General features: G+C 49.2%; 49 protein-coding genes. 18 read left to right on the forward strand and 31 right to left on the reverse strand.

Translation table 11 applies throughout. The features are described 5' to 3' along the window. Positions 1-72: 72 nt before the first annotated feature. From L3N51_RS09595 to L3N51_RS09645, 11 genes are all read right to left on the reverse strand, one after another. Positions 73-393: a hypothetical protein gene (locus L3N51_RS09595; protein WP_238026936.1), complete on the reverse strand. Its 321-nt coding sequence runs from the start codon at positions 391-393 to the stop codon at positions 73-75. Positions 394-590: 197 nt separating this feature from the next. Beyond that, positions 591-1,196 (reverse strand): MBL fold metallo-hydrolase, encoded by a 606-nt coding sequence (locus L3N51_RS09600; RefSeq protein WP_238026937.1) that lies wholly within the window; start codon positions 1,194-1,196, stop codon positions 591-593. 16 nt (positions 1,197-1,212) lie between these two features. After that, a complete protein-coding gene (locus L3N51_RS09605) occupies positions 1,213-1,575 on the reverse strand; it encodes a DsrE family protein (protein ID WP_238026938.1) in 363 nt (120 codons plus the stop codon). Beyond that, positions 1,572-1,871 carry a hypothetical protein gene (locus tag L3N51_RS09610; protein ID WP_238026939.1) on the reverse strand — a complete coding sequence of 100 codons (300 nt, stop codon included), beginning with the start codon at positions 1,869-1,871 and terminating at the stop codon, positions 1,572-1,574. The genes L3N51_RS09605 and L3N51_RS09610 overlap by 4 nt, the downstream gene beginning before the upstream one ends. An 8-nt stretch (positions 1,872-1,879) precedes the next feature. Next, positions 1,880-3,112, reverse strand: coding sequence for a YeeE/YedE family protein (locus L3N51_RS09615; RefSeq protein WP_238026981.1), 1,233 nt, complete (start codon positions 3,110-3,112; stop codon positions 1,880-1,882). Positions 3,113-3,129: 17 nt separating this feature from the next. Further along, the gene (locus L3N51_RS09620) at positions 3,130-3,384 is read right to left on the reverse strand and encodes a sulfurtransferase TusA family protein (RefSeq protein ID WP_238026940.1); all 255 of its coding nucleotides are present in this window, start codon (positions 3,382-3,384) and stop codon (positions 3,130-3,132) included. A 79-nt stretch (positions 3,385-3,463) separates the two neighbouring features. Then, complete coding sequence (locus tag L3N51_RS09625; RefSeq protein ID WP_238026941.1) at positions 3,464-4,003, reverse strand: TQO small subunit DoxD; 540 nt, start codon at positions 4,001-4,003, stop codon at positions 3,464-3,466. Continuing rightward, the gene (locus L3N51_RS09630) at positions 3,984-4,901 is read right to left on the reverse strand and encodes a hypothetical protein (RefSeq protein WP_238026942.1); all 918 of its coding nucleotides are present in this window, start codon (positions 4,899-4,901) and stop codon (positions 3,984-3,986) included. Before L3N51_RS09630 ends, L3N51_RS09625 begins: the two co-directional genes overlap by 20 nt. Before the next feature lie 9 nt (positions 4,902-4,910). Beyond that, positions 4,911-6,128, reverse strand: coding sequence for a YncE family protein (locus L3N51_RS09635; RefSeq protein ID WP_238026943.1), 1,218 nt, complete (start codon positions 6,126-6,128; stop codon positions 4,911-4,913). 82 nt (positions 6,129-6,210) lie between these two features. Then, complete coding sequence (locus tag L3N51_RS09640) at positions 6,211-6,540, reverse strand: DsrE-related protein (RefSeq protein ID WP_238026944.1); 330 nt, start codon at positions 6,538-6,540, stop codon at positions 6,211-6,213. After that, the gene (locus L3N51_RS09645) at positions 6,515-6,883 is read right to left on the reverse strand and encodes a hypothetical protein (RefSeq protein WP_238026945.1); all 369 of its coding nucleotides are present in this window, start codon (positions 6,881-6,883) and stop codon (positions 6,515-6,517) included. The genes L3N51_RS09640 and L3N51_RS09645 overlap by 26 nt, the downstream gene beginning before the upstream one ends. A gap of 288 nt (positions 6,884-7,171) precedes the next feature. Between L3N51_RS09645 and L3N51_RS09650 the strand changes: the two genes are divergently transcribed. Next, a complete protein-coding gene (locus L3N51_RS09650; RefSeq protein ID WP_238026946.1) occupies positions 7,172-8,149 on the forward strand; it encodes a sulfurtransferase TusA family protein in 978 nt (325 codons plus the stop codon). Here L3N51_RS09650 and L3N51_RS09655 read toward each other — a convergent pair. Beyond that, complete coding sequence (locus L3N51_RS09655) at positions 8,141-8,659, reverse strand: hypothetical protein (RefSeq protein ID WP_238026947.1); 519 nt, start codon at positions 8,657-8,659, stop codon at positions 8,141-8,143. The genes L3N51_RS09650 and L3N51_RS09655 overlap by 9 nt on opposite strands. Positions 8,660-9,060: 401 nt before the next feature. On the opposite strand from L3N51_RS09655, the gene L3N51_RS09660 reads away from it, so the two are divergent. Further along, a complete protein-coding gene (locus tag L3N51_RS09660; protein ID WP_238026948.1) occupies positions 9,061-9,876 on the forward strand; it encodes an HpcH/HpaI aldolase/citrate lyase family protein in 816 nt (271 codons plus the stop codon). Between the two features lie 104 nt (positions 9,877-9,980). Here the strand turns inward: L3N51_RS09660 and L3N51_RS09665 are convergent, their stop codons facing one another. Together L3N51_RS09665 and L3N51_RS09670 are read right to left on the reverse strand one after the other, a co-directional pair. Next, the gene (locus L3N51_RS09665) at positions 9,981-10,718 is read right to left on the reverse strand and encodes an MBL fold metallo-hydrolase (RefSeq protein ID WP_238026949.1); all 738 of its coding nucleotides are present in this window, start codon (positions 10,716-10,718) and stop codon (positions 9,981-9,983) included. A 33-nt stretch (positions 10,719-10,751) separates the two neighbouring features. Next, positions 10,752-11,432, reverse strand: a complete 681-nt coding sequence (locus L3N51_RS09670; protein ID WP_238026950.1) for a TrmB family transcriptional regulator — start codon at positions 11,430-11,432, stop codon at positions 10,752-10,754. Positions 11,433-11,473: 41 nt separating this feature from the next. Here L3N51_RS09670 and L3N51_RS09675 point away from each other — a divergent pair, with 41 nt between their 5' ends. Next, a complete protein-coding gene (locus L3N51_RS09675; RefSeq protein ID WP_255776269.1) occupies positions 11,474-12,577 on the forward strand; it encodes an MFS transporter in 1,104 nt (367 codons plus the stop codon). A 262-nt stretch (positions 12,578-12,839) separates the two neighbouring features. Here L3N51_RS09675 and L3N51_RS09680 read toward each other — a convergent pair whose 3' ends face one another. From L3N51_RS09680 to L3N51_RS09700, 5 genes are all read right to left on the reverse strand, one after another. After that, complete coding sequence (locus L3N51_RS09680; RefSeq protein ID WP_238026952.1) at positions 12,840-13,475, reverse strand: hypothetical protein; 636 nt, start codon at positions 13,473-13,475, stop codon at positions 12,840-12,842. A gap of 281 nt (positions 13,476-13,756) precedes the next feature. After that, entirely contained in the window at positions 13,757-14,389 is a 633-nt protein-coding gene (locus L3N51_RS09685; RefSeq protein ID WP_238026953.1) for a hypothetical protein, read from the reverse strand. A gap of 127 nt (positions 14,390-14,516) precedes the next feature. After that, a complete protein-coding gene (locus L3N51_RS09690; RefSeq protein ID WP_238026954.1) occupies positions 14,517-15,524 on the reverse strand; it encodes an aminobenzoate oxygenase in 1,008 nt (335 codons plus the stop codon). Between the two features lie 101 nt (positions 15,525-15,625). Next, positions 15,626-16,381 (reverse strand): enoyl-CoA hydratase/isomerase family protein, encoded by a 756-nt coding sequence (locus L3N51_RS09695; RefSeq protein WP_238026955.1) that lies wholly within the window; start codon positions 16,379-16,381, stop codon positions 15,626-15,628. Between the two features lies 1 nt (position 16,382). Continuing rightward, positions 16,383-17,135 (reverse strand): enoyl-CoA hydratase-related protein, encoded by a 753-nt coding sequence (locus L3N51_RS09700; RefSeq protein ID WP_238026956.1) that lies wholly within the window; start codon positions 17,133-17,135, stop codon positions 16,383-16,385. Positions 17,136-17,390: 255 nt separating this feature from the next. Here L3N51_RS09700 and L3N51_RS09705 point away from each other — a divergent pair, with 255 nt between their 5' ends. The 4 genes from L3N51_RS09705 to L3N51_RS12690 are packed head-to-tail and all read left to right on the forward strand — an operon-like array spanning position 17,391 to position 21,225. Further along, positions 17,391-18,554, forward strand: a complete 1,164-nt coding sequence (locus L3N51_RS09705) for a thiolase domain-containing protein (RefSeq protein ID WP_238026957.1) — start codon at positions 17,391-17,393, stop codon at positions 18,552-18,554. A 4-nt stretch (positions 18,555-18,558) separates the two neighbouring features. Then, on the forward strand, positions 18,559-18,948 hold the full coding sequence (locus L3N51_RS09710; protein ID WP_238026958.1) for a Zn-ribbon domain-containing OB-fold protein: 390 nt from the start codon (positions 18,559-18,561) through the stop codon (positions 18,946-18,948). Then, complete coding sequence (locus tag L3N51_RS09715; protein ID WP_238026982.1) at positions 18,941-20,224, forward strand: phenylacetate--CoA ligase family protein; 1,284 nt, start codon at positions 18,941-18,943, stop codon at positions 20,222-20,224. The genes L3N51_RS09710 and L3N51_RS09715 overlap by 8 nt, the downstream gene beginning before the upstream one ends. Further along, positions 20,221-21,225, forward strand: a complete 1,005-nt coding sequence (locus L3N51_RS12690; RefSeq protein WP_238026959.1) for a 3-hydroxyacyl-CoA dehydrogenase — start codon at positions 20,221-20,223, stop codon at positions 21,223-21,225. The genes L3N51_RS09715 and L3N51_RS12690 overlap by 4 nt, the downstream gene beginning before the upstream one ends. A 235-nt stretch (positions 21,226-21,460) precedes the next feature. On the opposite strand, the gene L3N51_RS09725 is transcribed toward L3N51_RS12690, so the two are convergent. Further along, complete coding sequence (locus L3N51_RS09725; protein WP_238026960.1) at positions 21,461-21,898, reverse strand: hypothetical protein; 438 nt, start codon at positions 21,896-21,898, stop codon at positions 21,461-21,463. A gap of 248 nt (positions 21,899-22,146) precedes the next feature. Here L3N51_RS09725 and L3N51_RS09730 point away from each other — a divergent pair, with 248 nt between their 5' ends. Both L3N51_RS09730 and L3N51_RS09735 read left to right on the forward strand, forming a co-directional pair. Beyond that, positions 22,147-22,299 carry a hypothetical protein gene (locus L3N51_RS09730; protein WP_238026961.1) on the forward strand — a complete coding sequence of 51 codons (153 nt, stop codon included), beginning with the start codon at positions 22,147-22,149 and terminating at the stop codon, positions 22,297-22,299. Positions 22,300-22,759: 460 nt separating this feature from the next. After that, positions 22,760-23,182 (forward strand): hypothetical protein, encoded by a 423-nt coding sequence (locus tag L3N51_RS09735; protein WP_238026962.1) that lies wholly within the window; start codon positions 22,760-22,762, stop codon positions 23,180-23,182. A 552-nt stretch (positions 23,183-23,734) separates the two neighbouring features. Here L3N51_RS09735 and L3N51_RS09740 read toward each other — a convergent pair. Further along, entirely contained in the window at positions 23,735-24,298 is a 564-nt protein-coding gene (locus L3N51_RS09740; RefSeq protein ID WP_238026963.1) for a carbonic anhydrase, read from the reverse strand. A 194-nt stretch (positions 24,299-24,492) separates the two neighbouring features. On the opposite strand from L3N51_RS09740, the gene L3N51_RS09745 reads away from it, so the two are divergent. From L3N51_RS09745 to L3N51_RS09775, 7 genes are all read left to right on the forward strand, one after another. After that, positions 24,493-26,082, forward strand: coding sequence for an APC family permease (locus tag L3N51_RS09745; RefSeq protein ID WP_238026964.1), 1,590 nt, complete (start codon positions 24,493-24,495; stop codon positions 26,080-26,082). Further along, positions 26,079-26,402, forward strand: a complete 324-nt coding sequence (locus L3N51_RS09750; RefSeq protein ID WP_320056945.1) for a Rieske (2Fe-2S) protein — start codon at positions 26,079-26,081, stop codon at positions 26,400-26,402. Before L3N51_RS09745 ends, L3N51_RS09750 begins: the two co-directional genes overlap by 4 nt. A 1-nt stretch (position 26,403) precedes the next feature. Beyond that, on the forward strand, positions 26,404-27,198 hold the full coding sequence (locus tag L3N51_RS09755) for a CAP domain-containing protein (RefSeq protein ID WP_238026966.1): 795 nt from the start codon (positions 26,404-26,406) through the stop codon (positions 27,196-27,198). A gap of 63 nt (positions 27,199-27,261) precedes the next feature. After that, positions 27,262-28,902, forward strand: coding sequence for an acyl--CoA ligase family protein (locus L3N51_RS09760; protein ID WP_238026967.1), 1,641 nt, complete (start codon positions 27,262-27,264; stop codon positions 28,900-28,902). Between the two features lie 162 nt (positions 28,903-29,064). Next, complete coding sequence (locus L3N51_RS09765) at positions 29,065-30,816, forward strand: S9 family peptidase (RefSeq protein ID WP_238026968.1); 1,752 nt, start codon at positions 29,065-29,067, stop codon at positions 30,814-30,816. Positions 30,817-31,296: 480 nt separating this feature from the next. After that, complete coding sequence (locus L3N51_RS09770; RefSeq protein WP_238026969.1) at positions 31,297-32,487, forward strand: thiolase domain-containing protein; 1,191 nt, start codon at positions 31,297-31,299, stop codon at positions 32,485-32,487. Beyond that, complete coding sequence (locus L3N51_RS09775; RefSeq protein ID WP_238026970.1) at positions 32,484-33,017, forward strand: Zn-ribbon domain-containing OB-fold protein; 534 nt, start codon at positions 32,484-32,486, stop codon at positions 33,015-33,017. The genes L3N51_RS09770 and L3N51_RS09775 overlap by 4 nt, the downstream gene beginning before the upstream one ends. Positions 33,018-33,200: 183 nt before the next feature. Here L3N51_RS09775 and L3N51_RS09780 read toward each other — a convergent pair whose 3' ends face one another. From L3N51_RS09780 to L3N51_RS09790, 3 genes are read right to left on the reverse strand one after another with little or no spacing between them, the layout of a single operon-like run. Then, positions 33,201-34,151 carry a zinc-binding dehydrogenase gene (locus L3N51_RS09780; protein ID WP_238026971.1) on the reverse strand — a complete coding sequence of 317 codons (951 nt, stop codon included), beginning with the start codon at positions 34,149-34,151 and terminating at the stop codon, positions 33,201-33,203. Beyond that, entirely contained in the window at positions 34,151-36,106 is a 1,956-nt protein-coding gene (locus L3N51_RS09785; RefSeq protein WP_255776271.1) for a 3-hydroxyacyl-CoA dehydrogenase/enoyl-CoA hydratase family protein, read from the reverse strand. The genes L3N51_RS09780 and L3N51_RS09785 overlap by 1 nt, the downstream gene beginning before the upstream one ends. Positions 36,107-36,116: 10 nt before the next feature. Further along, positions 36,117-37,325, reverse strand: a complete 1,209-nt coding sequence (locus L3N51_RS09790; RefSeq protein WP_238026972.1) for an acyl-CoA dehydrogenase family protein — start codon at positions 37,323-37,325, stop codon at positions 36,117-36,119. Positions 37,326-37,487: 162 nt separating this feature from the next. On the opposite strand from L3N51_RS09790, the gene L3N51_RS09795 reads away from it, so the two are divergent. Continuing rightward, entirely contained in the window at positions 37,488-39,095 is a 1,608-nt protein-coding gene (locus L3N51_RS09795) for a long-chain-fatty-acid--CoA ligase (RefSeq protein WP_255776272.1), read from the forward strand. Here the strand turns inward: L3N51_RS09795 and L3N51_RS09800 are convergent. Further along, on the reverse strand, positions 39,081-40,301 hold the full coding sequence (locus L3N51_RS09800) for a TldD/PmbA family protein (RefSeq protein ID WP_238026973.1): 1,221 nt from the start codon (positions 40,299-40,301) through the stop codon (positions 39,081-39,083). The genes L3N51_RS09795 and L3N51_RS09800 overlap by 15 nt on opposite strands. After that, positions 40,302-41,681 carry a TldD/PmbA family protein gene (locus L3N51_RS09805; RefSeq protein WP_238026974.1) on the reverse strand — a complete coding sequence of 460 codons (1,380 nt, stop codon included), beginning with the start codon at positions 41,679-41,681 and terminating at the stop codon, positions 40,302-40,304. 282 nt (positions 41,682-41,963) lie between these two features. Between L3N51_RS09805 and L3N51_RS09810 the strand changes: the two genes are divergently transcribed. Continuing rightward, a complete protein-coding gene (locus tag L3N51_RS09810; RefSeq protein ID WP_238026975.1) occupies positions 41,964-42,698 on the forward strand; it encodes a P-loop NTPase in 735 nt (244 codons plus the stop codon). Position 42,699: 1 nt separating this feature from the next. On the opposite strand, the gene L3N51_RS09815 is transcribed toward L3N51_RS09810, so the two are convergent. The 5 genes from L3N51_RS09815 to L3N51_RS09835 all read right to left on the reverse strand — a co-directional run bounded on the left by L3N51_RS09815 (position 42,700) and on the right by L3N51_RS09835 (position 49,092). Further along, complete coding sequence (locus L3N51_RS09815; protein WP_238026976.1) at positions 42,700-43,134, reverse strand: alanyl-tRNA editing protein; 435 nt, start codon at positions 43,132-43,134, stop codon at positions 42,700-42,702. A 1-nt stretch (position 43,135) separates the two neighbouring features. Beyond that, the gene (locus L3N51_RS09820; RefSeq protein WP_238026977.1) at positions 43,136-44,830 is read right to left on the reverse strand and encodes an acyl--CoA ligase; all 1,695 of its coding nucleotides are present in this window, start codon (positions 44,828-44,830) and stop codon (positions 43,136-43,138) included. Between the two features lie 32 nt (positions 44,831-44,862). Continuing rightward, on the reverse strand, positions 44,863-46,434 hold the full coding sequence (locus L3N51_RS09825) for a PQQ-binding-like beta-propeller repeat protein (RefSeq protein ID WP_238026978.1): 1,572 nt from the start codon (positions 46,432-46,434) through the stop codon (positions 44,863-44,865). 92 nt (positions 46,435-46,526) lie between these two features. Next, a complete protein-coding gene (locus L3N51_RS09830) occupies positions 46,527-47,810 on the reverse strand; it encodes an MFS transporter (RefSeq protein ID WP_238026979.1) in 1,284 nt (427 codons plus the stop codon). Positions 47,811-47,856: 46 nt separating this feature from the next. Further along, positions 47,857-49,092: an APC family permease gene (locus L3N51_RS09835; RefSeq protein WP_238026980.1), complete on the reverse strand. Its 1,236-nt coding sequence runs from the start codon at positions 49,090-49,092 to the stop codon at positions 47,857-47,859. Positions 49,093-49,464 lie beyond the last annotated feature (372 nt).

Raw genomic sequence — 49,464 nt, forward strand, 5'->3', positions numbered from 1 at the left:
TGCTTAAAACCCTTTACCTTGAGGTGGGTGATACCAAGAAACTGTTCAGCCTGAGGTAAGTTCCGAAAAGTGCTACACATGCTCCATTGAAATCTTCAGATCTAGCTTGCGAAGCAGTGCCAGGTAACATCCCTCACTCAGTACCTCGATTCCTGCTATCACGTTGAGAGCCGATAGTCTGGTAAGATACTCCTTGATCCTATCCCTTAACTCAAGAACCCTCTCGCATCCAACCCTCCTTGCTATGTAAAGTAGAGTAATGCCTGAATCCATTATATCGACGTAACTATTGTCCATGAACCTGATCCTCACTCCCCTCTCTATATTCTCAAAACCTCTTGTGGGCATTCCATGTTCCACAAGCAGTCTGCTCAGCAGTTCGGCCTTGTCCATTGTGAAAATTGTATTGTTATTCATTTATAATCATTCCTATAGTGAGTCTTGATAATAGTCGTTGACTGTCTATTACCATACTACCTATGAAGTGGTTCCATACATTTTTCGTTGCCAACGCAGATTTACACTTACCGGACCATGATACTGGTTCTTAGACCACGGAGATAAGGTGAGTTACTTGGCGTTCATGTAAGCTACCAATCATCTGGGCCAAGCACTCCGTTCAGGAAGGGATTAGAAACTATCTCATCCCTCAACGTGGATTTCTCTCCATGTCCCGGAAATATATCCGTGACCTTCATGGTTTTAATCTTTTCCAGAGTGGCCCTAAGGGAGTCCCTGTCACCTCCTAGATCATATCTCCCTACGGTTCCCTTGAAGAGGGTGTCTCCAGTGAACAGAGATTGCTCCACAAGGATGGAAGTGCTTCCCATGGTGTGACCTGGAGTTGAGATAGCCATTGCCGTAAGGCTACCTATCCTTAGTTCGGCACCGTCGCTCAATTCATCGTCAGGTTCTGGGGGAAGTTCCTTCCAGTCGTAATAAAGTGGCATTAGATCAACGTCCTTTAGGTTCATGAGGAACCTTCCCCCAACTCTCTTCAGGGATTTCACTCCCAACACATGATCGAAGTGGCCGTGAGTGGCAATAATGTACTTGAGGCTGAGATTATTGCGCTTCAAGAACTCTATCACCTGTGAAGGATCACCTCCAGGATCAATGACCAGTGCCTCTCCACCATCCCATAAAACGTAGCAATTGGTATTGAGAGGGCCCAACACAAATGTTTTAAGATTCATAAGTTAAGTTGGAATTCTAAAAAATAAGTGTGGCTTTAGACTGTGAGCTCTTCAGTGCGAACTCAGAGACTCCCCCAACCTTCACCTTATACACGAAATCCTCCTCATGTACTCCCTTGACCCTCATTCCGAACTCGCAGGCCGTTATCTCCAGATCCTCTCCGGCCAGTTCCACGAGGTTATCAAGATAGTACTTTAATGTTTTAGTCCCATTGAGCATAATTTTTTCTGATTCTGCTGTGAGTGCCCTTAACGCATCCATGGTGAAGAACATGTATATCCTGTTCCCGCTTGAGGCGTAACCTATTGCGGTGATTACTCCCATCATCATCTTCTCCTGATCGCCTGAGATCATCATGAATGAGTACATTTCGGTCATGATCCAGCCTCCTTAGACTGAACATACTTTACGAGGGAGACCCAGAACATCATCAGACCAACGTAAACCACAACGTAACAGATCCATGTAGTAGCCTCAAGATATCCCTGCAACTGGTCTGGGGGAACATAAACTAGGAAATTTGCCTTGCTGAGTGCAATGTTATCTGCTCCTGTTAGGTAAATCTTGCTGAACTGATACCAGGCAATGGCGAACAGTGAAAGCACTAAGGGTCCTATAACCCTTCTCACGGGGTAGGGTTTTGCCTTGGACTTGGATTTCTCCATTTCCTCCATGCTCTCACCTACAGCTTTTCCTGTACCTTCACGGCTAGGTAAACTCCTGCCAGCATTCCTCCCAGGAAGATGTAGCCGTCATAACCCAGTTGTCCAAAGTTGGTCCACATTAAACCAACGTTGCAACCCAGGGCCATCCTCACACCTATTCCAACAAGCATGCCTCCCACGAATCCTATGGCTAATCTCTTCCTGTCCTTGGGTATCCTGATCTTGAAGTCACCGCTCAGGAAGGAAGCAGAGAAGGCGCCTACGCACAGCATCACCACCATAAGGGTGCTGGGGTCAACTATGGGAAGAGAACTGTTGAACCAGGGAGTGTTGGTGAACAGGTTAATTCCAAGGGGCATGAGAATGTACTCGAAGAACCTCCCTCCATCCGAGGAGGTTATCACCAGGTAGTTAAAGGTATATCCTGCCCCCACTATGAACACGAAGATCATGTCCAGGGCCAAGATAACTGTGGAGAGATTTGTGCCATAGGGTTTTTTGAGAAGCAACATATCCTTAGCTTCTTGCTTCAGTCTCAACCCAGAGGGAATTGAGGGCGCGGATGGACCCGGCAATCCCGGTAATGCCTTCATCCCAACAGCGCTCAGTCCAGGTCCCTTCATGCTCACTGACCTGCCCCACTTGCTTCTCGTCCTCATTTGAAGATAAATTCCCAGAAAGAGAAGAGGAAGGGCAACTATCATCGTGGTAATGTAGACTGACATGTTGGAAACGGAGTGGAAGAGAACGTAGGGCAGGTACTCCACATAGCCCCCTGCACTGGTGGAGAGGATCCCGTTCTCCATGGTGTAGGACTGGAAGGGCCAAATGGCCACCGCAAAAATGTAGGTTCCAATCATCATTCCAAACAGCTCAATCCAGTTCTGTACGTAACCGCTACTGGCCCTATAGAGCATTGAAAGGTTGCATCCACCCGCCAATGCAGCTCCAAAACCGAAGATGAATGAACCCACGAGTATGTACCATCCTGCAAAGTAATTATTGAAGTATTGATCCACAGGGGGAATGAGACCAAAGGCCACAAGTAGCCCGGTTCCCAGGGCTGTTAGTCCAAACAGGATGAGAAGTGCCCCAAATCTCTCAAAGCTCTTTGTGGTGAAGATCGAGGTCATGGCATTCACAAAGCAGTAATTTCCCCTCTGGGCTACCCAGCCCAGGATGAAACCGCTCAATCCAAACAGCCCAAATATGAGGGCCCAGGACTCCGAAAAAACGGGTTGAAGTATCATTGATGGAGTTGCCAACCCTATCCCACCTTTAGAATTCTGAACCTGTAAACGTCACCATCCTTCAGTACCACATAGGGATAGCCCATGTTCTTGCAAAGGGACGGTAACGTTACATCCACAGCGGGCTGGTGGTCCGTTATTACCTCCAGGACCTGACCAGCCTTCATCTTCTTCAATTTTTTGCTGGCCATCATCTCAGGTACGGGGCAGGACTCTCCAATCACGTCAAGTTGATCGTCCGGTTCCTTTATCTTTAGGGGCTCGGATGACATCATATCACCAAGATCATTTACGTCAGGATTCTTTTAAGTTATGCTCTTTTTTAAACGGTTTTTTAAATAGAGTAAAAATTTAGTAAATTAGAAGATAAAGTATCACGATCGCGTATATGAGCGTGCCAGCTATGGCCCAGGGTATGGGATTCTGGAGGAGCTTGAGTCGTGATGAGATAACACCGTCCAGCGAGAACTGACCTGGTCCCTTCCACACAAGGTAGAGGTTAAGGAGCATGAGGAGGAGGTTGATCCCGTACTCCTCAGCCCCGGTCCAGTAGGCGGACAGGAAATAGATCAGGTTCGTGTAGAGGGCAACAGTGCTCGCCAGTCTAGACATGAATCCCAGGAGGGTGAGAATCCCAAAGCTTATCTCACCTATCATAACCAAGACACCTACGGTGTAGACGTGCGGGAAGACCACCGTGTAGAGAAAGCCCCTGATGGGGGAACCCTCGGCTAGGTATTGAACTGTGAAACCTATGTATGACGTGGAACCTGGATTAAGGAAACCTGGATTGAGGAGTTTATTGAGCACGCCGGCATCCAGCCAGATTGAGGCGACAGCTATCCTCAGGATCAGTCTTTCTAGGCTGGATTCATCTCTCAGGGACTTCAAGGCTCATCGACCTCTTAACCAGTTGAGAGGATATAACCATTATCTGCCAGATTCCCACACCTAAGAGTACCATCCCGGTTATTGTGGGAGAGAGCAGAAGGATTGCCTGAAGGATTCCTCCTGTCCATGCCCCTGCTATGAAGGTTCCGTACTTCCATGTAATTCCCTTGGTCAGGGCAGGATATGAGCCCGAAAGGAGATACAGTAACGAGTTCATAGCCGTAGGCGATAGACAGCATATTCCAGCAACGGTTCCGATGGACGGTATCGAGGCTGTCAGGAAACCAGCAGTAGTGTTAAGGGTTCCCATACGAAGTGACTTGGGAACTGCCCATTTCATGGTTGAACTGGAGACGTAGAGAAGAGACATAACGTAATATGAGAAAATGAGTGACAATGTCAGGACCAGATCATTAAGCGCCCCCAAGAGCAAGAGGGGAACGTTAAGTACCAAGTTCCCAATCATGGGGATACCTTCTCCCTGATACGTTATCGCCGTGAGTCCGGTGAAGTAGGAGCTCACGTTGAGATTGGGAATCAGGAGCAACCCAGACACTATCAGAAAACTGATGTAGTAAGCAGGCACAAACACCACCACCATGCCTCTCCCAACCCCGTCCCTAAGCGTGGCCCTGAGAACGGCTCTCAATCTCATGGGCCCATGGACCAGAATAAATCTGCCCTTTCTGGCTCTATATAGGAAAATTCCCGCTAGGATGGAGCCCACTAGATACGCGATCACGAACAGAAGAAAAGGTTTGATAAAGGTAATCTGGCCCGTATCTGCAAGTGGAGAGTACCATACATCAGCAACGCGGATACCGTTAATAACCACGGGTAAAAATACTGTGGCATTAAAAAATAGAAATACGTAGAAAAAAGGATTAACTGGTCTCATACGGACACCTTAGCAGTGGAGTCCAGTTACGGGAGGTAACATGACCTGATCCACGAGGTAGGTTCCCATACTTTGAGTTATGGGTATCACAATGGCAGGTGCGGTAGTCAGGGGTAGGGTGTAGGACACTGAGAGCGTCGACAGGGAAATCAGAACTATCATGCCTCCAGCGCTTACGCTTCCATGAATGACTACGTATGCATAACTTCCACCTGGAGTGATTTCTATGTCCGCCAGACCGGGAGGCGAAATTTGTGGCAGAGCTATCTCCTTCACTATCTGGAAGTTGGATGTAGAGATCACCACCACAGTGTCATTATTGCTGGGCGCCTCAAGGTAGTATTGACCGTTGGGGGTAAAAACGCCTCTTTGAGCTGTTAATCCCTTGGGCATTTGTACCATTCCCATCAGCTGAAGGTTAGGTAAGGAGTAGAACCCTACCGAGTCATTGCCCGCAAACTCAACCGCAACCATCGTGCCCTGCTCATTGGGGCTTAACATGTAGGGCTGGGAGCCTAGGCTAGTGGGTTTCACAAGTATTACTGAGCCATTGGTTGCACTTACTATATCAATACTGTTATTGAACCTCATGGGTATCAGAAGTTCCGTGCCATCTGGAGTCCATCTTACGTCACATGGATAATATGTCTTGCCTGTGGGTGAAACAAAGGTTTCTTTCCATACAGTCTGTAGGGTCTGCATGTTAATCACGAGAACTTCACCTGACGGACCATCCGCTATGGCCGCGTACTCGCCGTTTGGAGAAATTGCCACTCCAATGAAACCCGTAGAAGATCCCACCTGTAGGGTTTTGACTACCTTGAAGTTGGTCGTGTTTATTACGAAAACGGTTCCGTTATTCAAGGGCATGAACATGTACTTCAACGAAGCTCCAACCGGTACTTCCTCCCAGTAATACACCTGTGTGGGAACACTAGTGGAAATGTTCTCCACCCTCTGGAAACCTAGGAAACTCTGACTGCTACTGAAGGGGTTGAGTACCTGGGCTATCCCCTTCTGAGTCAGGGCGAGGAAATAGAAGTTATTGTTCGGAGTTGAGGTAGAGGTGGTACTGGTGCTCGAGGTAGAGGTAGTCGTGGTACTGGTGGTGGTACTGGTGCTCGAGGTAGAGGGGCTTGTGCTACTTCTCATCATTATGTAAGCTGCCCCAATTCCCACAAGAAGGATCACGACTATTCCAACTATTAACAACATCTTATAGTTCATACTCTCTCATTCATAAGGAATCCTAGCATCTTTTAAAAATAGCGTATTTATAACTAGTTTCTATCTTTTGCTTTATTTTTTATTAAATAGTAATAACCAGGTCAACTTCGTCTATGACCGCTTTGTAAAAGTCCGGGAAACATCCGATTTTACAAGAGGAAATGAGCCTATCTGCAAGGTTTCTCATGTAAACGCATTGGTCGCAAGCCTGAAGGTATATTCCCCTCATGGCTAGAGCCTCTAACCTCTGTCCCAACGGATTATCCCTCATGGGAATGTAGACGTTATCGTGGATGAAGAACATTCCCTTCACATCCACCCCGTGTCTTCCCTCCTCAAGCTGCGGTACAATCATCTGGCCCAGGATATAGGATCCCAGGTTGGACTCAACTATGTATGCTACCCTCTTCAATCCCTGACACCTTGGCTAGTTCCTTACCCAATCTCTCCAGAAGTGGGTTGATCTGTAGTCCCTTCACTTTCCCAAGGACATCCCTCCACTTCTCGGGGGGAACTCCCTCCTCTCTAGCCTCTAGGAGTGCCTCTAACCCTATGACCACGAGCGGGCACTCAGATGACCTGTACCTTATCTCATTCCCCCTCTCGTATACCTCAAACCATCTCTGATCGTCAAGACTGACCCTCTTCACCAGTCTGAATCCCTTCTCGCCTTTGAGGGCATAGAACCTTCGCATGAGGAAGTCAGATGCGTACTTCCTCTCCACAACGCAACCACAGGAATCTTTCTTGACCATACTTTTTAAGATTATTTGCTTATTTATAAATGTTTTGAATATCAATGATTTAAATGATAAATCATTCATATGTTCATGTGGGGGTTAGCCACAGTCTTGTCGACGGGATAATTTCAGGCTAGGCTAAGATTGGCGCACTGCATGAGCACGGGGGATTACACCCGATTGGCGACGCCGATGGTCACGCTGAGCTATTTCTTCTTTCACTGATCAAAATCTTATATCCCTTGATCTAACCTTACATTGATAATAAAAAATACTTATATATCTGAAAAACTAATTAATAATGTGGAAACTTCGGTTGTATTAAGGGTCAGGGAATTTCAGCAACTCCTGGATGTGGAGAGATACCACAGGCTTTACATGCTATCTGACGTCAGGAGGCTGAGTTGGGGCTACTCTGCCAAGTTAAAGCTGGGCAAGATATCCTTTCCAGTTCTCGTGAAGGTGGGAAAGAATACCTTGGATCTATACGAGGAACAGGGTAAGTTCATGGTCCATATGGAGTTCATGGAGGGGGATAACATAAAGGTGAGGATAAAGGTCGAGGCGTCAAACGAGATGGTGAAGTCCTCCCTGGAGGAGGGAATTTCTAGGAACTTAAATGAGTACGCGGAGTCCATATGCAAAATGGGAAAGGGGAGAACTCAGGAACCCATAGCGCTAATCTCCATGATGAAGCCCTTCGTCAGGAGACATCTGGACGTCAGGGGCGAGCAGTGTCCCATTCCTGAGATTGCAGCCAAGAAGGAGCTCACCAGGATGAGACCTGGGGAAGAATTGGAGATCCTGGTAGATCATCCTGCCGCCGTAGATGTGACGCTTCCCGAGGTTGCGAAGCTAATGAATTGCAAGTATGAGATCTACAACATGGGTGATTACGTTTCCTTTGTGATGCTAAAACTGGGCGATCCCATAATGAACAAGAATTATCTTCAGGGGTTAATCCATCGTGAAAAAATACCAGAGATGATGAGGGACATGGGGTTTGTGGCCTTCCTCTACTCCGTGTTTGATAGGGTCGTTAAACAGGTCTCCACGGATGGTCTTTCCCCAGAGATCTTCAGGTATGAAGGCCTCACCTTGATCACATCGGCGTCCATAGGACGTGGCTGGTTAGCGGTGGCACTGGTGGAGGACCAGAGGGTTCTGGGCATGATGCTGGACATCAAGGGAGAAAGGTACTGGAATGAGGAGGCCTTAAACATCATGAACAAGGTGAAGGGAATAGGGAACGCCTTCTATCTGAAGCCCGGTTCAGCCTAGGGCCTGCTGTTGCAGACTGGCAACCTCCAAGGACTCGTTAGGCCTCACTGTTCCGTTGAGGACAACTAGGATGATGTAGTTCTTGTAGTAGGCGTAGAGGTACTGGTAGTGGGTGGAACCCACGCATATGCCGTTAAACTGGCCCGTGACGTTCCTCACTGACCAGTTCAGATCCCTATAGATACTCCCTATCAAGCTCACAACCTTTGGAAGGTTAGATGTTGACGCGTACTGGAATACTAGGATTGTCAGGTTGACCTCCGGGGAATAATAGGAGGCGTAGAGCGTCCTCATTGAGCTATTGGATAACATCTCTATGATGGGGGATACTCCCGTGGGGTCACTTATGTAACCTTCATTGACCAATGTCCACCTACCGCCCAGTTTGCTGTCCAGGGCCGAGGTGGAAATGAATTTCCCGCTGGAGGTGTGGAGGACCATAACAAGTGATATGACGGAAACTGCAACAATAATCACCATAAACGCCAGGATCAGTAACTTCAGTTTCATCTGTGCTCTTCGGAGTTCCCATTTTTATGAATTACCGTCATAGTGGAGTTGAAGAGGGGTTTGGGTCTCATTGAATTTCAACTTTGTATTCAATTCTCGACCCTTGGAGTTCACCGAAGTCGCGGATTGAACCGCTCATCCTTCTCACTCCCATTAGGGGGATAACCCCACTCACCTTACGGTGAGGAAACCCCCACATCTTATGTTTCTTTTTCCTTCCCCCACCACTATTCGGGAATTTATCATCCACATCTAGGGTAGGGATCTAAGAAATATATTGAATGCAGAGTATTTAAACTTCACACCTTTATGGAAACAGTTTTCAACGGCTTGGGAAGCCTATAGCGATGGACCAGCAGAGGAGCTAGTTAATATTTAATCGAAAGTTTTGATACTTGGTTATGAAACGCAGATCTCAGCTTTACGTTCCCGGCATTAATGAACGCATGATCTTGAAGAGCTTGGAGATTCCGGCAGACTCCATCATATTTGATTTAGAGGACTCAGTCCCTCCGGAGGACAAGGAGAAGGCGAGGGAGTTACTTAAGAGATCCCTCTCAGCATACTCATGGAAGGGAAAGGAACTATGCGTTAGGATAAATCAGCTGACCACCAAGGACGGATTGAGGGACCTCCTGTTCGTTTCAGATCTGCCCGTTGACGTTGTCCTGATTCCCAAGGCCGAGGGCTCGCTGGATTTCGTACACAAGGTTACGGGAAAGTTGCTTGAGCCCATAGTGGAAACGCCCAGGGGTCTGATGGAGATAGAGGATCTGGTCAGGTCTGAGGGCGTTGTGGCAATTTCTTACGGCGCAGCAGACCTGGCTCTTCACGCCCAGGGAGAGATAAGAGGGTATGAGGGGAACATATACGTCATGACCAGGGTAGCAACATCAGCCAGGGCTTATGACGTAGATCCCGTGGATAAGGTATACTTCGATCTGAAAAACGCAGAGGGCTTCAGGGCAGAGGCTAGGACGGCGAGGAGCTTGGGCTTCTCGGGGAAACAGGTGATTCACCCCAGCCAGGTGGAAATTGCCAATTCGGTGTTCTCTCCATCCAGGGAGGAGCTGGAATGGTACAGGGAAATAGTGGAAAGTTATGAAAGGGCCATGAAAGAGGGAAGAGGAGCGATCAGGTTAAGGGATCAGCTCGTGGACCAAGTTCACTACAAGATAGCGAAGAGGTATCTGAAGGATTACGCCAACACGGAGTGACTTGGTCCCACCTCCAAATACTTCTCTGGGGCTATCCCATATTGTTGTGTATTTAAGGAGCCTTTAACGTGAAATACACAACAAACCAAGCCAGGCCCCTTCTCTCAGATCACTCCTTCTTGGTTTCGCTCAATGTTTTCCTTAAACTCCATGGGTCTAGGCATCTTTGTTAACGCCATTCTCTTTATGAACGTTTCCTTATCCTCTATCGCAAACAACTGATTGAACCTTCTCTCGAATCCTATTGTGGAAACAGGTTTTCCGCTAATTCCGAATCCGCAGGCAGAGCCTGAGGTATGAGCCGGGTAAATCTCCACGTAATCTGGAAGATCCTTTAATTTTCTTAGACTATGGAATAACTGTTCCTCTGATCTCTCCCCAACTATATCTACCCTTCCCACGGATCCTACGAAGAGAGTATCTCCAGTGAGGACTGCCCATGGTTCACTCCAGCTCTCGTCCCTTCTTCTGTCATATATCAAAAGGGATATACTATCTGGGGTGTGCCCAGGTGTATACATTATCTTGACCTTTGTGTTCCCTGATCTAATTTCCTCTCCGTCCCCAACCCTCTCAACAGTAAATCTAACCCTAGAAGTTTCATGATAGTATACGTTAGCTCCGGTAATTGATCCAAGCTTCCTAGCTCCAGAGATATGATCTGCGTGAGTGTGGGTATCCAAGATGTAACCTATTCTCATCTTCAGGGAATCCGATAGCTTCAGTATCTCATCAATAAGCTCGTACTTGGGGTCCACAACGAACAGTTCACCGGACTGTGTACACCCGAAAACGTAAGTTAGACATCCTCCATCTTTAGCTAATATTTGCCTAAATATCATTAAGTAATATATTTTTATGGGATTAAATAAGAGTTATTCACTCATGGAAGTTAAAAGACTGAAATGCTCTTTGACCTGGTAGAGACATCCCTTACACGAATCGAGGATTATCTCCACTTCTCCATCATCTTCGCTGAAGGTCACAGCTAGGGAATCGTCTAGAATCATGAACCTGGAACTCAGCGTGGGTACTCTTTTCACGTTTCCCTTTATAGTGGGAACGGGCTCGGTGGTGACAAGCGTCAATTCTCCTCGATACTTTTCAAGAGCTTTAACAAGCCATTCGGGAGGTTTATCGTAAATTACGCTAAGTTTCCTTGATCCTTCTACCAGTTTCTTAACCAGTTTTACCACCGCTCTTTCCCCTCTCACGTGGATACTCCTGTCTATCTCCTTGTTCCTATTGTTCTTCCACGAGCTGGTTATGGACAAGATTGATTTATCTATTTTATCTACCAGCCTTTCTCTGTAGGCCTTTAGCGAGATCTCTGGATCCACTAACTTGACCCTCTTGGGCCTTCCATGTATTAACTTAACTAACCCCTTTTCCTCCAAAAGCTCACATACCTGGTATATTTTCTGGTATGGCACGCCTGATTCCTTGGATATCTCCCTCATGGTACCGGCACACTTTCTCATAAGTGCAAGGTATGCCCTTGCTTCGTAGTCAGAGAGACCGAGTTCCAGTAGTCTTTCGTGTATTTCACTATCCATAGTGAATAACCAATTTTTAGAGGTTAAATAAGTTACCATCAATGAAGAATCAATTTATACTATTTACATTTTTAGTGTTCTTCACGGGATTATTCCTAGGAATATTGAGGATAGTAATTCCCGTTCTGGAGAGGGAACAGGGTTTATCAGCGGAGCTATCCATTTTACTCCCTTTGGTTGCCTTTGGTTTCGTAAAAGGAGGATTCAATTTTCTTGCCGGGAGGTTATCAGACGTCATGGGAAGGAAAAGGTTGCAGATAATGGGCTGGATAGTAGCCCTCATCGCCTCCCTTGTACTGGTCATCTGGATAAACCCCATTATAGTGATAATGGTCACAATCCTCCTAGCAGTTAACCAAGCGTTAACTTGGACCACTTCCGTAACTTCGCAAATAGATTTAAGCGGAAAGAGTAGGGCCGGACTGGCTACCGGAATCAATGAGATGTCAGGTTACCTTGGGGTAGCCCTGGGAAATATTGTAGCCAGTAGAGAATATTCCGTAAGTATGTTCGTTATTCTTGGTATATCGGTGATTGCGCTGTTGACCTCACTTTTTGTCATGGAGACCAAGAAGCTCATCCGGGATCCTCCTACAAAGGAGAGTTATCGAGAAATTACGCCTATAAGTGTGATAGGTCTTGTTGAAAAATTTGTAGATTCCTCGTTTTTCGTAGTAATACCCATCTACCTGTTAATAAGAGGGTACAGCTTAGTGTATGTTGGAGAATTAACTGCGGTGTATACACTCACGTGGTCCCTATCACAGCCTCTTTTCGGGTATCTGGCGGACAACTTTTCCCGGGCAACCATTGTTAGTCTAGGCCTAACATTGATGTTTGCGGGTTTCGTGAACTTTCTCCTTTCTCCCCTGTTTTTCTCCTTTATTGAGGGCATAGGCATGGGCATGATATATCCTAACCTAATAGCGCTGGTAAACGACAGGGTGGGCGAAGGGTCCAGGGGAAAAGCGCTTGGATACTACAGGCTCTACAGAGATTCCGGTTACGGCGTGGCGGGTCTGCTTTTACCCTTTCTTTACGCGCAGGCAGGATTCTCAACTACCCTCTTTATAGTAGGTCTTTTACAGGTAGTGCTTATTCCATTTCTCTTCCGGAGAAGGAAAAAGGTACCGGTTCAGTCGTAGAACTTTGACAGTTGCCTAACCGATAAATTCGTATCGGGTGATCGCATTAAATTCCCTAGACCTTAAGATACGCTAAGGTGATTGAACTGTGAACTTTGACAGCTATCCAGAGAAGAAGGAATATCTTACCTTCATGTCCAGTCTTAGTTGATCTTTCCTAAGGTTAGCATCATTGACGTAGACTTTCGTGGCTCAATTTTGATTTTGAGATGCTTTCATGATATTTATCACTTTGTTAAGAAAGTATATTATGTCTCACCATTTAACCTATTGTGAAATAGGCTAGCAATGACTGATTAAAGTAGTCTACCAATTGAACAGTGTAAACCCCAGGTTGAAACTCCGTGAAGTTTCCGGATGGGAAGGGAAAGGTTGAGTTATTGGGTATCCAGTATCCTCTAACGTTAATGGAGAAATCATTTCCTACCTGCTCTATTACATTTGATTGACAAATCACCTGTAATTGATAGCTATGCGGTATTAGCATGTACTGCTCGTCAGTAAACACAGCAGGGCAGTCGTAGACACCTGGTTTGATGAGCTGTAAGGGAGTACCCTTTGAAATGGTGGCATTGGTGTAGTATCCCTTGAATATGTTTACACCAATCATAAGAGGAACGATACATGGGTAGGGTAATGGAACATGAACGTCGACAGCATTAACCACAATGGGTTGATTACCGTTGTAATACATCAGCGCGGTGATTCTTATGGTCTCTCCAGGGGTTATCCTAGTGGTGTTCATATTCAGGTAAAGTGTTATGTAACCGTTATTGAGGGTATAGGTTTGGCCTCCCTTTCCTGTTAAGATAACACTGGATGTCAATTCCACATGTATCACGAGCACTGTCAAGATCGAGGCCACAACCAGCACGATGATCGGATAGGCGAGATTCATGGGGCGATCTAGAAAACTCTTTTTTTAAGGTTTCTCCAAATACAATTTTCTTATCCTGTAAAATTATCTTATTGTGGCTATAAGAACTATCATAGCGTTGTGCTAACTTTTTTAAGGAGTTTTAGTGCGAACTCACGACGCCATAAGACGAATTTATACAAATTTGCTGACACTATGATCGATTCCCTCTGAACGTTTCTAAAATATCATGAGAATTGCGAAAACTAGGCTCCTATTGTCCAATTAGTTGAACCTTACTAGACAGTTCTAATCATGTCAGGCTAGACCACCGTAAAATATTCAAATAGAGACTGATTGAAATAATCAACCGCCTCAACCGTGTATACTCCAGCCTGGAATGTGGTGAAGTTACCGGAAAACGGAGTGCTGGAATTGGTGGTGATCCAGTATCCGCTCAGGCTCAATGATATCTCGTTACTCACATTTTCCAGAACTCTCCCCTGGAAAATGAGTCGCATATGATCACTCAATGGCATCAACCTGTACTGGTTAGCCACCATGATCACCGGACAGAAATACGGGCCAGGCTTGTACAGAAGGAGAGGCCTCGCATCAGTTACATTGCTCGAGGTGTAGTACCCCCTGAAAACCTCAAGTCCAACGAGGAGCGGATCTCCACAGGGATAGGGTGATGGAAGATTGGAGTGTGTGGCATTGATCAGCATGGGTTGGTTACCATCATAGAACATCATTGCGGTGATCCTGATGGTTTCGCCGGGGCTTATTTTAGTGGTGTTCAGAACAAGGTAGAGAGTTGTCAACCCGTTATTGACCTCGTATATCTGTCCTCCCTCTCCCAGTGGCGTGGTTCTCATGGAATCCACCTGTTTCACAGTTATCAAGGCGAAGATGGAGACGAGAACAACAGTGATCAATACATAGGCAATTTTCATCGTGATTTTCTCCATTCCAATGTTTTTAAGGATATTCCAGAGTGTGGTAGTGTGTAAGTTTTTGCCCGGTGTTCTCTGCTCCCCTGCCTGAGGTAAAATTTTTAGAAGGAGACCCCAGCGATCCTGATTAGAAGATGGGAACGAAGTCCTCCTCCGATACCTCCACCTCCTCTCCCGTGACTCCTAACTCAGGGAAGGATGGCATCTTCACCCCATACCTGGCCAGGGTCGATCCTACTCTTATCACTGCGGTCCTCCATGCCTCCTCCTTCTCCCTGATCTCAGGGATGTAAAACCCGGCGCTTCTGGCCAGATCCTCCATCCTCTCATTAACCTCCTCAAACCACGGGGGAAGTTTCCAGAACTCCTTTGGCGGTCTGTAGGTGATCAGCGAAAGGAAAACAAAGCCAGCCCTCACCTGCTTTGTTACCAGTTTCTTCTGCTCGTCACTCATTCTAGATGCTCCCTGAGTCATGATCAGGTGGGTAAAGGCGTAATGTCTGGTCTCATCCACCGCGGTGTTGCGGAACGCCTTGGAGAACTCCTCCAGTTTCGCTCCTCTGGACATGGTTGTGAAAACCGTGGTGGCTGCAGCTTCCCCCATCATGAAGGAGGTGAAGAGGACATCGAGCGTGTACTTCTTGTATGCCTCCAGATACGCCTTCCAGTACCTGGCACCGTTATACCACGTCCATTCCACGTTCAGCATGGCCTTCCTCTCCAGGTCATCCTGGGGTTTGAACTGAAATGGAAATCCCTTCATCATGGAGTCAATGGCCAGTCCACAGACCATGTTGTGCCTGTTCTCGTCATAGGTTATGGTGGTTAGAATCCCCCTCACCGCTGTGTCCAGGTGGTGTTCAAATCCTTTGATGACCGCATGGGCGAAAACCGGCGTCGCGTTGTCAAAGTTGGAGAGAAGGGACCACCAGTACGCAATGGCGAGTCTCTGCTTCCTGTCCAATCCGGAGGCTATCTCCCTGACCTTATCCCAGTTTATGTCCTCCTCGTCCCACTGTTCCCTTTTCGCCCTCCTGTAAAGTTGCCAGGCCTTCTCGTTATCAAAGTTCCATCTTGGAGGGTAAACGTTGGGCTCGGGGTAAACTGGATCCAGAGTGTAATCAATCTCAGACATTAAATCACGTTAATATATTAGAGACCAGAAATATATAAATGTTCTTTAACTTAACTAAATGTTTCGTGGAGAAAGTAATGTTGTGATGTCTGGGGAAGGGATCACGTCCTCCACTCTGGCTTCCTCTTCTCTATGAAAGCCCTCATACCCTCTTTACCATCCTGAGATACCAGCGTCACGTAGAAGTTCCTTCTCTCCAGGTCCAGTCCCTGCTGGAGAAGGGTTTCCAGCGCCTTGTTCACTGCCTCCTTCCCCATCTCCACTGCGAACCCGGACTTTCCTGCAATCTCCCTGGCCAGTCTCATTGCCTCCGGAATGAGTGCCTCATCCGGCACAACCTTGGTCACCAGCCCCATCCTGTATGCCTCCCAGGCCGTGATTAGCTTCCCCGTAAGTACCATCTCCATCGCCCTGTATTTCCCCAGAGTTCTGGTCAGTCTCTGCGTCCCACCTGCTCCTGGTATAATTCCCAGATTGATCTCGGGCTGACCCAGCCTTGCGCTCTCTCCCGCCACTATCATGTCACAGGCCATTGCGAGCTCAAGCCCTCCCCCTGCAGCTACACCGTTCACTGCGGCAATGATGGGCTTCCTGAACCCTCTCATGGCATCCCACAGGGGCATATGTCCCTCCCTGGTTACCTGCTCAATGGACATCTCCAACATTTCTTTGACGTCAGCCCCTGCAGAGAAGGCCTTTCCGTTACCCGTGATGATCACTGCCTTGGACTGAGATCTGAGTTCATTGAATGCCTCCACCATGTCGTAAACCATTTCCATGTTAATGGCGTTCAATTTCTCTGGCCTGTTCAGTCTGATTATTCCAATTTCCCCTTTCTCCACTATCACTGTCTTCACTTTATTCACCCCTGAAACTGGGCTTTCTCTTCTCCAGGAACGCCTTCACTCCTTCCTTGAAGTCCTGCGTGGTCCCCAGGTATCCCTGCATTGCGGACTCGTATTCCAGGTATTCGTCAAGGTCGTGATAGAGCGCCCTGTTTATCAGTTTCTTGGAGGCTACGTAAGACCTGAAGGGTCCAGAGGCTATCTGTTCACCCAGTTTAAGAGCCTCGGAAACAGGATCGTCCGAAAGCTTCACTATTCCATCTCTCTCCAATTCTTCAGCTGAGATTTCACCTCCCAGAAGAAGCCTGTCCAGGAACCTCGTACCACCAAGTCTGGCCAGGATTAGGGTGAGGCCTGTGTCGGGAGCGAGGCCAATGTTATGGAAGGCCATGACGAATCTAGATCCCCTAGACGCTATCCTGACATCACAGGCTAGGGCGAGGCTTATTCCAGCCCCAGCAGTTACCCCATTCACTGCTGATATGAATATCTTTGAGGAGAACCTGATCTCCCTCAGGATTGGATAGAACGACGATCTCAGGTCCTCCGTAAGGTCTGGAGATATGGAACCCAGATCCGCACCCACGGAGAACGCCTTTCCCTCTCCAGTAAGGATTGCCACCCGCTTGTTTGGGTCAGAATTAAATCGCCTGAGGGAACTGAGAAGTTCACTCCTAAGCTCAAGGCTCAGTGCGTTGAGCTTATCAGGTCTAGACAGTGATATGAGGGAGACCTGTCCCTGATCTCGAATCTGTAGTAGAGACATTGAGATAGATTTTGAAGCATATATATAAAACTTGAAGCAAATGTATACTGTTTGCGTTCAGGAGTTATTGTAACCTTTTCCCTGGAGAGACGAAACCACCCTCAAGGTTTAACCTGACGTTGTTTAAGGTTTATTTACCAGAAATGATTTTTATGACTTAAAGTGAAAGAAAAACATACATTATCAACACACATGATTTTGAAGTTATATAAATTATCAAGAAAACATATATAGTTCCAATGTAAAACTTACTCGATGAGAAGGAGAGTAGGTGTTATAGGAGTTGGCATGTCCAAGTTTGGAAAAAGAGATGACGTCTCAGTGAGGGAACTATCTTGGGAGGCCATAAGGGAGGCCTTTCAGGACGCTGGGATCACCCAGAAGGATGTGGATCTTGTGGTTGCGGGAAGCACGGCTTACCGTGGGGTGGAACTTTATCCGGCTCCTCCAGTCTCTGAGTACTCTTCACTCACGGGGAAGAGCCCCATCAGGGTGGAGGCTGCGTGTGCCACGGGATCGGCGGCAGCATTCACCGCAATCAACTCCATCGCCTCGGGTATGGTGGACCTGGTTCTGGCCGTGGGCTTCGATAAGATGACTGAAGTGGACACCCAGACCTCTCTGGCCATAGGGGGAAGGGGCGGAAACTATGAGTGGGAATTTCACATGTACGGAACAACATTCCCTGCCTACTACGCACTTTATGCAACCAGGCATATGGCGGTTTACGGGACTACGGAGGAGGATATGGCCCTCGCGTCCGTTAAGGCCCACAAGTACGCTTCAATGAACGAGAAGGCTCACCTGAGGAACAGGGTAACTGTGGAGGACGTGCTGAAGTCCAGGGTCATATCCTGGCCCATAAAGCTCTTGGACTCCTCCCCCATAAGCGACGGAGCCGCGGCGGTGCTCTTCGCGTCGGAGGAAAAGATAAGGGAACTGAAGATTGATACCCCGGTCTGGATTGAGGGAATGGGTTACGGAAGCGATACCTCCAGTATTGCCAGGAGGGGAGAATGGACAAGTCTGAGGGCAGCCAGGGACGCCGCTAACATGGCCTACGCTCAGAGCAAGAGATCTCCCAGGGACGTAGAGTACGCAACGGTTCACGACTGTTTCACCATTGCGGAGATAATGGCGTACGAGGACCTGGGATTTGCGGAGAGGGGTAGGGGTGCAATCCTCCTGAAGGAGGGCCAAACGGAGAGAGGAGGAAAGGTTGCGGTGAACCTTTTCGGAGGACTCAAGGCCAAGGGACACCCTCTGGGTGCCACGGGCCTGTCCATGATTTATGAGGTGACCAAACAGTTGAGGGAGGAGGCCGGTCCAGTTCAACAGCAGTTCAAGAATTACGTTGCCCTCACTCACAACGTGGGAGGGACCGGTCATTACGCATACGTGAGTATTCTGTCGAGGTGATTCCATGGAAGGCATCCCATTACACTTGAGGTATGCGGTTCCTGAGAAGGGATATGAAAAGTTCTGGGAGGGCCTCACTAGAAATGAGATCTGGGGTACTAGGTGCAGTAAATGCGGAACGCTTTACTATCCACCCCAGAGGGATTGCTCACTGTGCAACACCTCCAACCTGGAGTGGGTGAAGCTCTCCAACAGGGGAAAGCTCATGACGTACACCCTGGTTAAGGCCAAACCACAGGGATATGAAAACCAGGAGGATTACGTCATTGGAATAGTCAGGACGGACGAAGGGGTGGACCTGATGTGCTGGATCAGGGGAAACCCAAGGGTTAACTCCACCGTGAAACTGGTCACTGACGGAAAGAGGGTTGTGGGTGAGATTCTTGATGTATGACGAGACGGATCCAAAAGCGTTAACCAGAGAGGAAATAGAGAACGTACAGGCCTTCAGACTGAGGAGGGCACTGAAGAGGGCCTACGAAAGAAGTCCCTTCTACAGGAGGGTATTCAGGGAGAGGAACCTGACACCCGAGGATATTCGCACCAAGGAGGACCTAAGGAAGTTACCCTTCACCACCAAGAGCGACCTAAGGGAGAGGGGTTACCCGTACGGTGGAGAGTTCCTGACCGTGGACCTGGAGGAAGTGGTGGGCTGGCACATGACGAGCGGAACCACGGGCGTTCCCACAGTTGGGGCATACACTTCAGCAGACGTGGAGCTGTGGGCAAATCTGGTTGCGAGGAGCCTGAGAACTGCAGGGGTAACCAGAAAGGACGTGATTGCCAACGTTTACGGTTATGGTCTCTTCACGGGAGGAATGGGACTTCACCTGGGGGCGCAGAAAATTGGCGCCAAGGTGATTCCGTGGAGCACCGGAAGAACCGAGGCCCTTGTCAAGACCCTGAAGGACTTCCGGGCCACAGTTATCACGGGAACTCCCTCCTATGAACTGGTTATAGCGGAGAAGGTCCGGGAGGCAGGTCTTGATCCCGAAAGGGACCTTAACCTGAGGTTGGCCATACCCGGAGCCGAGGCCATGACTCCCGAGATGTTAAGAAGGATAGAGAAAGAGCTGGGTCTCCTATCCAGGGGAGGAGGAGCTAGGGAGATATATGGTCTCACGGAGGCCATAGGTCCCGGAGTTGCCCAGGAGTGTCCCAACGACAACCACGAGTTCATGCACATCTGGACAGATCACTTCCTGGTGGAAATAATAGATCCAGAGACGGGAGAGAACGTGGATGAGGGAGAGGAAGGTGAGATGGTCTTCACTCATCTGACACGGGAGGGCATGCCCCTCCTCAGGTATAGAACCAGGGACATCACCAAGATGGTGGAAAGCGACGACGAAATACCCTTCCCCAAGGTGGAGATCATGAAGGGAAGGTCAGATGACGTCATCTTTTACAAGGGCGTGAAGCTGTATCCCACTGCTGTGAACGAGGTTCTCATGAAGATGCCTGAGGTCATGGAATATCAGATGGTGATAACCAGGGACCCCCAGAAGTTCCTCCTGCTTGTGGAGACCACATCCCCCTCGGAGGAACTGAGAAGAAGGATTATTACGGACATCAAGAACGTTACCTTCGTGAATCCCGAGGTGGACTTCGTCTCACCGGGTACTCTTCCAAGGTTTGAGGGTAAGTCCAAGAGGGTGGTATTGAAGTGAAGGTTTACGTGGTGGGAGCGGGGGTCATGGGAAGCGGAATTGGACAGGTCTTTGCCATGGCCGGTCACGAGGTGATGCTCTACGACGTTAGGGAGGAGGCACTGAAGAAGGCAATGGAGGGGATAAGATGGTCCCTTCACAAGCTTCAGGAGAAGGGAAACGTCAGAGAACCAGACGCTGTGCTATCCAGGATACATACCTCCAGAGATCTGGGGGACGCAAGAGATCACATGGTGATTGAGGCAGTGTTCGAGGACATCAGGGTGAAGGGTGAGGTTTTGAGTAAGGTTTCTTCCCTCACTGATGAGATAATTGCGAGCAATACCAGTTCTCTTCCCATCACTGAGTTAGCTAAGTCAGTGAGGAATCCCGAGCGTTTCCTGGGAATGCACTTCTTCAACCCTCCCGTTCTCATGAAGCTGGTGGAGGTCATAAAGGGGGACTTAACGTCTGACGAAAGGTTCAACGATGCTCTCGACGTAGTGAAATCCCTGGGAAAGTATCCCCTACCCGTTAGGAAGGACGTGTTCGGATTCGTTGTGAACAGGATCCTCTTCAGGCTCTTCACGTCTGCCTGTGACCTCCTGTCACAGTATTCACCCCAGGAGATTGATAGCGTGGCCATGAAGGAGCTGGGGATGCCCATGGGTCTCATAATGCTTCTGGACTACACGGGATTGGACGTGAATTACGACATATCTAGAGAGGCTGAAAGGAGGGGATTTCCCTTCAAATGTGAAGTTCTGGAGGGGATGGTGAAGGCCGGGAAGCTGGGAAGAAAGTCTGGACAGGGATTTTATGACTGGAGTAAGGGGAAACCTGAGGTTAGGGCCGACAGGGGACCAGATCCCAGGGAGCTTCTTAGGGGAGCAGTTGAGGAGGCCAGATGGTTAATATCCCAGGGAGTCGTGACAAAGGGGGAGCTGGAGACCGGGGTAAAACTGGGGCTGGGAATGACACGCGGAATCCTTGAGTTAGGGGAGATGTTAGGCGTGAAATGATCTGTGAAACCATTCTTTAAGCCTTGACTAGAATACCAGTGTCTGACCTCACAGATCTCACACCTGGTGACCCAAGATTAAAGCATGGCACGCTAAACCTTTTTTTATATTTGTTATAACTTAATTTATTTAATAACAGAGGCATCACCTTTACCTGTCAACCCCATTAAGATACTCCCTGAACTATGCCTCAACAAGAATCCTCCGGGGGTTTATTCAATCTCCTCTTCACTAATCATGCGTGAGCCGATTGCTTCATTAACTTTGTCTGGGCGGAAAGAACATCCTCCAACTGTGCTCTAACTCTGTTCAGCATCTCCTCGTAGTCTTCAAGGTTCAATATCTCCTCTAATGCCTCCTTACCTCTTTCCTTGCCCATCAATAGCAGGTCAAGGGCTACTTCAAGGATCAATCTACTGTGTAGTGCCAGGAGATCATTAGCTACCTCCTCAAGGACCTCTACCGGATCCAGCGTTGACAACGCTTTTCTCAATATCTTCTCCTTGCTGTCTTCTCCCAATCTCTTGTAGGGGGTTCCCTTGCTCATACCCAGTTCTTCCAGGATTGCAGTCTTTGGCTTTCCCGTCCTTTCAGATATATCATCCAGGAGTGATTTGGCAAGCCCATCTGTTATGAATCTACTGTAATACCTTACTGATGTACTATCCTCCATTTTAGTACTTGTATCTTCCTTTGTGGAAGATAGTTAATAAGGGTTTTGCTGGAATCTCGTTCGGTACGGCTATTCCGAAGGTAGTTCCCGCGTTCCTTCCGCGTTTCGCTGTCGAATAACCTAGGTAGGTTTTGCGGTCTATTCATTCGGCGAATTCGCGTGGTGAGACCGAACCACGTGTAGCATTTCCCTGAACTTGACGTCAGTTCCTTCGCTCTTGAAACGTTCTTACCTAGGTAATACGTGTTTTGAATAACGAGAAGGGAAAAGTGGCTGAGGAAACTGAAGGAGCTTTAAGGTGGAGGAGGGATTACCTGAACGCCCTAGGGTGCGCGAGGGGTAAGTGCACGAAGAGGAGTGTTGCTCAAAGTAAAGGTTCCTGGCAGGGTTCAGCGTTGTGATGGAGGTGCCGAATTTCGTCCTAGCCATGAAAGAGGGCAGGAGTTACTGGAGACCAGAGGTGGAGGAAGTCCGGCTCTTCGTTGGGGGTTGCTCACATGGTCAGATCGGTGAACGAACTTGAGCTCTAGGGTATAGACGCGAGAAGTCAGCTCTGCCTAAGCTACGTCAAGAAACACCTGGACCAAGATGGGAGGTAAGAGATTGACCTTCTCGACTCGCGCCTGTTCACCGAGTTCCCAGACAGGGTCAGGGAACTGGCTAAATGGGATCTCCTTTAGTCACCTCGCTTCCTCAGAAACTTCAACACTCCCCCTACTAATTAGTGGAGTCGTACAATTTCCTGATGGAGAGGAGAGAGTTCAGGAAGTATTACACGCCATACAGGCTACTTCAGATCGTCTAGGCTGTCCTCCTATAATCTACTAGAAAGGTTTTTATAAAGTCCCACGTATATTATTCATGGATAACAAGTTATACGAGGCAATATCTAACTCCTTCAATGAGGTAGAGAACTACATCAGAAGCCATAATTACACTTTCACTGACCATAGAATAGAGGATAGGAGGGCGTATATTGAGTTTGGCAAGAGAGATGAGAGAACAGTTGGTGTTATGGCAATAGAGCAAATTGAAGGAAACACGGGTAGCTTCTTTATATATGAGTATCGTGTACTAGATTTAAGTGTGGACGATTTGATTAAATTACGACGTGGTCAAAGCGGTGAAGGATTGAGTAAGGTCATTTCGCAGGGATACATTAGGGTGGAGGGCCCAGTGGTGAAGCCCTACGGCAGGCATGAAATAGGTAACACCAATTTTCTTACAGGAATGCTTTTAAAAATGTTTCAAGAAACCTATACCTACAGTGAGCTGTCAAGGTAAAATTGCCTTTGTGACTGATGTTCTTTATCGAGATATGTAAGTCAACACGAATACGATTTCGTGTTAAAACACGGACATGTTATATCAAGAAAACATGGTACGGAGGAACCTACTGGACCATATTTTTGACGGACGATCCTTTATGTGCAGGGGTGGCGGTGTGTGTAAGTGATGAGAGAAGATTATAGAATTTCTTCTTTTCCTGGAGGGTCTCTATCAGAAGGTTCAGTGAAAGAGTGTAGGGAGTTATTTCCCCCAGCTTATCTGAATCTTTCTCAGGCTCCGTTGGAATGTGCGGTCACATCCACTACTGCCCACCTCAATATACGACACGGTCCAAGGGAATCTTATTAAGTAGACTGCTAGGAGGAATGGGTCTAGCCCGGTTTGTTGTGCATTTTACGTTGTGCATTTAGCGTTAAGTACTCCTTGAATACACGACGATATGAGATAGCCTCAGGAATTCACTGAACAGTTGAGGGCTAAACCACGGCCCGTACTTTAAAGATATAAGGTTCCATCAAAAAACTTCATATTCAACATCTAAAGAAACTAGACCACTTTTCGCACTTCTTTAACTTTCAAGAACTCCTTGGCTATTAACACGTCAATATCACCGTCGTTTTCAGTCTGTATTACATAGGTTTTGTACATCATATCGTGCGGTATTATCTCGGAGTACCTTCTAGTCGAGGGTGGCATCACCAGCGCCACGTTATCGCTTGAGGGAGGGGCGTTCAGCTCCTCAGTCCTGATCAGCTCTGAGGTGATCTTGGCTTTGACCATTCCCTTCAACGTGCTCTCCTGAACCTGAAGGTTCACCTGCTCCAGCTGGGGTTTGCTGTAACCTACGAACTTTCTGAAGGGAGAGATCAGGGGTTCCAGCCCTTCAGGTAACTTTTCGCCTTTCAATGCCTTCTCCACTACGCCCATGGCTCCACAATCGGTGTGCGGAAGGATCAGGATTTCGTCGGCCTTCTTTAGCAACGATATGGTGTTCTTAAGAGAGTTAACATTGGCTCCCGCGTTCCTCACGAAGACCGTGTTCCCATCGTTGAAATTCTTTTCCAGGTATTCATTTAACCTCCTGTCCATACAGGATATGACAATTCGCATAATTTACTAGAATAAGATACCCTTATATTTTTATTGTTTATACTAACTTATACTTTTCTAGAAAGAGTATTATCCCTTTTCTAATATATCATCCATTTTTCACATTTTGAAGTTTAGTTACGAATGTAATTTTAAAGTCTATGCGTTTAATTGTAGTAAAGCTTAAAACTCACGTCCCTTGACCACTTGAAGAAATGGAAGATAAAAAGACCCTTTTCCTGAGGGAGTCCTCCGGTCTCGTGAGGGAGGTCAGTCCTTGGTCATCCATGTTTGCCACTTTCGGACTGGTGACCGGGGGAGTTCCAATCTTAATTCTAACCTGGCTTTTTACAGCGCCCGGGGCCAACTGGCCCCTAGCCTTTCTCCTGACTTTACCCCCTACCCTTGGCATGGCCTACCTCTTTTATCTTGCGGGGGTCGCCATGCCGAGGGCTGGAGGGGACTATGTGTTTAACAGCAGGGCCGTTCATCCCCTTGTGGGGTTCGTGAACTATTTTGGCCTCTTCGTGGGGTTCGGCCTCTCGCTGGGTTACTACAGCTACCTGGGAGCCCAGTGGTTCGGTTACCTGTTCTCTGGGCTGGGATTGGCCTACAACAATCAGGGATTCCTCAACCTTGGGAGCTGGTTCTCGGGCACAGAGGGTAGCATTGTGGTAGGATTGATCATAGTAATAATCTCAGCTGTCTTGGCTTCGGTTCCGAGGGCGCAGTGGAGGTTCGTGACGGGGGCGGGAATTATTACCTTCCTTTCCACCATTATCATGTTCATAGCCCTCGCCCAGATCAGTCCCAGCACCTTCGCCCATGCGCTCTCCACCACCACGGGGATTCCAAACGCATATAACCAGGTGATAAGCGATGCCACAAGTAACGGCCTAAGGTTCGAGAGTCCTCTATACGCCACTTTCCTAGCTGCGCCGGTGATCTGGTATTATTACACATGGTATAATCTGCCTCTCTCCTGGGCCGGCGAGATGAAACAGGTGAGGAAGAACGTGCTTTACGCGACTGTGGTGTCCATCCTCATAATTGCAGCCTATTACACCACGTTCACTTTCCTCAACCTTCATGCCTTCGGCTCAAGCTTCCTGACTTCCTGGAGTTACATCAGTAACCAGGGGGTTAATGACACCGTTTACAACAATCTGCAGAGCATAGGTGATTTCACACCCTTCTTCGCGTTCATTGTAACCCGCAGTCTACCCCTCTTCTTCATCATGTTCCTAGCCCTATGGTTACCCAACTTCTACAGCAATCCTCCCCTTGTGACGGGCCTGGTCAGGTATCTCTTCTCGTGGTCATTTGACAGGATCATGCCTGAATGGATGGCAGATGTGAACGAGACCGTGAGGGCTCCAGTGAAGGCTACCCTTCTAGTTGGGGCCATGGGAGTTCTGGGCCTCTTCCTCTACGCCTACAACACTCCGGTGTCCCTGGTGGACGTGACGGTGGTATTTGAGATAGGATATGGTGTGTTTGCCCTATCCACTGCGCTAATGCCCTACGTGAGGAAGAACGTGTACGAGGGGACGTTCCCCAACAAGAACAGGGTAGCGGGGATTCCACTGGTAACCATAGTGGGTAGCTTGGTGTTCGCGTTCACGCTCTTCCTCCTGGCCTACACCTGGAACAATCCGGTGCTATTACCCATAAACCCGGAGACCATACTGTCCCTCGTCATTATATATGGTGCTGGAATTGCTATATACGCCGGTTCCTCCCTCAGGGCCAAGAAAAAGGGTCTGGACATAAACGTGCTGTTCCAGGAGATACCGCCGGAGTGAGGAGTGGGTTAAGATGGAGTTTTTTTGAGATTCAAGGCTTTCCCGTAATGGTATTCATGGATGGAAAGGAGGAGAGGATGTGGCTTGCGGGTTGTCCGCATAAACAGAGACCTCTCCTCAATTCCCAGGTTAAGGGAAATGTGATCAGGTGTCCCTTCCATGGTGCGGAGTTTGACCTTATCTCGGGTAAGCTTGTCACTCCACCGGATTCCAAGACGCCCTGTCCCAAGGACTGTTCCCTAATAGAGGTAAAGCTTGTGAACGGGGAGCCAAAGTTCTCCAGGGATCCCTTCATTCCCTCCCTTCCCAGGAGGGAGTGATTTGTTACCTGGAGAGATCCTGAAGTTGGTCAATGAACTTAGAGTCAGGCACGGAGTGCCAGAGGTGAGGTATGCCAACACGGGCGTGGCACAGTACAGGGCAAACTACATGTTGACGGAGAGACTTTTCCACCATTACGATAAACACGGATTTCCTCCCTTCTATCATTTCACCAGGCTTGGGAACTATTTCTACTCAGAGGAGGCACTGGGCTTCGTTCACTTCGAAAACTATCCAGAGCATAAGGTGAAGGATCTGGTGAGAAAGGTGGTCTTGGACATGGTGTATAACGACTCTGAGAGCGGGTGGGGTCATAGGGACACCCTTCTAGATCCCTGCTTCAATTACGCTGACGTGGGTGTTGCCAGGGACGGGGAGAACGTTTACGTTAACATTACCATGGTGTCAGCCTGGATTCACTGGCTGATCCCTCCGCGAGTCAGGGATGGCGTATTTTACTCCAGGGGCAGGGTATTTAACATGGCACCAGAGAAGGTGACAATTTTCAGGACCGAGGTAAGCCGGGTCAACCTCGGCAAGAAGTATTACGATCTTGGAGAGCCGGTTGCCATGGTCCTTCCCTCACCCTACTACGCACGTGGAATTGAAACCATAAGGCCCAGGACATGGAGGATGGGACAGGAACTGGAACTGGAGTTCACTCTGCCAAGGGTTGGAGGTCTGGTTTCGGTGGTGATCTCCGGAAGAGATCTCAGAGGTATGAGGTGGGAACCCATGACATCCAAGAGAGTTGGTGAATGTAACCTTCTGTGCTATCCTCACGTCTCGGGGTAATGCTCCTGACGTGTTGCTCCCTAGCTAGATCAGTTTTTAAACTAGTGTAAGTCATTTTAATTGATGAATGGATTCAAAGTTCCCAGTTATGAGGGAGTTGACCCAACGGGTTCATGGTACTCCGTGCTAACTCCCCTCCTGTTTCTGGAGAGGGCAGGGAAATACTTCAAGGACAAAACGGCTGTAGTGTACAGGGATAACAGGTACAGCTACTCCACCTTTCATGATAACGTGATGATACAGGCGAGTGCGCTTATGAAGAGGGGATTCTCCAGGGAGGACAAGCTATCCTTCATCTCCAGGAACAGACCAGAGTTCCTTGAGTCATTCTTCGGAGTTCCATACGCCGGTGGAGTCCTGGTCCCCATCAACTTCAGGCTCTCTCCCAGGGAGATTGCCTACATCGTGAATCACTCCGACTCCAGGTTCGTTGTGGTGGATGAGCCCTACGTCGACTCGCTCTTGGAGGTTAAGGACCAGATCAGGGCCGAGATAATTCTGCTTGAGGATCCGGACTTCCCTAGCGCCAGCGAGAGGGCTAGGAAGGAAGTGAGCACGACCTATCACGAGCTAGTGAAGGGGGGATCAAGGGATCCCCTCCCCATTCCGGTGAAGGAGGAGTACTCCATGATTACCCTTTACTACACCTCAGGTACCACAGGCCTGCCCAAGGGAGTTATGCATCATCATAGAGGTGCCTTCCTCAATGCCATGGCTGAGGCCCTGGAACACCAGATGGATCTGAACTCCACCTACCTCTGGACCCTCCCCATGTTCCACGCAGCTTCGTGGGGATTCTCCTGGGCCACGGTGGCTGTGGGGGCCACCAACGTGTGCCTGGACAAGGTGGATTACCCCTTGATATACAGGCTCATTGAGAATGAGAGGGTTACCCACATGTCCGCCGCCCCCACAGTTTACGTGAACCTTGCAGACTACATGAAGCGCAATAATCTCAAGTTTAGCAACAAGGTGCACATGCTGGTGGCAGGGGCAGCGCCAGCTCCCGCCACACTGAAGGCAATGCAGGAGATAGGGGGTTACATGTGTCACGTGTATGGGCTCACCGAGACCTATGGGCCCCACTCCATCTGTGAGTGGAGGAAAGAATGGGATTCACTTCCCATTGAGGAACAAGCTAGGCTCAAGGCCAGACAGGGAATTCCCTACGTTAGTTTCGAGATGGATGTCTTTGATGCAGAGGGCAAGCCGGTCCCCTGGGATGGAAAGACCATAGGAGAGGTGGTGATGAGAGGTCATAACGTGGCTCTGGGCTACTACAAGAACCCCGAGAAGACGGCAGAGTCGTTCAGGAACGGCTGGCTCCATTCAGGGGACGCAGCCGTTGTTCATCCCGACGGCTATATAGAGATAGTGGACAGGTTTAAGGACCTGATAAACACGGGAGGGGAGAAGGTATCCAGCATCCTAGTGGAGAAAACGCTCATGGAGTTACCGGGAGTGAAGGCTGTGGCAGTGTACGGAACCCCCGATGAGAAGTGGGGTGAAGTGGTAACTGCGAGGATAGAGCTACAGGAGGGGGCGAAGCTCACCGAGGAGGAGGTAATAAGGTTCTGTAAGGAGAGGCTGGCCCACTTTGAGTGCCCCAAGATTGTGGAGTTTGGTCCCATACCCATGACAGCAACGGGCAAGATGCAGAAATATGTTCTGAGAAATGAGGCCAAGGCCAAGAAGGGAATGTAGAATGTCAGGTTTGTTGCACATTTCACGTTAAAGAGATCCGAGATAGAAATGTTGTCCTAGAACATAAATGGCCACTTTCTTCATCTTCTGGCATTCCTACCCCGGTCACCGTGTTCACGCTTAAGATAGCTCAGCTTAATACCGTGTGTCTCTACTTTCCTTATGGATCCCAAGGAAGCCTATTCCCTAAAGGTCATCTCAGAGGTTAAACTGGAACCCCAGGGTCTCATACACGGTGAGACTTGGATAAAGGAAAATGGTTACCATACGTCCATTTTCCTCAACCACAGGCCCATTCTGGAAGGTAAGGTCTCATTGCCCAGATTCCTGGGGGAGGATCTCTATTACGTAAGGAGTGACGGTTCAGCTCAGTTGTTATCGCAGTCGTCCTATGGCGAACCAAAGAAGGTTGCAGAGCTGGGTAAGATAAACAAGTATGAGAAACATGAGAAGGGTCTCCTGATCCTGGGGGAGGACCTCTTGGACAAACAGACACCTTCAGCACCTTTCATCACGGAGAAGAGGAAATACAGGTTTGATGGGAGGGGTCTTCTGAGGACTAGGACCTCCCTCTACCTTGTCAGGGGAGAAGAGGTGATGAAGGTCCTTGAGGGAGACTTCGACGTTACGGATTTTGCCACCAACGGAAAGAGAGTTGTGGTATCAACAACTCAACCCGACGATGACCTTGGACTCAATGCCCTTTACGATCTGGATCTGGATACCGGGGAGGTCAGGAGAATAACCAAGGAGGATGGCATGATTCTGGCAGTTGCCATGAACCCTCACGGAGATGTGGCCTACCTCGGCCACGACAAGGGTAAGTCCCCGTGGGCAGTGAGGGAGGTCATCCTCCCAGAACTTGGGGAGAGATATGTGTGCGGAAAGACCTGTGGCTCCACAGTCCTCTCCGACATCTTCGATGGAGCAAAGGACAAACTGGTTTTCCTCAAGGATCAGCTAGTCAGCCTTGGGCAAGTCGGCGGTGAGGTTAACGTGTACAGGATAAGTGATAGGAAAGTTGACAGACTTACTGAGGGGCAACGGGTGGTGAGGATATTTGATTATGACGGGAACTCACTGGCGTATTCATTCATGACTCCGGAGAAGCCCTCTCTCCTTTACCACGGCGAGATATACGATCCTAACCCTGGGGTCAAGGGACTTACTCCGGTGAAGATCAACTCAAGTATTGAGGGATGGGGCATTATCACGGGGGACAGGCCCACAATACTCTTCATACACGGCGGTCCCCATATGGCCTACGGTTACGGGTACTTCATTGAGTTCCAGTTCTTCGCGTCCAATGGTTTCAACGTGATTTACGCCAACCCAACGGGAAGCCAGGGTTACGGAGAGGAGTTCGCTAAGGGATGTGTGGGGGACTGGGGTGGAAAAGATATGATGGAACTCCTGGAGTTTGTGAACGACGCCAGGAAACAGTTCAATCTAACCAAGAAGGTTGGTGTCACAGGCGGATCGTATGGAGGTTTCATGACCAACTGGATAGTTACGCATTCAGACCTATTCTCCGCAGCTGTGAGCGAGAGGGGAATCTCCAACCTGGTGAGTATGTGCGGTACGAGCGATATTGGCTTCTGGTTCAACGCAATGGAATCAGGAGTGGAGGACCCATGGAACCCGGAAAGCATGGAGAAGCTAATGAGGATGTCCCCCATCTATTACGTGGGGAGAGTTAAGACTCCCATCATGTTCATTCACGGCGAGGAGGACTACAGGTGCCCCATTGAACAGGCGGAGCAATTCCATGTGGCTTTAAGGTCGAGGGGAGTGGAGAGCAAGCTGGTGAGATATCAGGGAGACGGTCACGAGCACGCGAGGAAGGGAAAACCTGATAACATGATGCACAGGTTAAGAATCAAGTTGCAATGGTTTAAGGACCATCTTGAGTAAAGGATTTTTATCTCGTTTAGCTGGATATTTCATATACTTCAAATCTACGCCTTAGGAGGCTGGTGGACCTTCCGAGCAGTTCGGGCCAGCTAGAGGCGTTGTGGCGGAGGAGTCCTTGTTGACGTTTACCCTGCTCCATCGGGAAATCGGTGAATGGAAGGATCATGAATGAGAGGATTAGAGTTCTGGAGAAACTGGGAGTCCGCTTGAGGTAGCTACACGCCACATCAACCGGCAGTTAATCAGTTGGTATTTTGAAAGGATATGGATGGTTCAGGTAAGGTTATAAAGATACCTCATCGAGTTAATAAATAGAACATGAGATTCCGCTCGTAGTTTAGGCGAACTGCCTGCCCCACGGATGGATTCTTCCTCCAAAAGGATGAGTTGTTACATGCGGTGCCTTCCAATTCCATTGAAGTTTCGTGAGTGCTGGACCTGATCTATCACTTTAAAATCCACAATTACCAATATTCCTCTATGACCAACGTAGCCATTATTGGAACAGGTCACTCCAAGTTTGGTTCCAGGACTGATGTGAACCTTCAGGAGCTGGCCTGGGAGGCAGTTAAGCAGGCGCTTGAGGAGGCCAACGTGGAACAGAAGGATATCCAGTATTTTTCGGTGGGGAATGTGGGCACATGGAGCGCTGAACCCCTACCGGCAGTTGTGATAGGGGAGTACTGCAATCTCACCCCAAGCGGAACCATGAGGGTTGAGGCAGCGTGCGCCTCGGGTAGCGCAGCGCTGAGGGAGGTATACCTGGCAGTTAAGTCAGGCGAGGCAGACATTGCCATGGCCATAGGGGTGGAGCAGATGCATCAGTCCCCCAATCCCACGGTAGTGGAAATGATAGGAAGGGCAGGAAACTACTTCTGGGAGTTCGAGAACTTTGGTCTGACCTTCCCAGGATATTACGCGTTGTATGCAACCGCATACATGAACAGGTATGGCCTGAAGGAGGAGGACCTGGGAAAGATAGCCGTGAAGGCCCATCATTATGGGGCCATGAACCCCTACGCTCACTTCCAGAAGGAGATAACCATGGAGGAATACCTGAAGTCCCGTCCCGTGGCGTGGCCCCTAAAGCTACTGGACTCATCCCCGATCACAGATGGTGCCGCTGCAGTCGTCTTGGCCTCTGAGGAGGTGGCCAACAAGTATACCGATTCCCCCGTATGGATAGAAGCCCAGGGAGTGGGTTCAGGCACAGCTAACCTTTCCAGGAGGACAGACTTCACGACCATTGAGGCAGCCAGAATGGCAGCCGAGCAGGTTTACAGGAGAGCTAAGATAAACATGGACTCTCCGTGGAAGGATATAGACGTGGCAGACGTGCACGACTGTTTCACCATCGCCGAAATAATTGCGTATGAGGACTTGAGGTTCGCCAGGAGGGGCGAGGGTCTCACCCTGGCCAGGGAGGAGCAAACCTACATAGGCGGGAGGATTCCCGTAAACGTTGACGGAGGGCTCAAGGCCAAGGGCCACCCCATTGGAGCAACAGGGGTTAGTATGGCAGTCTCCCTTGCCAGACAGCTCCTTTACAGGGCCCCCAACAAGGGTATGCAGGCAGAGATAAGGAACGGAAGGGCACTGGCCCATAATGTGGGAGGAACGGGACATTACGCCTACGTTACCCTATTCTCCACCAGGAGGCCGGGACTATGATATCGGACGTGAGAGATGCCAAGCAAAAGGAGATAGCTGAGGTTCTGAAGCAACTGGACATGTTAACCAAGATGACGGGCCTACCAGTTTACCCTGAGCCCAAAACGGGGAACCCGCTGTGGTCAGACGTCAGGGAGCTGGACCTGAGGTATCAGATTCCCGTCAAGAGGATATCAAAGTTCTTCGACGAGCTCAAGAAGGGGAAGGTTCTGGCCACCAGGTGCAACAAGTGTGGCACAGTGTACTTCCCGCCTCAAGACGACTGTCCCAAATGCAGAACTTCAAATCTGGAGTGGAAGGAAGTTCAGGGAGAAGGAGAACTCCTCACCTACACCGTAATTTCCGTGAAACCACCGTCCTTTGCCCACTATCCCGACTACGTGGTGGGCATAGCCAGATTTGGAGATGTTAGTGTTACCGCATGGGTGGAAGGTCCCCGGGAGAAGTTAAGGGTTGGTTCCAAGGTGAGGCTTGACGTTTCCAAACGTGAGCCTGAGGGATATATAACATATAGACTAATCTTACTTTAATAACTTTTTTAAGTATTCTCCTCAAAAAGTAGAGGAAAGTTAACCACCGTCCCATAAAAGTTCTTGAGAATTCTCACTAGGCTGGCTTAGGGTGAGTATCTCGGAAAGGATGAATAGGAGATCGGCACTTGTTCGTGAATGGTCTTTGACAGCACAACGGGCTTCAGTATGAAAACCTCTGCCTCAACCTCCCGTGACCAGGACAGCCCTTCCAAGAACATTTCCCTCCATCATGTCCTTCATTGCGGTATTTACTTCTCTCAGGTGATATTTTCTGTACACAGGCTTCACCATTCCCTCATGGATGAGCCTCACTGCTTCCCTGACTTCCGCCCTCGTGTATGCGGCAGAACCCACGATCCTGTGCTCCCTCATTATGGTGAGGGCCGGTCTCATTAGGGAGATTTCCTTTCCTGTGACGTTACCTACCAGCACCAGAGTTCCTTCCCTCTTTAAGGCTCTCAAGCTCTCGTTCACGGTCTCTGACCCAACCAACTCGATAACAGCATCTACGTCCTTAACTTGTCTGGAGAAGTCCTTCTGAGTGATGACCTGGTCAGAAAACTTGGACACTACCTCGACCTTGGAAGAAGAGGTAACCGAAACCACCTTAGCCCCCAGGAACTTGAGGTACTGTATTGTATGTATTCCCACTCCTCCACCTGCCCCGGTGACCAGGACAGTGTCTCCCCTTTGGATCCCCGCAATTCTGCTTGAGTGTATTGCGGTAGCTAATGGGCACACTCCAGCTGCATACTTTTCGTACTCCTTATCGGGCAGGGGGAAGATTCCTTGCTCCCTTACCGCGACCACTTCAGCATATCCCCCGGGCCTGGCCTCCCCTAGGAACCGGGCATTCTCGCACAGGTTCTCCTTCCCAGCCTTGCAGTACCTGCACTCTCCACACGTTTCAACTCCATACACGCCCACAGGCTTACCCTCGTACTCTCCGTAAATTTCGTGGCCCAGGATAAGGGGAGGTGTTAGGTTTCTGAACCCTCCCCTCCATATCACCAGGTCCCTTCCACACATCCCAGAAGCTTTAACTTGGACAGATAGACCCTCGCCAACCTCTGCCTCCCTGAGAACCAGGGGCTCTGAGAACCTCTCAAGGACAGCAGCCAAGGCCTTCATTACTCTCCCCTGAAGTTGGGCTTCCTCCTTTCAAGGAAAGCCCTCACACCTTCCTCAAAGTCCTTGGTGCTGAAGAGAAGACCGAAGAGACTGGCCTCAAGTGATGATCCTGCCCATATATGTGTCTCCTCCCCCAGTTTGTAGGCAAGTTTGGCTGAGGCCACGGCCAGGGGAGACTTCTCGGCTATGGCACTGGCCAGTTTCTTCACCTCGGTCTCAAGTTCCTCGGGTTCAGCCAGAAACTCCACAATTCCCAGTTGATGGGCCTCCTCAGCCTTAACCCTCCTCCCGGTCAGGACGAGCTCTAGGCCCCTTCTTCCCGTTAACCTGGACAGGCGTTGTGTCCCACCACCTCCTGGTATCAGACCTAGGTTTATCTCTGGCTGTCCCATTTCTGCCGCCCTAGAGGCAACCCTGAAATCTGCGGAGAGGGCCAGTTCCATTCCCCCTCCAAGGGCAAGTCCATTTATGACCGCTATAACTGGCTTAGTCAGAAACTGGACCTTCATGAAGACCTCATGGAACTTCCTGGAGGCAATCATGGCCTTCACGGGAGTTAGGGAGCTGAATTCCGTGACGTCTGCCCCAGCGCTGAACACCCTTCCCTGACCGGTAATTGCTATAACTCTGACCTCCTCCCTCTCCTCCAGGTAGTCTAAGGCTTGGTTTATCTCCCTTATCATGTCACCGTTGATTGCGTTATACCTTGTGGGTCTGTTCAGCACTATCCAGCCCAGGGGTGGCTCTACCCTCACCAGAATTGTGGTATATTTGGTCTCCTCTTTCCCGTAGGTGTGAAATCCTTGTCCGGCTTTCCTCCCCAGCTTACCTTCCTTCACCATGGTTAGCAGGAGGGGATCCGGGGAGAAATGATCCATCCCGCTTCCCTCCCTCATTTCCTCTAGGGTCTTCATCACCACGTCAATGCCAATCTCATCCGCATAAGAGAGTATCCCCTTGGGTAACCCCAACCCTAGGATACATCCCTTCTCGGCGTCATCCTTTCCCACTACCCCTTCCCTAAGGAGATAGCTCACCTCATTCACTGCAGGGGCAATCAGGTATCTCCCCAACCTCTTGGGTGTGGAGGGAAGGGTTGGTCTCACGAACTTCCCTGGAGATGGATACTGATAGTAACCGCTTCCCGACTTCACCCCCAGTTTACCCTGAGATACCAACCTTTCCGTGGAAGCGCATGGGAACGCCTTGAAACCCCTTGCAGTAACCGCCTTCCACACGCTGTATCCTATATCAAGCCCCGTGTAGTCTGCAAGGAGGAAGACGCCCATGGGGAAACCAAGTTCTTCCATGGCTGAAGAGTCCACTTCCTGAATTGTTGCCATTCCCCTTTCCACCAGATAACACCCGGCCTCCATTATCCTCAGGAGCACCCTGTTCACGAAGAAGCCCGGGACATCCTTGACCACTATGGTCTCCTTGTTCATGGATCTGGCCATCTCCACTGTTGCCCTCACCGCATCGTCTGATGTATCCTTTCCCCTGACCACTTCCACTAGGGGCATCAGTACGGGTGGATTGAAGAAATGCATTCCCACAACTCTATGAGGGGATTTCAGCACGGAAGCAATCTCTGAAATGGGCAGCGAGCTAGTATTGGTAGCTAACACCGCGGAAGGTGAGGCGTGAGTCTCAGCGTTTTTGAAGATGGTTCTCTTCAACTCAAGGTCTTCCTTCACCGCCTCCATCACGAAATCGGCATTCCTTAAGGCCTGTACTTGGTCAGTCTCTGGGTGAATCCTGGCCAGAACCTGTTCAATGCCCTCCTTTAGGGAGCCGGACTCCTTCAACTTGGAGAGACTCCACTTGATTCTCTCCATGGCCTGTTGCAGGATCTCCATTGAGATGTCGTTCATCCATACCTCGTTGCCCGCGATCGCTGCAAGTTCAGCAATCCCGTGACCCATTACGCCGGATCCTATGACTGTAACCTTCAATGTTGAGACCTCAAGCTAGTTCTATGTTTATCCCCACAAGTTTTCTTACCAGGTCCCTGGCCACCATCAACCTCTGTATATCGTTTGCCCCCTCGTATATGGTGGTGATCATGGCGTCCCTCAGGTAACGCTCCACCCCAGTCTGGACCTCTACGCCTGCTCCCCCGTGTATCTTTATTGCCAGTGAGGAGACCTGTTCCGCAACCTCAGTGGCTATCATCTTTGCCAGTGATGCGGCAGTAACTGCAAGGTTGTGGTTCTTCTCCGCAAGAGTTGCAGCCCAGTAGGTGAGCAACCTGGCAGACTCAAGGTGAGCTAGCATGTCAGAGAGCTTGAAGGCTATTCCCTCAAAGGAGATGAGGGGTCTCTCAAACGCCTGCCTCTGTAACGAATAGTTGAAAGCCCTCTCGAACGCCCCTTGGGCGATTCCCACTGCCTGGGCAGCTACTCCCACTCTTCCCCTGTCATAAGTTGTCACGGCCACCTTGAAGCCCTCATCTACCTTTCCCAGAACGTTTTCCTCTGGTACCTCCACGTTGTCCAGTATTACCTCATTGGGTTGTTCTCCCCTGAGCCCCATTACGTTTATCTTTGAGCCAATCTTGACGCCGGGCCAGTCCCTCTCCACAATGAAGAACGTCAGTCCCTTCCACCTCTCCTTCCTGCTTGGCGGTGGACTTGTCCTTGCTGATACCACTAGGAAGGACGCCTTATCCGATCCGGTGATGAAGTATTTCCTCCCGTTGATTATCCACTTACTCCCTTCCTTCTTGGCGGTGGTCTTAATCCCCGCAACATCGCTCCCAGCCCCGGGTTCGGTGTTAGCGTGGGCAGCAAAGACCTCTCCCCTGGCCACGGGCGGGATGTATTTCTTTTTCTGCTCCTCTGTTCCAAAGATCAGGACAGGGGTGGTGAAAAGGTGGTTTGCCCCAATCCTCACCATGAAGGCTGGAGAGATCCTGGAAAGTTCCTCATTGGCGATGGTAGTCATCATCATGTCTCCTCCCTGCCCTCCGTAAGCCTCAGGAATCCCCACACCCATGAGGCCCATTTCCCTGGCCTTCTGGTAAATCTCTTCGGGAATGGAATTTTCCCTTTCTATTCTTTGAACGTTGGGAAGGAGCTCCTTCTCAGCGAACTCCCTCACTGCCCTCCTAAATAGCTCATGATCTTCAGATATTTTTATTTCAAAATCTTGCAAATTTTCGAAAGGAAACAAGTTAGATCGAGTATAGATATATCGAACAAAATATAAAATTTAGCTCGTGAATTTTGATAGGAGAGTTGAAGGGTAAGATACCTTGATTCTGGGTAAGCGGTTTTACTATGTATAGAAAAAATGTATAACTAAACTTAAATGCTAAGAAAAGGTATGATATGCATGGGATATTATAACTACAATTTGACGGTGGATAAGCTCCTCGACTACGGTTCCACCGTATACTCCAGTAAGGAGATTGTGTACAGGGATAGGAGGCGTTACAGTTTTTCCAAGTTTAGGGAGAGAGTTGAAGCCTTTGCCCAATCCCTACTAAAAATTGGTGTGAAACCAGGTGACAAGGTGGCAGTGGTTGACTGGGATACTGACGTCTATATGACCGCGTATTACGCTGTGCCCATGATAGGGGCGGTCCTTCACACCGTCAACGTTAGATATCCGCCTGAGGTCATGCTTAAGACTGTAATTCACGCTGAGGATAAGTGGGCCATAGTGAGGGATGAGTTCACCCCACTCCTGGAGAAGGGCAGGGCCTTTCTGGGCGGATTGAAAGGCGTGATTACCTACTCCGACGAGAGGGAGAAGGTCAAGACCAGCTTTCCAACCCACGACTTCTGGGAGCTTCAGGAGAGCGGAGAGAGATTACCTCCACAGGAGATAAAGGAGGACATGCAGGCAACAGTTTTCTACACCTCCGGGACCACAGGGGAACCAAAGGGTGTATGGTTCACGCATAGGGACTTGGTTCTTCACTCAATGAGCGTGGCCCTGACCACATCAAAGCCACCGTTAAGATCGTCACAGGATGATAATTTCATGATACTTGTTCCCATGTTTCACGTTCATCAGTGGGGATTTCCCTACGTCACCATGCTCGTTGGAGCAAACTACGTTCTCCCAGGAAGATACGATCCTGCAATGGAGATAGAGCTCATGAGGAGGGAGCACGTAACTTTCTCCGCCATGGTTCCCACGATCCTGTACATGATCCTGTCACATCCCAACGCGTCAAAGTACCCTGAGGTGTTCAAGGGTTGGAAGGTGATGATAGGTGGGGCTGCATTACCCACTGGACTGGCATATGCGGCTAGGAAGATGGGAATAAACATAGCGGTGGGATACGGGATGTCCGAGACGGCTCCAGTGTTGACTGTAGCCTATTACACACCCGAGGTGGAGAAATTGCCTGAGGAGGAGAGGTTCCTCCAGCAGATAAAGACAGGTGTTCCCATACCCCTATCCCAGGTCAAGGTGGTGGACGAAAAGGGGAATGAGGTTCCGTGGGATGAGAAGACGGTGGGGGAAATAGTGGCTAGAGCCCCCTGGTTAACTAGGTCATACTACAAGGACCCGGAGAGGACTGAGAAGCTCTGGAAGGATTCGTGGCTCCACACTGGAGACCTGGCAGTAGTTGACAGGTACGGTTACATCAGGATCGTGGACAGGGATAAGGACGCAATAAAGAGCGGAGGGGAGTTCATTCCATCACTGATACTCGAGGACATAATCTCCACACATCCCAAGGTGGGTGAGGTGGCCATAGTGGGAATGAAGGACGAGAAATGGGGCGAGAGGCCAGTTGCATTCATAGTCCCCAAGGGTGAGTTGAAGGAAGAGGAGATAAGGCAGTTCCTCATGGGCAAGGTGGAAGAAGGGAAGTTACAGAAATGGTGGATCCCAGACAAGTTTGTGTTCGTGAAGGAGTTCCCAAAGACGTCCACTAACAAGATAGATAAAAAGGCATTACGTGGCCAGCTAAGCCCTGGTTAAATTCACTCCCTCCACTAGAGCGAACGGGTATACTCCTGGGAGGGGCGCATCCCACCAGGCCACTGAATACCTTTCCTTGGAAAGTTCTTTTATTCCTGAAATAATTTTTCCCAGTTTGTCTGCTATCCTGACTCTCCCCGCAACTCCTACAGGTTTCCCTTCTTTTATCACCACTACGGCGTCCCTACCCACGGTCGAGAACTGTCCCTCAGCCCTGTTCTGAAATCTTGTATACCAGTTGTTATTGAACAGGATCACGTTGCCATCCAGCAGGGAGCTCTCCGAAACCTCTCCAGGAAGGACCTCGAGGGTCCACGGCCTGGGATAGACCCATCCAGCATTTCCAGTGGTCTCCCGATCTAGTACCTTCCCAACCTCAATGTTCAGGAGGGGGCTCGTGTAAACTCCCCTGTCTATTATTGTAGTCCTCCTGGTGGGCACTGCCTCATCGTCAAACTCCCAGGAATTGAGCTCGTCTCCCTTTGGGTTGTCCATAAGGGTGAACTTCTCGCTTGCAACCACGTCTCCTGGCTTCCTTGTGGATAGGAAACTGTTTCCTGTCATTATGCTGTAACCTGAGGCAGAGTATGCAACAGTTGCCATTAGGTTGCCCATCACCAGGGGAGATAATACGACGTTATATTTACCGTCGGAGACGTCGTAATGGCCGGTGATGGAGGCGTATTCCTCAGCCCTGGAGATGGTGTCTCTCACCTTCCTTTCGTCATATGATGATGAGGCAAAGGCCCACTGTCCGCTGTAATCTCCGTTCTTTGCCCTGAAGTAACCCTGGAACCAAGTCCTGCTTTCCTCCCCCTCAAATCCGTGAATTGTGGTCAGTCTCTTGGTGATGATAGTGGCCGTGACGGTACCGTACAAGGGATACTTGGAGGAGAGGAGGGGCAATAGCCTTGATGAATCCTCAAAGAGGTTCACCACTCCCTTATCCACCTTGGAGAAAGAGAACTTCCCCGACCTTTCCATGACCGTGGGGACTATCCTAGACTCGGGTAGCTGATCTAGGGCCTTGTCCAGGCTCACCTTGTCTAGGGAGCTCACCTTAGTTACGGTGAACCTGTTCCCCTTTCTGAGCAGTACGTTAAAGTACTTATCCCTTAACCTCTGAATGGTTTCAATCCTGCTTTCCACCACCTTGATTACCAAGGTTTGACTAAATATCTCCTGAACGGCGTACGGACTTGACATCTAGATCACCTTAACCATTACGTTCCTGAGCCTGAGATCCGGTCCACCCATGGAGACTGGAATTCCTTGATCCGGATCTCCTTTCCCGCATGTACCCGGGTAGAACTCCAGGGAGTCGTCAGCTCCATCGATGGCGGAAAGGAAATCCGTGGTCTTTCCCTCAAGGACAGGGAATAGAACGGGATCCCCAATCTCACCACGTCTTATCTCGTACGCTTCAAGCCCTATGTACCGCTGGCCCATCCTCATATCGTCTATGTTCCACTCCATGTACGTTTTGAAGAATATTCCCTCCTTTACGTCCTCAATTAGTTCTCTGAAATTCATGTCCCCTGGAACAAAGAAGGTATTGGACATCCTGATTAGGGGCTCTCGATCAAAGCCAGAGGCCCTGGCAGATCCGTTGCTCGGAACGTTATTCCTCTTCGCTGTAAATCTGTTCTGTAACAGCTCATTCACCTCTCCCTCCCTGATCAGAAGCTTTCTCCTGGCCTTCACTCCCTCGTCATCGATCTGGTAGTAACCCATGCTGTTCTGTATGGTAGGATCATCCGCCACGTTCACTGCAGGATTTCCGAGTCTCCTGGAGTTCATGGTAGCTAGGTAACTGGTACCGGCCTGGGCAAATTCTCTACCTAGAACTCTATCAGCCTCGAAGGGGTGTCCAACGGACTCGTGAGCCATAATCCCGCTCAGGATAGGGCTCAGGACCACATCCCTCCTTCCAGGGCTTATTCCCTTACCTGTCTGAAGAACTCGATCCAGTGCCTTCACCCTCTCCACCAGATGAGCACCTACCTTCAATTCCCTCAAAGTCTCCAGTCCTCCGCTTTCCCCCAGTTCATGCCACGCTGTGATGGTTCTGCCATTACCCGACATCACTAGGTTATATGATACGAGGATCCTGGGCACTCTGCCCACGATTCTGGAGCCGTTAATCAGTATCTCCTTCTCCTCGACACTCTCGGAGTAGGTTAAAACGAAATTGTGAAGCTTGGACTCAATTTTCTGGGAGAGGACCTCCTTGGAGATGTCCTTCAGTAAGGCAATCTTCTCCTCGAGGGAGACGGAGGTGAGGGGAGTTTTCTCGTCCACCTGATATGTTCCGTTCTCAGGTTCCACGTCTAGAAAATCGCTGGACCACCCTGACACCCTCTCTGGACTCGGGTTAAGTTCCTCTGGTGATTGGGAGGAGGCGAAGAACAGCGCACCGTTGAAGTACCTGACGGAATACCCTCCCTCCACCTCGTCATAGACCCCTAGCAACTCACCGTTCATCAGGGAGATTACCCTTGAGGAGATCTGATGATGCCTTACCTCAACGTACTTGAAGGGAAATTTACTGGCGATGGATTCTAACTCATCCTCTTTTTGGGTCATACAGACATTGTACAACACAAATTAATGAACTCATCCCCTATTACAGTATAAATGCAGAGTAATATGGGTAGTTTTTCAGTAAGTGAACCTGCCTACCAGGTCCAGTTCTGCGCATTTCAGGTTGAAGCGTCCTCGACTATATAGCGTAGGAGGCATGTCCGTTATTCGCAATGCTACTGCATGCTTTCAATGTCACAAAGTCGGTTCAGTTTGGGTAAATAACGAACTAAAGTTGCCTACAGTTACAAAATTCTTTTGTACCATTAATCTGAAAGTTTACATATGAGAATAGTAGTACTGGGGGCCAAGGGAGGGGTCGGAAAGTCTATGGTGGCTCTGCTCTTGGTGAGGTTCCTGCTCTCCTTGGGAAAAAGGATACTAGTGGTGGACAGGGATATGACAGGTTACATTTCATGGTTGGCGGGAATCCGGGGAAAGGGACTCATGGCCAGTGTGATAGACAACGAGGAACATAACTACCTGAAGACGTTCAACGTGGATAAGGGAATCCTACACGTTCTAAAGTTCTACGGAGATGGACCGAGGCTGGTGAACGACGTGAGACAATTCTCCAGGGAGGATATAGCCAATGAGGTGAAGGAAAGATATAGGGAAGTCCTTTCACTTCCCCACGATCACATAATATATGATAACAGGGGCATGATAGAGCCCAGCGAAATAGAATTCAGTCTGGAGATCGGAATGTACCTGACCAAGTACCCTCACACTCAATCATACTGGGTTTACGTATCTGACTCTCTAGATGTTAATTTGAAGATGACCTTGGATTACGATGACTATCTCTGGAGTAAATGGTCCAAGAATCTCAACGTTAAGGGTAGATCCCTTGTAATCAACATGGTACCTCCTGATTACAAGCTACCTAATCTAGACCTCTCCAGGTTTAACGTGGTGATTCAGATCCCCTTCATGGAGGGGCTATTCGAGTACTCTGGCAGGATTGAGGAACTTCCTGTAGTGAGCTCCCTGAGTCCTATCCTTCCCTTCCTGGGCTAAGTCATGTGACGTCAAATGCAACCTCGAGCAATCTCTTACTTTGCCTGAATCTCCAGTAATCCTGACGGATTGTACCAATTTCCCTGGTTGTTGGGGTATGGTCCTTGGCACAGGCGTTAATGTTCCAACCGGGTATCTTAACGATCACCAGTTCCCTGACCTCAGGCGGGACGGGAAAGTAGTCGTATATGTCATTTCCGTAAATCCTTTCAGCCTCCCCCCTGGGGACAACCTCCCTCAGGATGGGTAGGCCCTCATTCACAATGCGATTAGCCTCCCTGAAAACGTTATCCATCTCCTGGTCTGTCGGTTTCCTTTCGAGGATGACCGTTATTCTCCCGTGATTTTCCTTCACGTACGTGGAGTAGGTTATCTTGGTGTTAAGCACGCTCTGGAGGGCTCCCTTCACCACATGAAGACCAGTGTGGGTTCTCACCTCAGAAGGTAAATTCGTTCTGTCCCACCTCTCCCTTCTTCCTCTTCTCCTCCTCCCTCTTCCTTAGCTCAACCCTCCTGATCTTACCGCTGATTGTCTTGGGAAGTTCATCCACGAACTCAATTATCCTGGGCACCTTATAGGGCGAGAGAAGAGTTTTAACCTTCTCCCTTATCTCCTCGGCAAGCTCCTTGCTGGGGTTATATCCTTTCTTCAACACTATGAAAGCCTTAACCAATTGCCACCTGACGGGATCTGGAACGCCTACCACTGCAGCCTCAGCCACCGCGGGATGTTCCAGGAGCGCACTTTCTACCTCAAATGGTCCCACCCTGTAGTCTGACGTTTTTATAACGTCATCTCCCCTTCCCACAAAGTAGAAGTATCCCTCCTCGTCAAAGTACGCCTTATCCCCCGTGTAGTAGTATCCCTCCCTGAACGATTCCATGTTCTTCCTTTCATCGCTATACCCCAGGAAGAGACCTATGGGTCGAGGGGTGAGCCTCACAGCAATGTGACCCACCTCGAACGGTCTTGTGATCTCCCTTCCCTCATCGTCGAGGAGCCTCACGTCGTAGAGAGGATGCGGTTTACCCATGGAGCCCGGCTTCACCTTAAGGAAGGGGAAGTTACCTATCATCGCGGTGGTCTCCGTCTGACCGTAGAAGTCACGTATGGTGAGGTTGAACTTATCCTTCCAGGTCTTGATCACCTCTGGGTTCAGAGGTTCTCCTGCACTCACCACAGACCTCAATCTCTCGAACTTGAACTGGTTAAGGTCGAGGGTTATAAACTGTCTCCAGGCTGTGGGAGGCGCGCAGAAACTGGTTACTCCCATCTCCTCAACCTCCTCCAGATACCTCTTGGAGTCCAGCTTCCCCTCGTAATTAATTGCGGCAATTGTTGCACCGACCAGGAGAGGAGAGAAGAATGAGCTCCAGGCGAACTTCGCCCATCCAGTGGCGCTGAGGTTCAGGTGAAGATCGTTTTCCCTCACCCCTATTATGGAGGCTGTGGTGATGGAGCCCAGAGGGTAAGAAACCGCGGTGTGGATTACCCTCTTGGGCATACCCGTTGTTCCCGAGGTGAAGTAGTTTATGATCACGTCCTCTCCCCTCGTTTCCTCAGCCTCAGCGTTACCAGACTCCTCCTCGAGGGAATTCCACGTTTCCCTCTTTCCATCAATCAGAAACTTCTCGGTCTTAAGGGAACCCAGCGCCTCCTCCACCACGTGAGCCCTCAAGGAGTCCGCAATCACAGCGTTGGGTTTAAGGTCTGAGAACCTGTACTTCAACTCCGCAACAGTTAAGTTGGTCGCGCTGGGAACCATCACGAATCCTCCCTTAATCACTGCAAGGAACACGGCCCAGTGCATGGGGTGGACCTTGGTCATGAGATACACCACGTCCCCCTTCTTGAGGCCATGTTTCCTCAGAGTATTGAGCACCCTGTTGGACATGAATGAGAGTTCGTGGTAACTGATCTTAGCCTCCTCTCCTGTGTTCATGTCCCTCCATACTAACGCAGTCTTTCCACCCCTCTCCTTCACATGAATTTCCTCAAAGACGTCCCTGACCCAGTTGAACTTCCTTAGGTTTAACTGGCCCATCATTCCCACTAAATCCTTGAGTGACTCCTCACCGGGAGAATTCTCATACTCAATGAATTTCCCGAAAAACTCACGAACAGTTACCATGTATATATCTATCCAAAAAGACATTATTAATTTTAAGAGGAGGGTAGAGCCACGGAAAGATCATCTTCATAGATCTTTAGGATGGATGTGGTGTTGTGTATCACGTAATATAGGGGTATTGCCTCCACGTACCCAAATCCGCCGTCCACTATTATCGTATTGCCCACCACCAGTGGAGTGTCTATGACTAGGTCCTGCCCTGTGGGATACAGGTTCACCACTTTCCCTGTACTTGCATTTATCACCTGGATGTACTCGAAATCAGGGTTCAGAATGTATCCGTCCACGTATGTGGGTCCAATGAGACCTGGCGCGCCCCTAACCAATGGGTCTTCCCAGATAACCGCACCGTTACTCAGGTTTAGCGCTAGGATTTTCCCATCCTTACGGTCATTGATGTAAATATGTCCGTTCACAACGGCAGGGCTCTCCCCATTGTTAGCCCCTGTGGGAAGCACGTAACCTGACACGTTCCTGATCCAGATGATTTGACCGTTGGTTTCATTCAGGGTTATTACTATTTCCCTAGCCAAGGTTTCGTTGAAGAGCGGACCGTGATGAAGCGGGTAGCCCGATATGAACCCGTCCACTACGTAATCCCCTGAAACGGCCATCACAGCGTCACCTGGGCCGGAGTCGTAAGTGAAGGGTAATTTAGTGACCCATGCTATCTTCCCGGAGGTATATATCCCAACAAGTGAGGATACGTTTTGAGGATAGGCTGAGGAGAAACCGGCAACCAGTATGGTTCCGTTGGACGCATTGACGTAATCTAGACTGGCCATATTTGCAGTGCCAAACGGGCCAGTTCTCCATATTAGTGATCCCGTCTCCGCATTAACTGCGTAAATGTAGCCGTCGCCGTCATCGAAGTAGATGGTGTCGTTAAGGATGACAGGAGTCGGCATTACCTGCGACTTGGTCTGGAAGAACCACACTGGCTTGCCCGTGGAGGCATTGAGAGCCATAAGCCCTGATAGGCCAGTGAATTCTCCCCTGTGTCCTCCACCGAAAGCGTTGAGCAGACCTTGGCCGTAGGTGAAGAAGGCCCCTCCCAGCCCCACGTATACTAGACCGTGATAGATCAGAGGCTGGGACATGAGCGTATCGGGTAACATGGCCACAAACACGGACTTGCCCGTGAGGGCATTTATGGCATAAAGTACTCCATCTGAGGCGGAGACATACACTATCCCGTTGGCGTAGGATGGAGGAACTGCATCTCCCATCATTTGCACGTATCCTTCCCTGAATTCGGGAGTGAAAGTCTTGATCAACTTAAGCCAGCCGGTGATGTTGTTAAAGCTGAAGGCCGGCATGATTTGCTGATAGACCCAGCTGGTATTGAGGTCTCCTTGGACATAGGGTACTCTGTTCTGCGAGTTATCAAAAAGCGTCCAGGATCCCTCTGTCAGGTTAGGTAAATTTTGCGGGAAGTAATAAACGCACACGGGAAAACCGTCAACCTGATACAGGTTCATCTGATAACTTGGGGACGGTCTCACCACCTTCACCGACGTGTGAGTCGTCTCCGAGAACGCATATCCGATTCCAACTCCAACGAGGAGAGCGAGAACTATTCCGACTAAAATCTTGTATTCCATGAAACAAACAGGAATCTTACAACTATAAAAAGTTTCACTTTTATTTTCTAAAAATTCTCTTTAACTTTTAAAATCTTCCACCTGATTTGTTTTCATCTACTCTTCTTAACGAGTAATACCACCAGACCCGCCAGAATGTCGAATAGGGCAAGGGAGTAAACTCCTGCCGTGAACACTCCTGTCAAGCTCTCTAGGAAACCAACAATGATGGGTCCAGCTATCCCTCCTAGATTGCCCAGAGCGTTAATAAGGCCAATGGATGCTGCCGCAGATTCCTCACTTAGAAATTCTGTGGGAATTGTCCAGAAGACAGGAATGAAACTGTAAATCCCAATTGCAGATATCACGAAGAATATGAATGAGACCACAGGTTCTCTCAGGGTGAAGGCACTCAACGATAGGCCTATACCAGCAACAAGAAATATGGCCAGCGCCAGGAGCTTTCTAACTCCCGCAGTATCCGAATACCTTGAGATGAAGATGAGGGATATGGATGCCACGAGGTAGGGAATCACTGTGAGGTAGCTGGCCGTAGATGCGGAGACTCCAAAGCTCTTTATAATGGAGGGCAACCAGATGGTGTAACCGTAAAGGGACGTGACTCCAAGGAAATAGATTAAAACGAGGAGCACCACGTCCCTATCTCCAAGAGCCCTCTTCCAAGAGCCGTGAGATACTATCCTCTTTTTCTCATCCTTCTCAGCCTTCATCTTGTTCAGGAGTTCCTCCTTCTCCCCCTCGCTTAACCACTTTGCATCCTTGGGAAAGTCCGTGAGGAAAAGCCAGATTATAACCACTGAAGCCAGGGCCAGTATACCCTCAGCAACAAATAGATATCTCCATCCAGGGTCGTCTCCAAATACCGAGAAGAATGAACCAGCTATGAGTCCCCCTATGATCCCTGACACTGGGATGGCAGCATTGAACAGGCTGTTGGCGAACCCCCTTTCATCTCTCAGGAACCAGACGCTCAGGTAGAAGATGACCCCCGCGTAAAAGGGCGCCTCTGCCAGTCCTAGAAGGAACCTCAGAAGGTAAACCTCAGGAACGTTCTGAACGAACCCCGTGAGAATTGTTATGATTCCCCAGGCTGTGAATGCCAGGGCAAACACTCTCCTGACTCCTATCCTGCTTATGCCCAGGTTTGAGAAGACCTGAGGGATAGCATAGGCCACAAAGAACAGACTCGAGGCAATGGAAGCTATGAGATCTGCACTGGTCTTGGGAACGCCTAGATCCCTGAACATTCCTGCAGAAATTGCGTAGGAGATGTTAACCCTATCCAAGAAATTTACTAGATAGAGATAAAAAAGGATGGGCAACAACCTAGCTATTCTCTTTGAAGAGGATATACTCCTCAATGGTTGATCGCTCATTAAGATAATATTTGCTAGGCAATATTATAAATCATGAGAACTAGAATTAATCTTTACGGCCTCTGGTCTCCTTTAGTGCCTCATACACGAGCATCCCCACGAAGAGGGTAATCACTCCGATCTCCAGGGACTGAATCCCTAGCGATACAAGGAAGACTGCGGACAATCCTGTGGACAATATCTGGAGAACTGGATAACCTGGAGATCTGAAGACCCCACGAAGTCCCCTATGTCTAGCGATCATCACTTCTAGCCCCGTCAGCATGTAGGAGAAGACAATCCCAAAGTTGCTGGCTAGAGCAATGCTTTCCACGTTTCCCAGGAAAAGGGAGAGCATCATGATTGCACCCACAAGGATAAGGGGATGTCTCACGGAGAGCTGAAAGTCCTTTGAGAGTTGATCCAGCGTTCTCTCACCCGCCACAATTATTGAGAGCGTGACGCTCACCGTAGCTATCAAGGCTGAGGCTCCAATCACGTAATATATGGCTGACGGAGCGTGTATACTGCTCAGTGCCAGGGAGAGGGGTGCAGAGGATAGCCCATAGTAGGTGTAGGGAACAGCATCCACCATGGCGAAGATTACGGATATGTAGACCAGTGAGGTAATTATTAAAGACCATACAATGGCCCTTGGAATTACCCTCTCACCGTTCTCGGTGGAGGGAGTGAGGGTAGCTATGGTGTTGAATCCCGAGTAGGCGAAGAACGCCAGGTTGGAGGCCACTAATAATCCTGTTATCCCATGGGGAAGAAATGGAGTGAAATTATGTGTCCTGAGTCCAGCGATGGCCAGAGTTGACGTCGTGAACACCAGAAGACCTAGGAGGTTAACCACGACCAGCGCAGTTTCCACGTTGGCCACAAGCCTTAATCCAAGGTAGTTGAGAAAAAGCAGAACGGCGATGAGCAGAACTGCCATGGGATAGTACAGAAAGGATGGAACGCCGAGCTGGGTCATATAACCTGAGAAGCCAAGAGCAGTGGCTGCCCCACTAATGGAGTAAGCTATAACCCTGAACCAGCCCACGAGGAAACCGCTCATCCCTCCAAGCGTCTTCAGGGTGAAGCTGTAAACCCCTCCCTCCACGTCAGTATAAATTGAGGATAATTCAGCGCTATTCAGGCCCACTGTCATGGCGTAGATCGCCGTTATGACGAAGGCTAGGATAGCCCCTGGTCCTGCGGAGGATATGGTGGTACCGGCCATAACGAATATTCCCGCCCCTATGATGTTACCCAATCCTATGAAGAGAGCCTGCCAGAAGCTAAGTTTCCTCATGGGAAGAAGTATTGTGACGATTAATTTAACTGTTGAGTCTGGGGATAGAGTCGTCAAACTTGCAAAAATTTGTTTTATGGCTCCGTAACTTTGCATTGAAACTTACAAACTTAAAATATGCCAACACGACGAGACCCTGAGTCTGGGCATATATGACTCGTATTAAATAATTTGGAGATCATAAATCTAATACGTCACATCGCAGGACAAACCTTATGGAAAATTGACAAATCTGTGGATCTGGGGAAAACCCCATTAGAAAATCGTGAACCGTCAAAAATCAACGTATATATGAGTAGCACTTTTCGGAACTTACCTCAGGCTGAACAGTTTCTTGGTATCACCCACCTCAAGGTAAAGGGTTTTAAGCAG

It is taken from the genome of Metallosphaera javensis (ex Hofmann et al. 2022) (assembly GCF_022064045.1).
Taxonomy (GTDB): domain Archaea; phylum Thermoproteota; class Thermoprotei_A; order Sulfolobales; family Sulfolobaceae; genus Metallosphaera; species Metallosphaera javensis.

Excerpts from the sequence above, each read along its gene's own strand:
- L3N51_RS09710 (WP_238026958.1), top strand. The coding sequence starts at position 18,559 with ATGGAAGGCATCCCATTACACTTGAGGTATGCGGTTCCTGAGAAGGGA.
- L3N51_RS09835 (WP_238026980.1), bottom strand. The coding sequence starts at position 49,092 with ATGAGGAAACTTAGCTTCTGGCAGGCTCTCTTCATAGGATTGGGTAAC.
- L3N51_RS09655 (WP_238026947.1), bottom strand. The coding sequence starts at position 8,659 with ATGAAACTGAAGTTACTGATCCTGGCGTTTATGGTGATTATTGTTGCA.
- L3N51_RS09600 (WP_238026937.1), bottom strand. The coding sequence starts at position 1,196 with ATGAATCTTAAAACATTTGTGTTGGGCCCTCTCAATACCAATTGCTAC.
- L3N51_RS09735 (WP_238026962.1), top strand. The coding sequence starts at position 22,760 with ATGGATAACAAGTTATACGAGGCAATATCTAACTCCTTCAATGAGGTA.
- L3N51_RS09595 (WP_238026936.1), bottom strand. The coding sequence starts at position 393 with ATGGACAAGGCCGAACTGCTGAGCAGACTGCTTGTGGAACATGGAATG.
- L3N51_RS09685 (WP_238026953.1), bottom strand. The coding sequence starts at position 14,389 with ATGAAAATTGCCTATGTATTGATCACTGTTGTTCTCGTCTCCATCTTC.
- L3N51_RS09725 (WP_238026960.1), bottom strand. The coding sequence starts at position 21,898 with ATGGAGGATAGTACATCAGTAAGGTATTACAGTAGATTCATAACAGAT.
- L3N51_RS09620 (WP_238026940.1), bottom strand. The coding sequence starts at position 3,384 with ATGTCATCCGAGCCCCTAAAGATAAAGGAACCGGACGATCAACTTGAC.
- L3N51_RS09740 (WP_238026963.1), bottom strand. The coding sequence starts at position 24,298 with ATGCGAATTGTCATATCCTGTATGGACAGGAGGTTAAATGAATACCTG.
- L3N51_RS09765 (WP_238026968.1), top strand. The coding sequence starts at position 29,065 with ATGGATCCCAAGGAAGCCTATTCCCTAAAGGTCATCTCAGAGGTTAAA.
- L3N51_RS09645 (WP_238026945.1), bottom strand. The coding sequence starts at position 6,883 with ATGGTCAAGAAAGATTCCTGTGGTTGCGTTGTGGAGAGGAAGTACGCA.
- L3N51_RS09770 (WP_238026969.1), top strand. The coding sequence starts at position 31,297 with ATGACCAACGTAGCCATTATTGGAACAGGTCACTCCAAGTTTGGTTCC.
- L3N51_RS09830 (WP_238026979.1), bottom strand. The coding sequence starts at position 47,810 with ATGAGCGATCAACCATTGAGGAGTATATCCTCTTCAAAGAGAATAGCT.
- L3N51_RS09800 (WP_238026973.1), bottom strand. The coding sequence starts at position 40,301 with ATGTCAAGTCCGTACGCCGTTCAGGAGATATTTAGTCAAACCTTGGTA.
- L3N51_RS09635 (WP_238026943.1), bottom strand. The coding sequence starts at position 6,128 with ATGAACTATAAGATGTTGTTAATAGTTGGAATAGTCGTGATCCTTCTT.
- L3N51_RS09805 (WP_238026974.1), bottom strand. The coding sequence starts at position 41,681 with ATGACCCAAAAAGAGGATGAGTTAGAATCCATCGCCAGTAAATTTCCC.
- L3N51_RS09690 (WP_238026954.1), bottom strand. The coding sequence starts at position 15,524 with ATGTCTGAGATTGATTACACTCTGGATCCAGTTTACCCCGAGCCCAAC.
- L3N51_RS09700 (WP_238026956.1), bottom strand. The coding sequence starts at position 17,135 with ATGTCTCTACTACAGATTCGAGATCAGGGACAGGTCTCCCTCATATCA.
- L3N51_RS09745 (WP_238026964.1), top strand. The coding sequence starts at position 24,493 with ATGGAAGATAAAAAGACCCTTTTCCTGAGGGAGTCCTCCGGTCTCGTG.
- L3N51_RS09610 (WP_238026939.1), bottom strand. The coding sequence starts at position 1,871 with ATGGAGGAAATGGAGAAATCCAAGTCCAAGGCAAAACCCTACCCCGTG.
- L3N51_RS09795 (WP_255776272.1), top strand. The coding sequence starts at position 37,488 with ATGGGATATTATAACTACAATTTGACGGTGGATAAGCTCCTCGACTAC.
- L3N51_RS09615 (WP_238026981.1), bottom strand. The coding sequence starts at position 3,112 with ATGATACTTCAACCCGTTTTTTCGGAGTCCTGGGCCCTCATATTTGGG.
- L3N51_RS09660 (WP_238026948.1), top strand. The coding sequence starts at position 9,061 with ATGAAACGCAGATCTCAGCTTTACGTTCCCGGCATTAATGAACGCATG.
- L3N51_RS09820 (WP_238026977.1), bottom strand. The coding sequence starts at position 44,830 with ATGGTAACTGTTCGTGAGTTTTTCGGGAAATTCATTGAGTATGAGAAT.
- L3N51_RS09675 (WP_255776269.1), top strand. The coding sequence starts at position 11,474 with ATGAAGAATCAATTTATACTATTTACATTTTTAGTGTTCTTCACGGGA.
- L3N51_RS09810 (WP_238026975.1), top strand. The coding sequence starts at position 41,964 with ATGAGAATAGTAGTACTGGGGGCCAAGGGAGGGGTCGGAAAGTCTATG.
- L3N51_RS09760 (WP_238026967.1), top strand. The coding sequence starts at position 27,262 with ATGAATGGATTCAAAGTTCCCAGTTATGAGGGAGTTGACCCAACGGGT.
- L3N51_RS09780 (WP_238026971.1), bottom strand. The coding sequence starts at position 34,151 with ATGAAGGCCTTGGCTGCTGTCCTTGAGAGGTTCTCAGAGCCCCTGGTT.
- L3N51_RS09630 (WP_238026942.1), bottom strand. The coding sequence starts at position 4,901 with ATGAGACCAGTTAATCCTTTTTTCTACGTATTTCTATTTTTTAATGCC.
- L3N51_RS09715 (WP_238026982.1), top strand. The coding sequence starts at position 18,941 with ATGTATGACGAGACGGATCCAAAAGCGTTAACCAGAGAGGAAATAGAG.
- L3N51_RS09825 (WP_238026978.1), bottom strand. The coding sequence starts at position 46,434 with ATGGAATACAAGATTTTAGTCGGAATAGTTCTCGCTCTCCTCGTTGGA.
- L3N51_RS09670 (WP_238026950.1), bottom strand. The coding sequence starts at position 11,432 with ATGGATAGTGAAATACACGAAAGACTACTGGAACTCGGTCTCTCTGAC.
- L3N51_RS09665 (WP_238026949.1), bottom strand. The coding sequence starts at position 10,718 with ATGATATTTAGGCAAATATTAGCTAAAGATGGAGGATGTCTAACTTAC.
- L3N51_RS09680 (WP_238026952.1), bottom strand. The coding sequence starts at position 13,475 with ATGAATCTCGCCTATCCGATCATCGTGCTGGTTGTGGCCTCGATCTTG.
- L3N51_RS09705 (WP_238026957.1), top strand. The coding sequence starts at position 17,391 with ATGAGAAGGAGAGTAGGTGTTATAGGAGTTGGCATGTCCAAGTTTGGA.
- L3N51_RS09605 (WP_238026938.1), bottom strand. The coding sequence starts at position 1,575 with ATGACCGAAATGTACTCATTCATGATGATCTCAGGCGATCAGGAGAAG.
- L3N51_RS09775 (WP_238026970.1), top strand. The coding sequence starts at position 32,484 with ATGATATCGGACGTGAGAGATGCCAAGCAAAAGGAGATAGCTGAGGTT.